We start from the raw sequence: 57,671 nt of genomic DNA on the forward strand, positions 1-57,671 counted from the left end.
CTGACCGTCACCGTTCTTACGGATGGAGAGCCTGACTTTGCCTCTCTCGGTGAACTTGATGGCGTTTGAAAGAAGGTTCTTGATGACCTGTTCCAGTCTCTGCGGATCGGTGTCGATCGTACTCGGGGTCTCTCCGTCGAGCTCGATCTTAAAGTCCAGTTTCTTTTCAGCGGCAAGCGGCTGAAAGAGCTGGCGGAGATTTGTCGCCATCCTCTCGATTGCAACCGTCTCCGTCCGTATATCCACATGGCCCGCCTCAATCTTCGACAGGTCGAGGATGTCGTTGATCAGGTTGAGCAAGTCATTTCCGGACGACTGAATGGTCTTTGCGAATTTGATCTGCTCTTCCGTCAGATTGCCTTGGGGGTTATCCGCAAGGAGCTTTGCCAGGATCAGCGATGAATTGAGCGGCGTGCGCAGCTCATGCGACATATTGGCGAGGAAGTCGGACTTGTACTGGCTGGCCTGCTCCAACTCCCGCGCCTTGAGTTGAACCGAAATGTTGGCGCGCTCCAGATCATCTCGTTGGACCTCCAATTGCTGGGCCTGTTCTTCGAGCTGTGCATTCGTCTGCTCAAGCTCGACTTGCTGCTGCTCCAAGCGCGCCTGAGATTCTTTCAAAGCTCTGCTCTGCTCTTCCAGCTCTTCGTTGGAAACCCTTAGTTCCTCGCTTTGGGTCTGCAGTTCCTCCGATTGCCGCTGGGTTTCTTCCAGCAGGCTTTGCAGTTCGCTCCGATAGATTGCCGACCGGACAGCAATTGCTACCGCCTCCGATGCCCGATCCAAGAGGGTCATGACGTTCTTATCCACGGGACGCAGAAAGCCCAGTTCGATGACGGAGTTGACGGCGCCATCGACACTTCCGGGCAGAATGACCAGGTGTCTCGGCTTGTCTGCACCAAGAGCCGAACCGAACATAAGATAGCCGTCCGGCACCTCATCGATCATCATCGACTTGTCTTCCGCAGCTGCTTGGCCGAGTAACCCTTCCCTTAACCTGAAGGAGGCCGGTATGGCGTCCTTATCGCGGACGCCATAGACCGACGCGAGCTGGTAATTGTCATCCCCACCGGTGAACACGGCCCCCGCCACGGCACCGACATATCCCGCCAAGAACTCCAGAATGCTATCGCCGAGTTGCTCGACAGGCTGATCGCCCATCATGGCGCTGGTCAATGCAACCTGACCAGACTGAAGCCAGTCTTCACGGCGGCGAGCCAAGGTGGCCCTACGGACGAGGAAGCCGATCGTCGCGGTCAGCGCAATCCCGAGCGCGCCAGCCAAGAGTGTACTGACTAGCGCCCGCTGCTGAGCACCACTCATTTCTGCAAGGCGTTGCCTCCTGACATCACCCTCGCCTTCGATCATTACGGCGATCTGAGCACGGATCGCATCCATCTCACGCTTGCCGCGATCAGTATTAAGGAGAGCAATTGCAGATGCCAGATCACGGGTGCGACGAAGATCGATCGCGTCGCGGAGCGCAGACAGTCTGGCTGCAACATGCTGTCTTAGTGCCGCCAGCCTGCCCGCTTGACCCGGATTGCCTCCTGTTAGCTCACCTATCGTGTCTAGTTGTGACGGAATGGCCTGAACGGCTGTGTTATAGGGAACGAGGTAGCTCTCGTCGTTGGTGAGCAGGAAGCCGCGCTGACCTGTTTCGGCATCCTGAACTTGTGAAAACAGTTGGTCGAGCGCGACAATGGCAACGTGGGTTCGGACAATTCTCTCGTTGCCCTCCTCCAGAGCACGAAGATTTAGATATGATAAGAATCCGCTGATCAGGAAGAAGATGATTGCACCTGCGAGGCCGAGAGCGACAGCGGGATCGAGGCCGAGCGTGCGTTTGGGGTCATCAGGCGTTGCTTGCTTCATGAGTGTACGATCGACAGAGAGGACGGGGGCTATTCAGCGGCGGGATGCGGGAGTAATCCTGAAAGATACATGATCTAAGTGTTCTTGCTCCAATCGGAAGCGCAATATCAGATGTGGGAGGTGCCGCGTAGGAAAATCTCGCAGCCATGAGATTGCGTCACAGTGTCGGCGGCACGCTCGCTCCGGGGGTAAAGAACGACCCATAATTGAACTCGATTTTTCACCGGAACCTCATGCACCTCCGAACATGACGGCCAAGGTGCTAGTTGTGGAAGACGAGCCTCTTCTCCTGATGTTCGCAGCAGAACTCGTCGAAGAGGCAGGACTGGAGCCCGTTGCAGCCCGAAACGCGGACGACGCCATTAAACGTCTGGAGCGCGATTCCGCGATAAGGATCCTGATGACGCACATCGATGCCTAGCAGCATGGACGGCTTGAAACGGTCAGTGGCAGGTTGACGACGTAACTGTCCTGACGCCGAAGCGCGGGCAGTCTACTTCTCCGAGAAGGTTGGGGACTATAGCGTCAGAAACGACCTCGGAGATGTCATCGAAATCGACGGCTTTTAGGGAAGAGCAGTTCCGTGTGAGCCTTGAGCCGAGATCTCCAGACAGTTCAATCTGGATAACGGATCTACCCAGACGCCCGTTTTCGAGACCTGAAGGGAGCCACTGGCTCCCTTCATTTTTCTACATGTGTCGTTTAGGGGAAGCCGCAACACCCTTATGAGGTGCGGGATGACACCGTCGGATGGATCAAAAGCAGCAATGAATAACATGACTAAAGCGGGCGGCGAAAATCTTCCGCATGTAATTACCGCGATCAACTCCCACATCATTCGCGTTCAGAAGTCCTTACGCTGTTGATTTGCACTGAGAGCTGACCCGGGATTTGCGCCGAGAAGTGACCCGCCTTAGGTATCGTCCGTCGTGGTTGGGGTGGTCAAGTTCCTGCGTTTCTCCTTCGTAGTTTTGGGCTCATGGGCTGAACTGTTTTTGAAGCGGAAGCTGTCGTTTCCGGTTTCGAGGATGTGGCAATGATGTGTGAGCCGGTCGAGCAACGCGGTGGTCATCTTGGCATCGCCAAAAACGCTGGCCCATTCGCTGAAGCTCAGGTTGGTGGTGATGATGACGCTCGTGTGCTCGTAGAGTTTACTCAGTAAATGGAAGAGCAGCGCACCGCCTGAAGCACTGAACGGCAGGTAACCGAGTTCGTCCAGGATGACGAGATCGGAGTGTGCCAGGCGGTTGGCGATCTGCCCTGGTCGGCCTTGGGACTTCTCTTGCTCGAGCGCGTTGACCAGTTCCACGGTCGAGAAGAACCGAACTCGCTTGTGATGATGTTCGATAGCCTGGACACCAATTGCCGTGGCGATATGCGTTTTGCCCGTGCCGGGGCCGCCGACCAGGACGATGTTGTTGGCGTCGTCGAGGAAGTCGCAGCGATGAAGCTGACGCACCAGCGCCTCATTGATCTCACTGCTGGCGAAGTCGAAGCCGTTCAGATCACGATAGGCTGGAAAGCGTGCCGTCTTGAGCTGGTAGGCGGTCGATCGAACTTCGCGTTCCGCAGTCTCGGCCTTGAGAAGCTGCGACAGGATCGGGATTGCCGCCTCGAACGCCGGCGATCCTTGCTCCGTGAGCTCGCCGACGGCCTGGGCCATGCCGTGCATCTTCAGTTGCCGCAACATGATGACGATAGCGCCGCTTGCCGGATTATGACGCATGGCGAGCCTCCGTCTTTCTCAGCGCATCGTAGCGTTCGACATTGGCCTTGGGCTCGTTGATGAGCGTCAGGGCCTGAGGGGCGTCAATGGTGGGCGGTGTGAAGGATTTGCCGTCGACGAGGCGATGCAGCAGGTTCAGCACGTGGGTCTTCGTGGGGACGCCGGACTTCAGTGCCATGTCCACGGCCGACAGGATGGCCTGTTCGTCGTGCTGGAGGACCAGCGCCAGGATATCGACCATCTCGCGGTCGCCACCCGGCTTCTTCAGGAGGTATTGCTGCAAGGCTCGGAATGCGTCCGGTAGCTCAACGAACGGTGCACCATTGCGAAGAGCGCCCGGCTTGCGTTGCACGACCGCCAGATAATGCCGCCAGTCGTAGATCGTCTGTCCCGGTCGATCATGAGAGCGATCGATGACACGGCGGTGCTCACAGACGATCTGGCCCTCCGCGGCGACAACGATACGGTCCGGATAGACCCGGAGGCTCACCGGCCGATTGGCGAAGGATGCCGGGACACTGTAGCGATTGCGCTCCAGATGGACGAGGCAGGTCGGCGTGACCCGCTTGGTATACTCGACGAAGCCGTCGAACGGCCGGGAAACCGGCATCAATACCAAAGCTTCCTCAGCCCAGATGTCAGCGATGGTGCCGCGCATCTGGCCGTGTGGCGTCTGCGCCCACAATTCCTTGCAGCGCTGCTCCAGCCAGTCGTTCAACGCTTCCAGCGACGGAAAGCGCGGCGTGGGCTGCCAGAGACGATGACGGGCATCCTGAACGTTCTTCTCGACCTGTCCTTTCTCCCAGCCGGAGGCAGGATTGCAGAACTCGGGTTCGAACACATAGTGGCTGGCCATTGCCAGGAAGCGGATGTTGACGTCACGCTCTTTGCCACGGCCGACCTTGTCGATTGCCGTGCGCATGTTGTCGTAGATGCCGCGACCGGGGATGCCGCCGAAGACCCGGAATGCATGGTTGTGGGCGTCGAACAGCATCTCGTGCGTCTGCAAGAGATAGGCACGGACGATGAAGGCGCGGCTGTAACTCAGCTTCGTATGCGCCACCTGCAGCTTGGTGCGCTCATTGCCAATGATGGCCCAGTCCTCCGACCAATCGAATTGGAACGCTTCGCCCGGCTCGAAGGCCAGAGGCACGAACGTTCCGCGCCCCGTCGTCTGGAATTCCCTCTGCCGGTCTGCCTTCCATTCCCGGGCAAAGGCTGCAACACGGCAGTAGGAACCGTCATAGCCGAGGCTCACCAGGTCGGCGTGGAGCTGCTTCAGGGTGCGCTTCTGTTTGCGGCCCTTCTTGGATTCCGTCTTCAGCCAGGCCGACAGCCGATCTGCGAAAGGGTCGAGCTTGCTCGGTCGCTCCGGGACCTTGAACTTCGGCTCGACGCCGTCCAACCGCAGGTATTTGCGGACAGTGTTCCGGGACAGGCCGGTCCTGCGGCAAATCTCCCGAATCGAAAGATGCTCTCGAAAATGCCAGCGTCGGATTACGCTCAGTAACGCCATGTCGATCACTCCAAAGCCCCCGCTGAAACCTCGCGAGGGATGATTGAAACATGGGTCAAATCTCAGTGATAATTTCCCGCAATCCCGGGTCAGCTCTCAGTGCAAATCAACACGCCATTACCTTTGGTCGCGCCGCGAGGCAGAGGCCCGTTACCCCATGCTCTAGAAGCAGCGGGCCTCGTTCATGCCCGCATTGCGAGCTGCCGCGCCAACCGTTTCAACGGGGCGAGGTCAATTCTAATAAACTCGTCCTGAAGTTACTCAGGTCAAAGATCTAGCAAGCGGGCGGTCAGACTTCATTAACCGTTTCCAGTGATAGTTGCCGTGGGTTCAGTGAGTGGTTCCCTTTCGACTAAAGGGCTCAGACGGGAAAAACGGCTGAGCCCTTTAGTCGTTTTAGCGATCGCTCATCCTTGGTCGCACAAGGTCCGCCACTTATCCAACGCCTGCCTCACCGCCAATTGAGGCACCCAAAGGAGAGCTGCCCCCTTCTTAACACACACCTCCGGGTGGCTCTCCTTTATTTGTTGTCCGATCTGGTGCTGCGGATCCTTCGCGCACTCGTATAGTGCTGGACACACGAAGCGTCCAAACCGATCCCATCGTCCTTTCAGGATGCTTCGCTTCAGAAAGGCTCGCCGCCCCCGCCGCGAGCCTTTCTTCTGCATGATTGCACTCCCTTCATGACTTCCACGAACATCTCCGGCGACGGATCATTGAAGGTCCCTGTAACATTCTCTGACGTCACATGTAATAGCACGCACGTACTCTCGTTCGGCAAGGCCAGAGGGACCCCCCCCCCCGGAACTCAGACCCTTCCTTAGCCTTCTTGTGCAAGATCGGTGCTAGTTCTCCTCAAAGATTGACTTCGCTGGCGATTGTTCATCCGAACCAGCAAAAAGCGACGAGGGAACCTCGGTAGAAGAAATAACGAATGATTTCCTATACCGATAATTAATGAAAACAAAAGCTTCGTCGCCCATAGATCCTCGATCGAGGGTGAGGATCACGACATTGGCTGAAACAGACATCAAGCGTCCACTTTGGATGACGATCACTGCCTGCGGCTTCGCTGCAGTGCTTTTTTCAAGCATCGCCATTGGTGGAACCGCTTGGTATCGCCAATCCGTCGCAAGCAGCGATGCTCTTGCACGCGAAGCCACAGGTGATCTAGCGCTAGTAGAGACTGACATGGCTGCACAAAGAAAAGCAGCATCGGCTCTAGCGCTGGCGATCGCAGGACAGCCCGACACCGCTGACCTGATCCAGCGAAATGCACGCGAAGATATCATCGCTCGTTACACCGGATCGTTGCCTTCGGTGATCGCAGAAGGCGGGCTGCAACTCATCACCTTCATCAATGGCAAGGGCGAAGCCGTTGCCCGCATCCACACGCCGGACAAATTCGGTGACGACATGACGTCACGCCGCAAAACGGTCGTGGAAGCGTTGTCCAGCGGGAAGCTTGTCGCCGGCATTGAGCCCGGCCGCTCAGCCGTCAGCATGTTTGCATCGGCACCTGTGGTGCGAGACGGCAACGTGCTCGGTTTGGTTGACGCAGGGACGGGCTTGACCAACGCCTACTTCGAACCACTCGCCAAACGGATCGGCGGGGAGATCGCAGTCCATATCCTTGTTGATGGGAAACTAGAGAAGCAGGCATCGACATCGCAGACGGGCTTCCTTTCCGAGCAGGTGCTGAAGTCAGCTTTCGATGGGTCACCCGTTCAAGAGCAAGTCACGACCGAGAACGGCACGTATCTGGTAAGAACCGTTCCATTCAACAACTTCTCCGGCGCCAAGATTGGGATTCTCGAGATCGCATCCGACGTCACCTCAGTTGTGGAGGATGCTCGCACGGCCATCTGGATGACCGTTGGCGGAACGCTTTTCGTTTCAATCCTTTCTCTGATTGGCTTCTTCTTCTTTGCCCGTTCGCTGGGGAGTTCACTCGGCCGCTTGACACGGACGATGTCCCGACTGGCCAGTGGGGACCTCAATGCTGCGGTCGACGGTGGAGGTCGTGCCGACGAAGTTGGCGCGATGGCGCGGGCGGTGCAGGTATTCAAGGACAATGCTCTGCGCACCAGGGAACTTGAGCAGCAGGCGGAATCTCAACGCAGCCAGTCGGAAGAACAGCGTCGCCGCGCCGCGGAACAGGAGCGCATTCGTGCCGAAGCCATGGCACAGGCAACGTCCGGCCTTGCCGATGGTCTCAAGCAACTGGCCGCCGGCAACCTGACCTTCCAGCTGTCGCAGTCATTTGCTCAGGAGTTCGAGCAGTTGCGTGGTGACTTCAATCAGGCGGTCCAGCAACTGCGGGAAACAATGACATCTGTCACGGAATCCACCGGCTCGATCGACAGCGGCTCGCGCGAGATCAGCCAAAGCGCCGAGGATCTGTCGAAGCGCACCGAGCAGCAGGCTGCCTCGCTCGAAGAGACCGCCGCAGCACTCGACCAGATCACCACCAATGTTGCGAATTCCTCCAAGCGTGCCGAAGAAGCCCGCGCAGTGGCAATCCAGGCAAACGAAAGCGCCAATCATTCCGGCTCGGTGGTTGCCAACGCCGTTGACGCCATGGGGCGCATTGAACAGTCGTCGAACCAGATCTCCAACATCATCGGCGTCATCGATGACATTGCCTTCCAGACCAACCTGCTGGCGTTGAACGCCGGTGTGGAAGCGGCACGCGCCGGCGACGCCGGCAAGGGCTTTGCAGTCGTCGCCCAGGAAGTACGCGAACTTGCACAGCGTTCCGCCACGGCCGCCAAGGAGATCAAGGATCTGATCCGCAACTCGTCTGGCGAAGTCGCCACCGGCGTCAAGCTGGTCAGCGAAACGGGTGAAGCCCTGAAGACGATCGAGGGCTATATCGTCACCATCAACCAGCACATGGATGCGATCGCCACCTCGGCACGCGAACAATCGGTGGGCCTGTCGGAAGTCAACACTGCCGTCAACCAGATGGACCAGGTGACGCAGCAGAACGCCGCCATGGTGGAAGAAGCCAATGCCGCCGGCGCAACGCTCGCCAACGAAGCAAGCCGCCTGCGCGAAATCGTTTCGCAGTTCCAGGTGGGCGCAGTTTCAGCCGCCAACCCCGTTCGACGTGCCGCTCCGGCTGTTGCCAGCTCCGCCGCCGCCCCGGTCTCTTCGCCGGCACGTGGCATGGTCAACAAGATCGCGCGCGCCTTTACCAGCAAGGGCATTGCTGCAGTCGCGGTTAGCAACGAGAGCTGGGAAGAATTCTGAGATCGGTGGCAAGATCCTAACCGAAGATGGCGGGAAATCGCCTTCGGGAACCTGACAAACCCGGCGATTTCGGCGGGTTCTTACTGTTCTTATGCTGAACCGAAAAGACCGAAGGTTTGGGAAAGCCCTTGCTCCCCGCGCCGGAGCCAGTAAGCAGATGGAGCCACCGTCAGACATCAGCGGCGAAGCCTTCTGGATCGTGTAGACCGTTTCTTCGACGTTGATGTCGAACAGGCGGTCGAAGTGGCCGTCCTGAATGTCATCGATTGACGCGGATTCCGACACACCAGCGTTGGCGTAGACCACATCTACGCGTCCATGTTCGCTTTTGATCTGGTCAAAGAAGCGGTCCATGTCTGCAGGATTGCTGACATCCCCTTGAACCCAGATCGCGCCATGGCCGGTAGCGGGCAAGACGCCATGGACAATTCTGTACGCTTTATGAAGCGTTAGCGAACCCGATGATCCGCAACGTCTGTGGAGCGGTCGAGCAACGCTGGCAAAGCGCGAACGCGAAGCCTTGTTTTATACGGGCTGTGAACGGGCAACTCTGGCATTCGGCGCTTCAAGCAGCAATGCGTGAGCGGGCTGGGGTCGCGCGAAGAGATAGCCCTGCACCTGCGTACAGCGCATGATCTGGAGGCAACGAAGCTGTTCCTCATTCTCCACCCCTTCTGCTGTCGTGATCATACGGAGCTCGGTGCTGAGCTGGACGATCATCTCGATCACCGAAGAGGCGTTGGCTCGCGTTGAGATATTCCGGACGAAACTTCGGTCAATCTTGATCTTGTCGAAGGGAAATGTCGTCAGGTAACTCAGCGAGGAGTATCCGGTGCCGAAATCGTCAAGGGCGATGCGTACGCCAAGCTGCCGTAGCTGATGAAGCGTCAACAATGTGCTTTCGGCAGCTTCCAGAAGCACCGACTCCGTGATTTCCAGCTCCAGCCGGTGGGGAGCCAGGCCGGTCTCCGACAAGATACTGAGGACGCGGTTCGCAATGTTGCCCGAGTGGACCTGCATCGGGGAAATATTGACTGCAACGGTCAACTGGGAGGGCCAGTTTAGAGCCTCCTGGCAAGCGTGTCTCAGAACCCACTCTCCGATCTCGTCAATGAGGCCCAGCTTCTCTGCGACCGGGATGAAGTCCGGCGGAGGCACAAAGTCGAGGCCTCGGCGTTTCCAGCGGAGCAGGGCTTCGAAGCCTTTGACCTGCCGTGTCTGCGTATCGTGCAGCGATTGATAGTGGACTTCCAGGTGGTTCAAGGACATCGCCTCACGCAGATCGGCCTCAAGCGACTTCTGCGCGAGCAATCGTTCCGCGATGTCCTGCGAGAAGCGGGTGACCCGGCCTTTACCGTCTGCCTTGGACTGATACATGGCAAGGTCGGCATGTTTGAAGACTTCGTCCGGCGTGCAGTTTGTCCCGATGTGCGCGGCGATCCCGATACTGGCGGTCACGACAACATTGCGACCATCCAGATGGAAGGGCTCGGCGATTGCCGCGAGGATGCGTTCGGCAAGCTCGCTCGCGTCATCCGAGGTGCAACCCGGACGCGTGAGGATTGCGAACTCGTCCCCGCCCAGGCGACCTACGATCCCTTCGTGTGCAACACAGGAGCGAAGTCGGGCGGCAACCTCCCTCAGCATCTGGTCGCCGATGTCGTGCCCAAGGGTATCGTTCACTTCTTTGAACCCGTCCAGATCGAGAAGGAGGATATCGCAACCATCTTCGATGGCTGGCTCGGCACATCGGTCCAGCAATTTCTTTCGCATGAGAACGCGGTTCGGCAGCCCCGTCAGCGCGTCATGGTGCGCCATGTGGAAGATTCGCGCTTCCGTTTGCCTGCGCTCGCTTACGTCTTCATAAGTGGCAAGCCAACCTCCATCGGGGATTGGCTCATGGGAAACGGCGTATGCCCCGCCATCCGGCAGATCTACGGTAAAGCGCCCTTTCCTTCTTCCCTCGATGAAACTCGATTGCTGCTGCAAGATGATCTCGATGACTGAGGGCGTATTTTGCCCCGCCGCGGCTGCAATGACTTTCTTTAAGTCCATTCCGGCCAAGGTGGCGGGCGCGATCCCGACCAGTTTTGCGAACTGGTCGTTGAAGACGATCAACTGGCCATCAACATTACAGGTGCATAATGCCTGTGACATGCTGTTCAGCGCCGCATCGAAGCGCTGGTTCTGCGAGACGAGGCTTTTATGTGCTTCCTCGAGCTTCGTTGCCGTCGTTTGCAGCTTCACATGCGCCTTGCGCACAAGCTTGTTCTGCCGCCAGATCAGCGTGATCAGAAGGATTCCGCAGAAGATCAGGCCTGACATGAGCCCGGACAGGATGAGGTGCAGCCGGGCCAGTTCCCGTTGGTCGGCTTCCGAACGCTCGGCCCCGTAGGCCGCCGCGCGCGAGGTCAAGGCTGTCATGTCAGCGTTTAGCGACTCGAGAGTTTGCAGCGCCCCTCCTACATCGAATGCCGGGTCATTCGTGTTCAACAAGCCATCGATAGTTTCCAGGCTTGCGCGGAGCCGTTCGACCACCCTCTCGTTGCGTACGTCACTCCTGATGAACTGCCTCAGGCTCCGGCCTTTGCCGAATTCCGTCTCCTCGCTGGGCTGGAACGTGTCCAGTCGGCTGAACATGATATCCAGCCGTAGTTGAACGTCATCTAAAGTAGTCGCTCCTTGCGGCAGCGCATAGGATGCCAAGGTACGCTCAAGCTCCAGAAACTCGGCGACTGCCTGGCTGACGGTCCAGGCGGCATTGTAGCGGGAAATCGTCTGCAGGGCGGCCTGCCGCTGGGAGATGACGACCGCCGTATAGCCAGCGGCAAGCATCAAGAAACAGACTACGGCGGCGAGAACTCTTTCCAACGCCTTGGGCGGCATGATCCTTCCCGGCGCTCCTACTCGACCACAAGCTTGGCGACTTGCCAGGCTGCCCGACCAAAATAAGTCTGCGTCCGGAGCGCCGGATCGCTGTCGAAGGGGTAAATAATGAAAAGTGGGCCTTTTTCACGAATGGACATATATCTTCCGTCCCGCTTCAGCGCCAGTATCGCCTGATACCGCGAGAAATCCTCTATCGGAATGGTCGTCACGTAGTTGTTCAATGCGACCGCAGTGACAGCCTGCCCATGCGCTCCGACGAGATCCATCAACTTGTCGAGCCGCACGCCCGAGAACTCTGTCACCCCATCGAACCAGGGAGTCTTTGTTACGATCTTCTCTGTTCCCAGCGCTTCCAGCATATCACGGTCGAGTATTGCTTCATTACCGGAATTGGTAACCTTGATCGCCCCCGAGATCGACAGGACAGGTGTTCCCTGCGGCAAAGGAAGTTCCGCAGCAAGCAATGGCAATGGCGAGATCAACATGACGGCAAGGGCTGTGATGAGGCGGATCAAGAGACTATGCATATGATTACCACATATACGTTCTCGCTAATTTGCCTAGTGTAATTCAGTAATATCTTAAACAGATCATGAAGGCTGAACCCCTATAAGTAATTTGACCGGCAGTTCCTCTGATAGGTTCCCTCTAAACTTTCCGGCCCTATGGCGACAATCTGACGAGACGCGTCCCAAGGAAGACAGGCCTTCGCTGAGGCGACAGAGATATCGCCTCCCGGAAGATATTTTCGCATGTCGAAACCATTAGGCTCACGAATCGAAGGCCCTCGAAGAGCCTGATCTTTGTAAGGATGCTGGAGAAGAGCACTTCCTATCGCGGCAGCATACCCATCCGCCACTCGCTGTTTCCCTTGCTCCCGCACTCGCGGCGGAGCTTCGGCAGTGGATCGCGAGCGTCCTCCACTCGGGCAAGGATGCGAAGGTATACCTGGGATGATTTAGGACTTCCGGAAACGAATCCGGCCCAGTCCTGACCTTCGGCGGCTTCAATGGTTCGGGAGGATTGGGCGCAAGCTCGCACGTCATGCGGGTCCGCCCGTTCATGTGAACGATGACTTCCCGGGGCGTTCACGCATCGCGGCTTTGCAGGCTAGCAACGCAAACTGGTTGATGAAGCAGTCAAGAAGACGGCACTCGCCCGACGCGGTTCCGCAAACCGTGAAAAAACCAGGGTGGAGGATGCCGGTTGGGGCTCGCTTCGAGGGATAGACTCAAGCAAACCTGTGGCCTCGAAGAGGAACGAAGTGAACTGTCATGAACACGGAAATTTGCCACTTAAGCTCGAATGCTGCGGCCTTCCTTGCGGAGACGGACACGCAGCGCATCAGAGCTACCAGATCACGTCGCTGGCTGATTTAGCTTGGCTGCTGCTTGTAGCGGTGAAGGCGTCGAAACCGTCTGGTATCGCCGCCACTGGGTCATGCACCCACGTGGGTCGCGTTCTTTAGTGATCCGGCTTCGCAGAAGGGCGTGACGGACGCGGAGCTTACCTCTGGTGCGAACTGGACCCAGGTCTACGATCCGAAGCTGGTATGAATGACCACTCTGCTCGACAAATGCGTCACGGGCAGCGGAAGACACTTCTGCATCATGTGCCCGCCAGTCGCGGCGGGTAAGGGGGTTAAGGCCCCTGTCGTACGGTCGCGGACAACCCTGGCCCGCACGAATTGAACCGTCCCATGCTGCCAAAAGGCCATCATATTGTTCAACATGGTGGTTCGCATAGGAAGGAGCGATTGCTTGTCGACCAGTGGTACTGGGGTTGCCCCCAAAAGACCGGACATGCTCAGGTTTGAGATTGCGAGCTGATGAACTCGCGCGGGGACTGATATCCTAATGCGCTGTGCGGGTGAAGATTGTTGTAGTGCTCGAACCAGAACGGCAGTTGAGCGATGACGGTTTCAGCATCCGGGGTGGGATTGACCGAGACGTAATCGCGCTTGAAGGTTTTGACGAACGCCTCGGCCATGCCATTCGATTGTGGACTGCGCACCGGCGTCGTGCACGGCTCCATGCCGATGTCGCGCAGTAAGGATGCGGTGTCCTTGGCGATGAAGCAGGAGCCGTTGTCGGTGAGCCATTCGATAGGTTTGGACAGCATGTTGATGCGGCCGAAGCGGTTCTCGACAGCGGTGATCACCAGGTCCTGCACGTCTTCGCTCTTGATACCTTCGGTGGTGGCAACATGGGCGATTGCTTCACGGTCGCAGCAGTCGAGGGCGAAGGCGACACGGACCTTCTCCTTGTTGTCGCAGCCGATCTCGAAGCCGTCGGAGCACCATCTAATGTTCGAACGCTCGACGGCGACCCGGTCGTTGTGAAGGCGATCATCGACCGCTCCGGTGTGGCGCACCAACAGCAGATTGTGCAGCTTCATGACACGTTAAACGCGTTTGGCATTGGGCCACGAACGTCCGTCTTTCCGGGCATTCCGACGCAGGATGGCATGGACACGACGATAGCCGTAGGTGGGCGTTTCGGCGATGACGGCCTTGATGTCCTCCACCAATTCGCGATCAGGTAGTGGCGGGCGTCCTCTGGCTCTGGAAGGGGAGCCTGCGGCACGCGCCGCGATATTCGACCAGGCGACACGAAGAGTTTCGCAGACGGTCTTCATTTCAAAATCCCCCTCGGAAGAGAGAGCGAGCGCAACAGATGTTTTTTTGGGCCTCCGGCGATTTCGAGCGCTTCCTTGAGGATTTCGCTCTCCATCGTCTTCTTGCCCAGCAGGCGTTGCAATTCCTTCACCTGGGCCTGAAGCGCCCGGTATTCGGATGCCGGAACGACCTCCTCTTCGGCGGCCGTCGCCGTCAGCGCCCCTTGGGACGCCAGCTTGCGCTAGGCGAACAACTGGTTCGGCTGGATGCCATGACGACGCGCGACGATGCTCACTGTCGCGTCCGCCTCATAGGTCTCTTGGATGATCGCCAGCTTCTCTGCCGTGCTCCAGCGCCGCCGACGTTCCGGCCCGGAGAGGACTTCCATCTTAAAATTGCTGCTAGTCATATCACCAACATTACTCCTACCCAATTAACTAAATGGGGGAGCATGTCCGGGCCTTTCGGGGGCTAGTTCAGGTACAAGCGCGCTGTCGTCCTTCTTAGGCGGAGATCGAAGCATCGAGTTCTGCCATGGCAACTAAGGTGTCGCTCAACGCAAGTTCAAGCTCGCGTAGGAGCGCGTGGTCAGCTGTAGCGCCCGAAACCAGCACCGTTTCAATCCGCTCGCAGATTGACATCGCTCTTGCAGCCCCTGCACTCGAGCAGTTCGACTTTAAAGCATGAATGAGCCGCTTCCCCTCCGGACCATTTGACATGATCTCAGCAACCGCCGTTCGAAATGCATCGAGCGCGCTAGCGCGAAACATTGCAAAGACCTTACTGCGTATATCCGCTCCTGTGCTCGTCCGTATGTTCTCGAACATCGTCATGGTTTCGCTTGAGAGTAGCGAGTCCACCCCATGGTTTGTGACTATGTCTTCCCCATTTCCGGGACGAACGATCTGCAGGTCGTGGAAAACCCTGGTCAACTGAGCGATATTGAAAGGCTTTGCGAGGTAGCTGTTCATCCCCGCATCTTTCCAATTTCCACTCTCCGTGCCCATGACGTGTCCGGTCAGCGCGATGATGAGTGAGGGCTGGCGAGCCGCAACCTGCTCCAGCGCGCGGATCTCTCTGCTAGCTTCGAAGCCATCCATTCCAGGCATGGAGCAGTCCATGAATATGACATCATACGATCTGGCGCGAGCCTGGCTGATCGCGTCCTGACCGGACTCGGCGAGGTCGGCTTGGATCCCAAACGTCCTCAAAGCTTCTGCGAGAACCTCACGATTCACGGCTACGTCGTCGACGGCAAGCACCTTGAGGTGACGCAGGTCTGGAAGAACGTTCGTGCGCTTTTCCCGGCAATCAAAGTCAAGCGTCGAAAAATCACCGTCCTCCACGGCTGCACAGACTAGGTCGAACGCCGACCGCGGAATTGGAAGTGGAACTTCTGCGGTGACGTCAAGATGGTTCGGAATAGAGACTGACGTAGCGGCGAAGGGGCGAAGGAGGACGATAGGCATGCCGAGCGCAATATCGGAGAGATCGTGAGAAGTGCCGGCGCGGATGAATACAGCCTTGCAGACGCCACTCGTCCTTTCAAACACAGAGATACCCCTTGCCTCCAAGGCTTGGGCAACAGACCAACGGGTTATGACGTCGTCATCGAACAGAGCAACCGAAAAGTCAAAGCGCTTCGATATCTCACTCGCTGCTTCAGTCATCTTGAACGGAATCGATATGATGAACCGAGACCCTTTCTCAACCTGGCTTTCGACCCGAACCGTCCCTTTCATCAGTTCGGTCAGTTGTTTCGAGATCGATAGGCCGAGTCCAGTCCCGCCGAACTTGCGAGTAATGCTGGAGTCGGCTTGGGAGAAGCGCGTGAAGATCCTATGGATCTGGTGGGAGGCTATGCCTATCCCCGTGTCCTCTACCGTAATGGCAATCTGGTCGTCGACCACCTCGAGCCTGATCGTAACACCGCCCGTCTCGGTAAACTTCAAGCCATTGTTGACCAAGTTACTAACGATCTGCGTCAGGCGTACGGGATCACCGACGACTTTGAAAGGCACCTGAGGTGAGATGAATACGGCGAGCGAAAGTCCCTTCTCCCTCGCCCGCTCTGAGAACAGACAAGCTACATCCTCAACAAGAGCATCGAGAGAAAACTCAACCTCCTCGAGTTCGATTTTACCCGATTCGATCTTCGAAAAATCCAGGATGTCGTTGATTATGTGAATGAGGTTCTTGCCGGATCTTGTGATAATCTCCGCATATCGTTGATGCCTTGGCGACAGCGGCGCCGCCGACAGCATCTCGGCCATCACCATCATGCCGTTCATCGGCGTTCGGATTTCGTGACTCATCGTTGCAAGGAAGGTGGACTTGGCAGCATTTGCTGCATCCGCTTCATCCTTTGCCGCTCGAAGCTCTTTGGTGCGCGCGTCCACCGTCTCCTCCAAAGTCTCCATATGTCGTTGCAGAAGACGATCGCGCTCATCGATATGCGCAAACATCTGGTTGAACGCGTCGACCAGCACGCCCACCTCGTCGTTGCGTTGCTTGTTCAGACGGCGCCTGAGGTCGGACCGTTGGCCGATGTCGATGAATTGTTCTGATAGATCCCGTAGAGGACGGATGACCCGCACCACCTTGATCCTGGCGAGGTACGAAGTTAGGCCTACAAGCATGCCCCCGAACAGAAATGCATAAAGGGCGGCGTATAGGTAACGTTCGATCAGGTCCTTTGGCTGTGCGCGCATCAACACCGATCCCACAGATCGGCCGGCACGCCTCACGTCGGCTGTCACCTCGATCGTCGTCGGGATGTGCCACCAAGCGTCCTCTCGCCCGACTAGCCTAGCCCCGCCTCCGATCTCGGCAATCACGTCTCCAGTTGAATCAAGCGTCGCGATATATCCCACCTCAGGAAGATTGCGGACACCGCGGATGACTTCGAGTACCGTGCGAGCGTTCTGTTCAGCAACGCCGTCACTGGCGGCAGCAGCAAAGGCAAAGGCCGCGCTCTGGTAGCGAGACGTCTCAGCTAGCATCGACTGACGAAAGTCAACGACAAGGAAACCACCTACGGTAACGCTAATACCTGTGGCCACCGCTGCGATGACAATCCGTGAGATACGGGTCGAGATCGGGCTATCAGGCTTCATTTGTTTCCTCTTTTTAGAGAGGATCGCAGAAATTCCTTAACCAGACGGAACGGAAGAACGATCGATCGCATGAACGGTGCGATTTCCTGCGCACGCCTAGTAATAGGTTCTTATTCATTCTCATATGTCCTCCATATCAGGAGGCTTTAATGAAGCATTCAATCAACTGCCTGATCGTAGATGACGACCCGATGTATGCCATCGTGGCATCTAGCATCTTGTCGACGCTTACATCGGGCTTATTGCGAACGGCACCCTGCGGACGGGCCGGACTGGCTGCATTGACACGGGAGGCGCGCGACACCGACCTCGTCTTCTTGGACCTCAACATGCCGGACCTTGATGGCCTTGCGTTCATGCGCGCAGCGCACGAGGTTGGTTATGCTGGGAATATCGTTATTTCTAGCGGCGAAAGCCGCGCGGTTCTCCGGTCTGCGGAGGCCATGGGCAGAATGCTTGGGATCTCGATCCTCGGTGTCCTTACCAAGCCACTGACGATGGAGGGGGTCGCCGAGATGCTCGCGAAGTCAGAGATGACAAGGGGGCCGTCGGCCAAGCTTGGGGGACTGGCTGGTAAGGACTGCGAACTGACTCCGTACTACCAGCCTCAATATGATCTCGCGACGCTTAGAATTGCAGGTTTCGAATCCCTGATCCGACTGACCTCAAAAGATGGCCGAATCCATGGACCGGCAGATCTCTTTTCATCGGTCAACGGACTTGAGGATCTAACCGCTGTTTCGCTGGAGATCGCGACTAAAGTCGTGCGTGACTTCCGAACTTGGCCAGTTGGCCGAACTCGAGCTGATGTATCAATAAATTTCGACGCCTCCGTCCTTGAGCGGCCACACGTAATCGCCGATCTCCAGCAGGCTGTGACTGACCTTAGCGCAGATCCAAACACGATTTGCATAGAGGTTACGGAAAAATCGCTCCCTAAAGATCCCTCGCGTTTGGTCGAGGCTCTGACGAGGTTGAGGATGTTTGGGTTCAAGCTATCGCTGGATGACTATGGAATGGGAGCTTCTAGCTTTGAGCTCCTTCGGCTTTGTCCATTCTCAGAGATCAAGGTTGACAGGTCAATCATCGAAGCATGCCCGCATGATCGCGTCACACGAAAGTTTTTGCACGCGGTTGCGGGGCTTGCCCGGGACCTTGAACTTGTCTCTGTTGCCGAAGGCGTTGAAAACCAGGAAGAACTGTCAGAGGTTCGTGCGGCGGGCATGGATCGCGTACAGGGTTTTTTGTTCTCTCGACCGGTGCCATCCCAAGCAGTTGCTGAACTGATGAGCGATCCGGAGGCATATCCGGCATGATTGGATCTTCGGTGCTGCGGACGTCCCACCGTATATTGGCTTGCACACGTGGCCACATGGCAATGCTCACGGGAATCATGGCTCCGCTGTTAATCGGTGTCGCGGGCGGCGCTGTCGACGTGAGCGCATTTCTGACGCACAGGACAAACCTGCAGAACATCGCCGATGCCGCAGCTCTTGGTGCGGCGAAGGAGGCCTCCTTGAATGGCTGGGCAAACTCTGCCGCAGTCGCGGTCGTGAACGGTTACCTCGAAGCGCACAAGCACTCCGGGGCTGAGGGCACCGTTGAAGCGAAAGTCGAAGTGGACTCCATCAAAAAGCAGGTCACCGTAACACTTGAGCAGGACCACCATCCGTATTTCGTGGTTGGGTATCTTGTTGGAAGTCCGCAGATTCGAGTGTCATCGGCCGCTCAGACCAATAACAACACCAACATTTGCGTTATTGGGTTAGACGAGGCAGATGCAGCGACGGTGTCGCTCGAAACAAATGCGGCGATTTCGGCCCCGAAATGTACGGTCTACTCGAATTCTTTGAGCACGAGCGGCCTCACCTCAACTGGAAACGCCAACCTCGTCAGCCAGCTCGCCTGTTCGGCAGGCGGTTTTGCTGGCGCACCGCGGAACTTCAACTATCACAATCCCTTGACGGACTGTCCTAAAGTCGCGGATCCTCTCGCCTCTCGTCCGCCTCCAGCTGTTGGTCCCTGCCGTGAGATGGAGGCCGACTATCAACAGTACATTGGAAACCTACAGCCGGGGGTCTACTGCGGGGGTTTGACCATCCGCGCCTCTTCTCAGGTTTCGCTCAAGCCAGGCATATACGTCATCAAGGACGGACCGCTGATCATAGAATCCAGCTCTGTAGTTGAGGGTAAAGGTGTCGGCTTCTATTTTACGGGAAAACACGCCGGCATGTTGTTCGGAAGCAGCGCGCAGGTCGACATCGAGGCTCCCATTACTGGCGCTTTGGCCGGCCTCGTCACCTTTCAGGACCGCGCATCCGCTGAAACGGACTTCGTAATCACGAGCAACAAAGCGCGAAAGCTACTCGGCACAATCTACCTTGCCAACGGAAACTTGATTATCGACGCCAATAACAAGGTTGCCGACGCGTCAGCATACACAGCCATCGTCGTCAGGCGTCTTCGCCTCTCCAAGGGACCCAACCTCGTGCTGAACACTGACTATAACAAGACTCTTGTGCCGGTTCCTGAAGGCGTCGGTGAGCAAGCGACCACGGTGCACCTACTATACTGAAAACATCGCCCGAATTGGACACAAGCAGTACGCCACGTCGATGTGTTTGTGTACCAACAGAGCTGACGTTAACAGGGACGCCGCGTGAGACGTTAGCAACCGACCTGAAGCAGTCGCTGTCTGCGCTAGCGTGAGTCAAGTATGACTTCGTTCATTTCAGAAGGGTTGGCTGCGGTGTCACCTAGACGACACAGATCTTCCTGTCGCTGGGCCGCTTCGATGCGCTCGATGATGAGCTAACCTCCGTTGATTGCGCCGGTGCGCTGTCCAGCGGTCCCGCGACATGACACTTCAGACAATCGCCACGAGTCTTCTGTGGCATGAGTTTTCTCCTGCGCCAGCGCATTCTGAGCTTGAGGCGCGTTGCCATGGCATTTTCGATCTCCAGAAGAACCTCTTGATGATATGGGCGGCGCAGCATCTAACACAAGGCAGGCAGCGGGTGGATCGATGATCCAGTGCTCACGCCGCTGTCATACGCAGCTGTCACCCACCTAGTGCTTGGATGCAGGTTCTTCTTTGGGAGTCGTCTCAGGAGCTGCCGGTTTAACTTGGTAAGGGGAAGGCTAGATCTCGAGGTTTCGAAGAAGACATTGTGACGCTGCCACTGGCGGTACCTTGGCATCTTCCTGAGGGCTCACACGAGGCGTCCTTGATGACAAGCACAACGGCGATACGTCTTCTACCGAGACGCACGATTAGGATCTAGTCCGGTTCCGAATGCTTTGGCAGGATCAGGGGGACAGCTGCGAGAATTATCAAAACGATCACCGTAGACAAGACGGCGGTCGCTTCCAATCCGAGACCGGCAATAATACCGATCCCCGCGGTGGCCCAGATGTTGGCCGCCGTGGTCAGTCCTTCTACCTGGCGCTGTGCTGTGCGAACCATGATAGCGCCGGCACCAAGAAAGCCAATTCCTTGAACGATTCCCTGCAGTACGCGTGACAGATCGCCGATCTCCATGCCGCCCTGCAGCGGACCTATCACGAATAGTGCCGCACCGACGGCCACGAGCATATGGGTCCGCACCCCGGCGCTTCTCCGCTTACGCTCACGTTCATATCCAAGGATCCCCCCAAGCACCGCCGCGATCACCAGGCGCACCGTAATTAGTGTTATGGTAGACGAGTCTGGAATGTCCGAAAATTCTCTCACGAGAGTCGACCATATTTCCTCCCCCACGGCAGCACCTCTTTATTCGCGGATACGGAAAGCCGAGGACTTCCATACAATATATAAGCGCTGGCAATTAGCGTCACAAGCGGGCGTCTGCAAGAGCAAGCGGCGCGACCAGGTTAGGAAAAGGAGCATCGCAATGAACCGGAGATCGCCAGCGACTGGAACGTTGCGACGCGTCACATCGACCTACACGACCATGCAGATCACGGACGAGGATCGCCCGTCGCGGATGACACTGAAGACGTCGAGACCTATTTCATGGCCCGCCTGCGCATCGGCAAGGCGCACCGACATGTCGATGAGGCCGAACCGGCCCTACAGCTTCGAACATATCTCCGACGATGCAGGTGGCGAAGTACTCGTCTACTCAATCGGGAGGTCGATATCGAAACCTTTTGTGATGGAGAGTTCTCGGAGCTGCTGAAGTGGGACCGTCATACTGGTCTTGGGAGACGCACTGGGATCGTCGACGAGCTGCGGGGAGACAAATACATGATCATCGCGCGTCAGATGCCGGTGACAGGGATCGGGCGACGAGGCTGAAAAGGGGTTCACGTTGCAAGTGGGCTACCCTGTTCGGAGATGAGCTCATCGTCGGCTCCCACGGGAAAGTCTGCCAGGAGGAGTGGATCAAGCGCGTCGCCCTGAGGGCTACACCGCATCTAGCTAGGACTGGGGCCATGTCTATCGGCGGGTTCGGGGTGTCATTAATGTTGGAGGGGCGAGACGTCGTCCACGAGGCGGCCGGGTGGGCATTCGTACCTGGAACGGCGGTATCTCTTCCCGCGCAAGGGCTCATGCAAGCCATTCCAAGAGCCGATCAACGAACGAGAGCATGGCAGCAGCACGTTTTCTTGTTCCCGTCTCGAATTTATGGTCTCTGCTCACCCCCTTGAACATGAAGCCGACCGTGCCTAAATGCAGCGTAACCCGCTGGTCCGGGCCCCTCTGGCGTAGCTGTCGGCGCTTGCGCGATGTCGGACCGTTTCCGACATGCTGCCGAGTACGAAAGAGTATCCTTCGATGTTGTCCGAGATCGCCGCTTGGTTGTTCGCCCTGTTTGTAGTCGATCCAATCTATGAAGAAGTGCGCGAACGCTTGGAGGCAGCGAACCTATCAACGCAGGTCTTCCAGCAGTCCCAGCAATGCCTCTCCACCCATGGACCGAGGCTTCTCACGCAGGCGGGGGAGGATCCCGTTTGGGCCATCGGGACCGCCGTCGGTATCGCGACCGGCTCGATATCGCCCCAACAACTTCTGAACATCAACGACCGTCATTGCTCTGTCGTATCTGGGCTACTTGCGAACCAGCGACGCGAGAGCGCGGAAAGCTAACCCATGACGGCCGGCGTCAACTCCGCCGGATGCTCCGGCGTGTACGTGGGGCTGACGCTGCTAACTCGAGCCGTTCTTGATTTAGCGCACCTTCCGTAGATCATCAGTTCGGTCGCAGTCTTTTGCGACGCCCTCAGGAGAAGACTTAAATGCAAGGTCTTATAACGCTCGCTCAGGATCCGGCCGCGTGGGTGGCTCTTCTGACGCTTGTCGTAATGGAGGTGGTTCTTGGCATCGACAACCTCATCTTTATTTCCATCCTTACCAACAAGCTTCCCCCGGAAAACCGAGAGCGGGCGCGCAAGATTGGTATCGGGCTTGCCCTGGTCATGCGCCTCGCGCTGCTTGGAACCGTGGCATGGATCGTCCGGTTGACGACGCCGATCTTCGAGATCTTCGGACATGCCTTCTCCTGGAAGGACCTCATCCTGATCGCCGGCGGTCTGTTCCTTGTCTGGAAAGCAACAAAGGAGATCCACCATTCGGTCGATCCTGTCGATCACAAGGAGGACATGGTCGGAGGCGCCGCCTCGATCACCTTCAGCGCGGCTATCGGGCAGATCCTTCTCCTGGATCTTGTCTTCTCGATCGACAGCATCATCACCGCTGTTGGCATGACACCCCACCTGCCGATCATGATTGTTGCCGTCATGTCGGCAGTTACAGTCATGCTGATTGCCGCAACGCCGCTTGCCAACTTCATCGCCAAGAACCCGACGATTGTGATGCTGGCGCTCGGTTTCCTGCTTATGATTGGCACCACGCTGATTGCCGAAGGCATGGGCTTCCATGTACCAAAGGGCTACGTCTACGCGGCCATGGCTTTCTCCGCTCTGGTGGAGGTCCTGAATATGTTTGCCCGCAAGCGAAAGAAGTCCGGTAACACCACAGCTTGACAGCACAGAAGACGTTTGCGGAATCGCTTCATCTTCATCCGGCGGAATTGCGATACTTAAAGATCTGCCTTTCTCACTACCTACCGATAACTGCAACACCAGCGGCTCAACGGGAAACCTGACCCTTCCCAAAGCTGACCGATGGGCTGGCACCTCTGTCTGCGCCACCGGCCGGATGCGGAAATGATTTCCGCATCCGTGCACCCTATGATCTCCAGTAAGGAGCCTTTCCCCGAGTACCTCACGTCTACATCGCGCGGATGGTACGGCACCACCGGCGGCAGGCATGGTCAAGCTGGCACTTGGGCCGGAATGGGTAGAGGGCGTCGTTGCATGCTAGGGCGATATCATTGAACACCGCCTCCCTCTCACGGATACTGAGGCCTTGGCACTCCAAGTAGTCCGCGAAGGAGGCGTGGGTTTCTCCAGTGAACGCGGCGTTCTCTTGCTTGCGAGCTGCCGTCGTCATCTGCCCCGAGTACGCACTTCAATAGTTGTACCGGCTTTGTCGAAACCTCCTGCTCGCTCATCGTGCCCCCGCTGCTGGCGCGCTACCTCCGCGGCGTGCGTTTTCGCTCCTCTGAACTCCGCAACGTCTTCGCTCCCGTTCGCCGGCAGCCTCAGTGTCGGCCGGCCACATACATCATGAAGCTGGATCGCTACCTTTGGCCGACGGCATCCACTGCGAACAGAGGTGGTCCCGCTTGGTGAGACAGCTTGGCGGCTTGGCTAAGGTGCTCTGGTTTCGTTTCTACGCCGCCAGTTTCTCCGTCATTTCCGCCATAGCATAGACCTTGGTATTCGGCGAGAGCGCTCTCGAAGTCGTGCCGACGCTCACTGTCATTCATGTAGATTTCGGGCTGTGTTTAAGCATGGAATGTTGACCCCACTGTGGAGTGCGCCCCTTGGGGTGGACAGATCGGGATGAGGAATTGACCGGCCTACCGGGTTTTCGGAAAGAAGACCCATGGCAAAACACCGCAGTCACAGCGTCGAATTCAAACGTCAGCTCGCGCAGGAATTCTTGGCCGGCGAAACGCTGCATGGTCTGGCAAAACGCCACGACGTGTCGCGCAACCTTATCCGCATCTGGGTGCAGAAGTATGAGCAAGGCGCATTCGACGACGATGCGCAGGCGGTCGATCTCATCCAGGAATACGAGGCCCGGATCGCCGCCCTCGAGCGGCTGGTTGGCAAGCAGGCTCTGGAACTGGAATTTCTAAAGGGGGCTCTGAAAAGCGCACCGCGGCGGAAAAACGGGACTACATCCATCATCACCGGCCCCGCGGCATCTCCGTCGCGGAAGGATGCCGGCTGATGGGAATGGCGCGCTCCACCTATTATGACTGTCCAGAACGGCCGGCCGACGACACCGCGATCGTTGAAGCGATGTTCGCAATCTGCGACGAGTTCGAGTTCTACGGCTACCGCCGTGTCGGTGCGGCCCTGCGACAGCAGGGTCTTGTCGTGAACCACAAGAAGATCCGTCGCCTCATGCGCGAACACGATCTGCGTCCGAAGATCAAGCGACGTTTCATTGCCACGACCGACAGTGACCACGACGGCCCGATCTTCCCGAACTTGGCGAAGGACATCATCCCGAGCGGTCCCAACCAGCTCTGGGTCAGCGACATCACCTATGTCGCTTTGCCGGCCCGGTTCATCTACGTCGCCATCATCCTCGATGCCTGGTCGCGGTTGATCGTCGGTTACGCCATCGGTCGGTCGATCGACGCACGGCTGACGATGGCAGCCTTGAAGGCGGCCATTGACCAGAGAAAGCCGCCGCCGGGCGTGGTCCACCATTCGGATCGCGGCTCGCAGTATGCTGCCGAGCTCTACCGCGAGACACTGGCCGTCAACGGCTTGATCGGCTCGATGGGCCGCCGCGGCAATCCGTACGACAACGCCAAGGCCGAAAGCTTCATGAAAACGCTGAAGGTCGAGGCGGTCTATCCGATGGCCTTCGAAACCTTCGAAGAGATCACCGAGCACCTTCCCCACTTCATCGAGGAGGTCTACAACAAACGCCGGCTCCATTCAGCGCTCGGCTATTTGAGCCCGCAACAGTTCGAGGATCAACACATCCGGCAGACTGGCAAATCAGCAGCCTGATCCTTGTCCACCCCAAGGGGCGCACTCCACTGGCGGGGTGATACTTATCCAATTTTGACCCCTCCCTATTTTCATCGGACCATCCGGCTTTTCAGCGGATGGAGTGGGGAGTTGAAGAGTGTGGATACGATTGCGCGTGTCCGACGAGCCTTCCATGTTCAGGGTTGGTCGGTAAAGAAGATCGCCAGAGAACTGAATGTTTCGCGGAATACGGTCCGCAAGATTGTGCGCTCCGATGCCACCGAGTTTACCTATAAGCGAGAACATCAGCCGCTACCCCGGATCGGAGCCTGGAGTGGCGATGTCGAGCGGTTCTTGATTTCGAACGAAGGCAAGCCGTCTCGTGAGCGGCTGACGTTGATCCGGATTTATGAAGAGGTCCGGGCTCTTGGCTATGATGGCAGCTACGATACCGTCCGCCGTTACGCCAAGTCCTGGGCCAAGGCACGCGGAACGGTCACGTCCGAGGCTTACGTTCCGCTCTACTATGCACCCGGCGAAGCCTACCAATTCGATTGGAGCCACGAGATCGTCCTGATCCAGGGCGTGACGACGACGGTGAAGGTGGCGCATGTCCGGCTCTGCCACAGCCGGATGATGTTCGTCCGGGCCTATATGCGAGAGAGCCAGGAGATGGTCTTCGATGCGCATGACAAGGCCTTCGCCTTCTTCCGTGGCACCTGCACACGCGGCATCTATGACAACATGAAGACGGCGGTTGAGGCCGTGTTCGTCGGCAAGGGACGTGTTTATAACCGCCGGTTCCTGCAGATGTGCAGCCACTATCTCGTCCAGCCAGTTGCCTGCACGCCAGCATCCGGCTGGGAGAAAGGACAGGTCGAGAACCAGGTCGGCCTTGTACGCGAGCGTTTCTTTACGCCACGCCTCAGGGTCAAAAGCCTGGAAGAGCTGAATGCCTGGCTACTCGATAAATGCATTGCCTATGCCAAGGCTCATGGCCATCCCGAACAGACGGGACAGACGATCTGGCAGGTATTCGAAGCCGAACGCAGCAGCCTCGTGCGCTACGTCGGCCCATTCGACGGTTTCCACAGTGTCCCGGCATCCGTGTCAAAGACCTGCACGGTCCGTTTCGATAACAATAAATACTCCGTCCTCTCAACGGCGGTGGGTCGCCCTGTCGAAGTTCACGCCTACGCCGACCGGATCGTTATCCGACAGGACGGGATGAATGTGGGTGAACACGAGCGTTGCTTCGGCCGAGGTGAGACCACTTACAATCCTTGGCACTATGTTCCTGTCCTCGCTCGCAAACCTGGCGCATTGCGTAACGGCGCACCATTCAGAGACTGGGCGCTGCCAGCCGCGATGGAGAAGGTCCGCAAACGGCTGAAGAGCGACGATGATGGTGATCGGCAAATGGTTGCCATCCTTGCATGCGTGCCCGTTGACGGTCTCACGGCTGTCGAAGCGGCCTGCCAGGAGGCTCTCGATCATGGCGTCTGCTCCGCATCCGTGATCATCAATATTCTGGCTCGAAGCCGCGATCCGGCTCCCGCCGTGACCCTGCAAATCCCGGATGCGCTTCGGCTTGCCCATGAGCCGGTCGCCGACTGCGCTCGTTACGAGAGGCTCAGGAGGGTAAGTTGATGGAACCCACGCAGGTTCTCGAACTGATGAGCACGCTGAAGCTCTACGGAATGCGCAGCGCCTACGATGAGGTCATGGGAAACGGCATCAAGCGGCAGCATGAACCACCGCGCATTGTCGGTGATCTCCTGCAGTCGGAGATCGCCGAGAAGCAGGCACGCTCCATTCGCTATCAGCTCAGCATCGCCAAATTGCCGTTGGCAAAAGATATCGACGACTTCGATTTCGCCGATACGCCCGTCAATGAATCTCTGGTGCGGGAACTGGCCACCGGCACCTTCGTCGCAGACCAGCGCAACGTCGTCCTCGTCGGCGGCACGGGAACCGGCAAGAGCCATCTGGCCATCGCGATTGCCCGTGCTCTCATCCGCAACAGCACACGTGGCCGCTTCTTCAACGTTGTCGATCTGGTCAATCGGTTGGAAACAGAGACGCGCAACGGCAAGCAAGGCCGGACGGCGGATTACCTTACACGCCGCGACTTCATCATCCTCGATGAACTCGGCTATCTGCCGTTCGCGCAGGCAGGAGGCCAGCTCCTGTTCCATTTGATCAGTCGGCTTTACGAGCGCACCTCGATCATCGTCACCACGAACCTTGCCTTCGGCGAATGGCCGCCGGTCTTCGGCGATGCGAAGATGACGACCGCACTCCTCGACCGCCTGACACATCACTGCGAGATTGTGGAAACCGGAAACGAATCCTGGCGCTTCAAAAACCGCTCTCAAAGCTAAAGCCGGAGATACCCATCACCCGCACTTGGCCTACCCTCTGCAACCCCGGCCAGCGCCGGGCAGGCCAAGCGCTGATCGTCTACAGGGGGGGGGTGAAGATTGGATAAGTAAAAGGGGTGAATGTTCGGTGCTGATTGACATTTCGGGCCAAGGCGGTGTCAGGAAGACTCGCGAGTAGTAGCGGCTGGATTGTATCAGCGTATCAAGAGCGGGCTCACCAGCCGCGTGCTCAAGGGCCGCCGCGTCTACAAGCCCTCGATCAAAGAAGACCCAGCCACCACTTCGGGCCGCGTGCTCGCGGTCCCAGCAGCGAGGCTGATCGCACGTCTTGCGAATGCAGCCAAGTCAACCCATGGAACCGCAGTGCCATCCCGGCGCGACTTCGGGCGACAGCGCTCTTGAACAGATATGAACCGCCGGTGCCTGCGTTCAGTAGTTCGCCGCGCCGAAGATTATTCGAACGCCTCACTTTGCGCGCTTGATCCAGTCGACGTTTTCTTACCTGACGCCACACTATCGCGAGTGAACGCCTGCCTGTTGTCGAACAGCGTTTAATCCATCGCGGCACTAAGCAATAGTGCGGATCAAACCGACCGCGCTTCAACCTCGATGAGTGAAGCTTTCGGCTTTGATCGTCTTAGCGCGCAAGTGTAAGGAGCATGTCCAAATCAAGATGTTGCTCGACATGGTCCGCAAGGCGGTCAAGTACTGCATCTATCTCTGCGTTATAATCGAGATGAGATGCGGTTCCTCCGATCCTGCAAAGCCAGGCCGAGCGTTGCCGATTGTCAGCGAATAATCCATGGACATAGGTTCCCGTTACGCGCCCATTCACTGAGATCGCACCCTCGTCTTTGCCGTCGACAGTCGCAAACGGTCGAGAACAAGCGGGTCCCTGCGTGCGCCCGACATGCATTTCATAGCCAGAAAAGAACTCGCCGTCGAAGCTTCGCCCCTCGACCGCCTGCAGTCGCTTCTGCCCATCCAGTTGCGTCTCTACGTCAAGCAGGGCAAGACCATCAATCGAGCCCGGTTCACCTTCGAAACCAAACGGATCGCTTACCTTCCGACCTAGCATCTGGTAGCCGCCGCAAAGGCCGAGGACATGGCCACCACGGCGTGCGTGAGCGACAATATCAACGCCGAGGCCACTCTCCTTCAGGACCCGGAGATCTGCAATCGTAGCTTTGGAACCGACGATAAGTACGAGATCGCAGTCATTGGGCAGTATCTCGTGCGGTCGCACCCGGATCAGATCCACATCAGGCTCTGCCTCCAGCGGATCGAGATCGTCGAAATTCGATATGTGCGGCAGGATTGGTACGGCGACGCGCAGTTTGGTGCCAACCTTCCGCTTCTCCGGCTGCCCCAGCCCTAACGCATCCTCAGCAGGAAGACGGGAAGCATCCTTGAAGAAGGGCAGCAGCCCGATCGCCTGCCAGCCGGTCAAAGCGGCCACTTGTCGCATCCCCTCTTCGAAGAGCAGAGGATCGCCGCGGAACCGATTGACAATGAAGCCAGCGATCATTGCCGCATCGGGGGGATCGAGCACTACTTTCGTTCCGACCAAGCTCGCAATCACACCTCCTCGGTCAATATCCCCGATCATCACGACCGGCACATCGGCAGCACGAGCGAAGCCCATGTTGGCGATATCGTTTTGGCGCAGATTGATCTCTGACGCGCTACCGGCGCCCTCCACCAAGATCAGATCCGCCGCCGATTTTAGCCTCGAAAAGCTGTCCAGGACATGGGGCATCAGCGCCGCCTTCATCCGCTGATACTCGGCGGCCCTTGCATTACAAAGTACACGGCCCTGCACCACGACCTGCGCGCCCACGTCACCCTGTGGCTTTAGCAGTACCGGGTTCATGTGAACACTGAGGGGCACGTTTGCGGCTCTCGCCTGCAGTGCCTGCGCCCGCCCAATCTCACCGCCATCGGCGGTCACCGCAGCGTTGTTCGACATGTTCTGCGGCTTGAACGGTAGGACGGTAACCCCCCGCAGTGTGAAGGCACGAGCGAGTGCTGCAACAACGAGCGACTTCCCTACGTCCGAGCCCGTTCCCTGGAACATCAATGCGCGGGCTGCCATCGCTCAGAACTCGATGCCTGCCTGAGCCTTCACGCCGGCCTTGAAGTGGTGCTTCACCAGCGTCATCTCCGTCACGAGGTCAGCCGCCTCAAGCAGAGCCGGCTTGGCATTGCGCCCGGTAACGACGACATGCAGATCAGGGCGCCGTGCTTGAAGCGTCGTGATCACGGCATCAATGTCGAGATAATCGTAGCGCAGCGCGATGTTCAGTTCGTCCAGGACGACAAGGGCTATCGTCTCATCCTGCATCAGGTCCACCGCCTTCTGCCAGGCACGTTCCGCTGCTGCGATGTCCCGTTTCAGATCCTGCGTTTCCCAGGTAAAACCCTCGCCCATCGTATGCCAGACCACACGATCTCCGAAGACCGCGAGCGCAGGTTGCTCTCCGGTAGACCAGGCGCCTTTGATGAACTGGACGATACCGACACGCCTGTTGTTGCCAAGCATCCGCAAAGCTAGGCCGAAGGCCGCAGTGGATTTACCCTTGCCGGAGCCGGTGTGCACGAGGAGAAGGCCCTTTTCCAAGGTCTTCTCCGCAACTTCAGCATCCTGAATGGATTTACGGTTTGCCATCTTGGCGCGATGGCGTGCCTCGACTTGTTCGTCGACCTGTTTCACCGCACTGGCTCTGCCGCGCCGTTGGAATATGCCTCCTCTCCACCGCGAAGTCGAGCTCTCACAACGCCTGAGACTGTGCCGAGCATCGCCCAGAAAAGCAGGCTTGTTGCGAAAACGGATGCTACAAAACGCGCATGCAATTCCAACGGAACCGCTGTTTCGTGAGTGTCGGGTAGGGGCGCGCCCCACAGATGAGGGGCAACAAGTGAAAGGATGCCCAACACAGCGAGGGTTGGCGCTTTGGTATAAGCGAGCAGACCCAGCCCCAGTGCGGTCAAAGCTGCCGTCGCAAACCACCACAACTGCCGCGCGGCCAGATCGGCTGCAGGCATCCCGGGAAGTTCTGGCGGCAGTCCGAGCCCCGGCGCCAGGCTGAAGGCAAGGAAGCCGGCTAAGCCAAACATAAGCCCACTCCTCCACCCATTGAGCGTTCCCAGCGCCTCCGCCGCCGTCAACAGAATGAGAGCGAAGCCGATCCCAGCAAGCATGTTGGAAGCAGCCGTGTAAACGAAGCGCTCCGTGCCGTCGGCCGGCGTCCATCCCTCTTCTCCATGATCATGTGCAGGCGTACCCTCATCATGCGCATGGGAGTGGGAATGCCCAACCTCCTCGCCTTTGCCTTCAAAGGTTTCAGCGTGAATAATAAGTGGGATCGTGGCGTAGCTCTGCAGCACGGTAAGGATGAGCCCAGACACAAGCCCGGACACCACCGCCGCCAAGACGATGTTGCGAAACAAGTACATGTCGGCTTCCTCAGTGGCAGGGGAACGCGAGTGAATGACGCGAATCGTGCGCGGCGTTGTGAACAACCTCCATATGCGAGAAGCCTACGAACCCTATAACAAACATGCCGAGCATGGCCGTTATGCTAAGGGGAACAATCTTGGAAGCGGAGGCACCGAGTGCAATGGCTGCCGTCTTGGTCGTCATATCGTTTCCTTTCGCCCTCAACCCCGAGAGCATCTTCTTCACCAACGCGTCGGCAGGTCTCCTGGCTTGCGGATCACACGCTTTCTCCCGCCTTCCCAGATTTCTCCAGTGGCACTTGGGAGTAAAGCTCTCCGCTTACAGTTGCGGGGGCAGCCGCGGAATCGACTATCAGTCTCACCGCATTCCCTTTTCGTCCCGTTCGGACACCGACGATATCGGCACTATACTCTAATCGTCCTTGAGGGCAATCCGAATAGGAGAACGCATTGACACGACCCCATACGCGGGCTTACTGAAATGCTGACGGTTCCTTTCCGGCAACGGGAGGGACGAAAAGGGAATGCGGTGCGATTCAATTTGGATCAATGCCGCGGCTGCCCCCGCAACTGTAAGCGGATAGCTTCAGCCATAAGGCCACTGGGAGACACCCGGGAAGGCTGGTTTGAGAGCAATGACCCGCGAGCCAGGAGACCTGCCGTTGAGATGCTGTGCTTTGCCGGGCGGGGTGCTCCGGTGGAAGCGACGATCACGATGGCAGATCCGTAAGTGCGAGTCTGCCTCCGCGCCCCACATTCAGTTGAGTTGGAACGCGGCATTGATCAACGATCAGCCTAACATTGAACCCGATGTAACGATCTTCGTGTGCACAAACTGCCGTGCAGGGTCCGAGGATGACTCGCGGCCCGGGATCGGACTGATCCACGCGCTGCGACAGGCAACTGCACATCTGCCACTTTCGGTGAAGCCTGTGACCTGCCTCGCCAACTGCGAGAAAAGTCCGAGCGCAGCCTTCAGGCACCGCTCCGGATGGTCTTACGTGTTCGGTCACCTTGCCCTTGGGAACGTTGATGACATCGTCCATGGCGCCATGATGCTCGCTCAGGATGAACGCGGCTTTCTGCCCTTGCGCGGTCGGCCCTCCTGTCTCCGCGGCAAAGGTATGACAGCTCGCATCCCTCCTTTCCATCATCATGAGGACTTGCCCCAATGACCATCGATGTTGATCGTGTGCCGTGTACAGTCGTGACCGGTTTCCTTGGAGCGGGAAAGACAACGCTTATTCGACACCTCATGGAGAAGCTCCCAGGTAAGCGCGTTGCCATCATTGTCAACGAGTTCGGCGACGTTGGGATCGATGGCGAGGTCTTGAAGGGCTGCGCCATCGAAAGCTGCCCCGACGAAAACATTATCGAACTCGCGAATGGCTGCATCTGCTGCACGGTAGCAGATGACTTCGTACCGGCGATCAACCAGATCTTATCCCTCAGACCCCGCGTAGATTACATCCTAATCGAGACGTCTGGACTTGCTCTGCCGAAGCCGCTCGTTCAGGCCTTCAATTGGCCTGCAGTGAAAGCCCGTGTTACGGTGGACGCCGTTGTGGCCGTCGTGGACGGGGTTGCTTTGGCTGAAGGGCGCGTTGCCAGTGATCACGACGCTCTTGAAGCACAGCGCCAGGCCGACGGGTCCATCGATCACGACGATCCAGTCGAAGAAGTCTTCGATGACCAAATCGCCTGCGCCGACCTGATTGTGCTTACCAAAACCGACCTGCTCGATCTGGGCGCCCTTACAAGGGCAAAGTCGCGCGTGGCGGCACACCTGCCCCGCGCCGTGAAGATCGTTGCGTCCGCCCATAGTTCGATCGATCCAGGCGTTCTTGTCGGACTGGAACTGGCGGTTGAGGATGATATCGAGAGCCGCAGGACACATCACGATGATGAACTTGATCACGACCACGATGACTTCGAGAGCTTCGTGTTGGATCTGCCTGCAGTTGCCGATGCAGAGGATCTTGCCAAGCGGATCGCCGAGACTGCAGAGGCAAAGGGCGTGTTGCGCGTGAAGGGTTTCGTAAACGTCGCGAACAAGCCGATGCGCTTGCAGGTTCAGGCGGTAGGCTCACGCGTCAACCACTATTTCGATCGCGTTTGGGCGCCTGGGGAAACGCGCCAAACGCGGCTCGTCGTGATCGGTGAAAGAGGCATCGACCGTTCTGCAATCGAGAGAATGCTGGCGGCCTGAAGGCCAGAATGACATTATGCACATACTTGCTACCACATCGTCGTCACTTGACGACCTCATCGAGCCGGTTGACCTGAAACAGGCACCGGCTGATGTGGTGGTCCTGTCCTTCTCGCCCAGCGATCTCAACAGCATCACCTCTGCCTGGCCCGCGAGCGGCGCCACATCTATCAGCACGGCAAACCTCAACGATCTCCGCCACCCGATGTCGGTTGACTTGTGGCTGGACAAGACGGCAGTCCATGCCAAGCTGATCTTGGTGCGCATCTTGGGTGGCTTTGATCGGTGGCAGTATGGTGTGGAGCAACTTGCAACTCTCGCTAGAACCAGAAATATCAAGCTGGCACTTCTGCCCGGCGAATGCAGTGTTCGGGACGATCGTCTTGCAGCGGCATCCACCGTTAACGCAGATCAACTGGCTGCCATCCTTGCCTGCTTCCGTCAGGGCGGGCGCAATAACATGCTACTGCTGGCAGGCCATCTGGACGCGCTCGCACGTGATCAGGTGATTGACCTTGTTCCTGCGCAAGAAGTACCCAAGAGCGGGTTCTATCACCCGGGCACGGGTATAGTAGCGCTTGACTCGCTACTGGCCAATCAGCCCTGCTCCGCTCCGCGGTTGCCAATTCTCTTCTATCGGTCGATGCTGCTCGCCGATGATGTGTCTCCGATCGACAAACTGTTCGAGTGCCTAGCCGCACGCGGCTTTGTTCCCATACCGTTGTTCCTCGGCAGTTTGAAGGATCCAGAATGTCTTGACTTCGTCCAGACAGCTATGGAGGCGATCGATCCTGCGGCCATCTTGTCGACCACGGCCTTTGCCGCGGGAGCGGACGTGAATAACGACACTATTTTCGATATCTGTGGCGCACCTGTGTTCCAGATTGTCGTCGCAACGACGCCACGGGACGCGTGGTCGAGTAATGAACGCGGCCTTGGACCATCCGACCTCGCCATGCACGTCTTCCTCCCGGAATTGGACGGCAGGATTCTCGCCGGTGCCATCTCTTTCAAACAAGGTACCGAGTTGTCGCGTGTCTTCAATCAACCCGAACTAGATCGAGTTGAACACGTCGTTGAAAGGATCGGCAGCTTCCTGCGCATGCAGCGGACGCCTCGGGCTGAGCGGAAGATAGCGATCCTCATGCCGGACTATCCAAATGCTCCCGGCCGGACCGGCTATGCCGTTGGACTGGACGTCCCGCAAAGCGTGCTCTCGATTATGGATACATTGGCAGCCGCAGGATATCGGCTTTCAACTCAGCCCAGCAGCCCGCGCGATCTTTTGGGCCGGCTGGAGTGCGAGGGTGGGCTGGCGCTGGATGACTACATCCGCAGCTTGCAGCTGCTGCCTGCAGGCGCCTTAGAGGCAACCGAAGCCGCATGGGGTCCATGCGAGCATGATCCTGACGTAGCCGGAGGCGTCTTCCGGTTCCGCGCGCATACCTTTGGGAACGTCACCGTTGCGCTCGCTCCTGACCGTGGCCGGCACGCAAATCGACGCGCCGATTATCACGATCCGCACCTCCCACCTCGCCATTCCCTGCTTGCGTTCGGTATGTGGCTACGCCAGACGCTCAATGTCGACGCCGTGGTTCATGTCGGTGCCCATGGTACACTGGAATGGCTTCCCGGCAAGACGGTTGCGCTGTCAAAGTCCTGCTTTCCCGAAGTCGTGCTAGGTGGCCTCCCTGTCATCTATCCGTTCATCGTTTCCAACCCCGGGGAAGCAGCGGTGGCAAAACGGCGGATCGGAGCGGTGACCATCGGTCATCTGCCACCGATGCTGAGCAGCGCCGGTCTCACGGAAGATCACATGAAACTGGAACTGCTTGTCGATGAATATGCACAAGCCGACGGTCTGGATCGGCGGCGCCGAAATCGGCTTGCACAGTTGATAGTTGAAACAGCCCATGAAGTCGGCCTTGGTGCCGAAGCCGGTTTCTCGCGTGATGATGATCCCGACACTGCGCTCGCGAGGATCGATGCGTTCCTGTGCGATCTGAAGGATTTCTCGATCAAGGACGGCCAGCATGTCTTCGGCGTTGCGGCTAGGGACGAAACCGATGGGCTGAGGCTTGCCAGTGTGGCTTGCGAACGCGCGGCTTTACTGGCGGCCTTGGACGGTCGGCACATCCGTCCGGGTCCCTCAGGAGCACCAGCGAGGGGTCGCCGTGACGTTATGCCCACTGGCCGCAATCTCTATACCAGCGACCCTCGTACCCTTCCCACCCCTACGGCATACGAACTCGGCAAACAGGCAGCAGACGAGGTGCTGCGTCGATACCTCCAGGATCACGGTGAATGGCCAAGAAGCCTCATCTTCGACCTCTGGGGAAGTGCGTCGCTTCGCAGCGGCGGCGAAGAGGTCGCGCAGGTTCTTGCGCTTATGGGAGCACGGCCGACGTACGATCCCGAAACCGGGCGCGTAACCGGTCTCGACATCATCCCGCCGGCTCAACTCGGACGCCCCCGGGTCGACGTGACGCTGAGGATATCGGGGTTGTTTCGCGACATGTTCCCCGCCCTCATTGCCCTTTTGGACGCTGCGACGCGCGCAATCGCGAAGCGCCGGGAAGCGCCAGGTGATAACCCGCTTGCCGAAGCGGCAGAACGGCAAGGCCAGGTGCCTCTCCGCATATTCGGCTCGGCACCTGGCACCTACGGAGCGGGTATCGAGGATCGTCTATCCAGCGGTGATTGGCATGAACGCGAGGAATTGGGACAGGCCTATCTGGATAACACAAGCCATGCCTTCACGGGCGCGGAAGGTCGCGCCCGTGAAGCAGTGGGACATTTCGCTGATCGCGTTGCCGAAGCCGACTTGCTGGTTCATACCGGTGATGATCCCGGTCGTGACTTGCTTGATGGATCCGCTGATGTGTCTTTCATCGGCGGCTTTTCCGCGGCGGTCGCGGCGCTGGGTGGAAAAGCGGATGTCATAGCGCTTGATACCACTAACCCGAACAAGCCGAAAGCGCGCTCCATTTCCGAAGCTGTGACGCGTGTGGTCAGGGCTCGCGTCGTCAATCCGCGCTTCGTTGCCGGCCAAATGCGGCACGGACCGCGCGGCGCTGCTGAGCTAGTGGAGGCGGTCGATCGGCTGATTGGCTTCGCGGAGACCACCTGCGCAATCCCCCAGTCGCTGATTGAGGCGACGTACGACTCTTATGTCCTAGACCCGCAGGTGCGAAACTTCCTGTTGTCGCAGAATCCTGAAGGGGCACGTTACATGGCAGATCGTTTTCGTTCCGCCCTGCAGCGCGGGCTTTGGCACCCGCGCAGAAATGCGGTAGACGAGGAACTGGAAATGCTTGCTCCCGGGAGGGCGGCATGACAGCGATCTTTCAAGAGTCGAACAAGAGCGGCTTGCGACGTGGAGCCTGCCCTGCCCTGTCTTCTCCTATGAGCACCGGTGATGGACTGCTTGCGCGTATCGCCTTAATCGATCGTATCAGTACAGGGCAACTGTCGCAGTTGTGCGTGCTCGCGAGCCGCCACGGGAATGGCATCATCGATATCTCGTCACGTGGAAATCTACAGATCCGTGGTCTCAGCGATGCTTCAGCACGGCTACTAGACCAAGACGTGCGGGCACTGGGATTGCCGGTACGGGAAGATCTCGCCGTAGAACACCCCCCCCTTGCGGGATTGGATGCTACGGAGATTGCCGATCCCCGTGAGCTTGCAGCGGCCATCAGAGAAGGCTGCAGGGGCATCGAAGGTCTTGCTCCAAAAATGTCTGTGGTCGTCGATGGTGGGGGACAGGTGCGGTTGTCAAACCTGCTGGCCGACATCAGACTTGTAGCCAATCCGCATGAGGAAGGTGGTGGCTGGACGATCATGCTCGGCGGCACAGAAGTGTCCGGCCGCATCCACGCCACCATGAGCGGCGGCGACGCCGTAGCGGAGGTGTCGAGACTGCTAAAGATGCTGGCAGCGATAGGACCAGATGCGCGAGGCCGAGATCTCGCCGGGGCCCTCCCCGACAGCACGGTCTCAACAGAAGCAACACCCCCTTTTGGAATTCGGCCCTTGGTGGACGGGAGGTCCGCAGTCGGAATCGGCCTCCCATTCGGCCAGATTGCAGCGGAGCGGCTTCGTGAGCTTTGTGCCAAGGCGAACGACCTGCATATCGATCTCGTTCAGCCCACAATCGAACGTTCGGTGCTTTTCCTTGGTAAGTCTCAGTCCTGCAAGGCATTGCTCGATTTCGCCGAACAGCGGGAGTTCGTAGTTGCTCCACTAGATCCCCGAGGCGCTATCGCAGTGTGCTCAGGCAGTCCCGCCTGCGCGTCAGCAGCAATCCCAACTCACAGTCTGGCCGCCGGTGTCCTGGCAGAATTTGCGGATCTGCTCGACGGATCCTTCAAGCTACATGTCACCGGCTGCCCAAAGGGGTGCGCCCATCCTCAGCCTTCCCCTCTTGCCCTTTGCGGTACAGCCACCGGCATCTCCTTCATCTCTGGTCGCGCAGCCGATCGTCCTTTTCTTACCATATCAAGAACAGAGACGCAGTCCGCGCTCCGTCAGCTCGCCACTTTTCTCAAGCGTGAGAAGCGCGAGGGGGAAAGCTCTGCTGCCTGCCTTTCCCGGCTAGGTCCAACTGCGCTAGCCGCCAATACCATGTCAGGACGTTTATGATCTCATACGACTACATCCGTGAAGGTGATGCTATTTACCGGCAGTCCTTCAATATCATTCGCAAGGAGGCGGATCTCTCTGCCTTCACCGAAGAACAGGCCGACATCGCCGTTCGGATGATCCATGCCTGCGGACTCGTCGGGGCTGCGGAACATTTTCTTTTCTCTGCCGACTTCGTTGCCAAGGCTCGCGGAGCGTTGCATGCTGGCGCGCCGATCTTCTGCGATGCAGAAATGGTGGCTCACGGCATTACCCGCGCTCGTCTCCCAGCCGACAACCCGGTCATCTGCACCTTGCGTGATGGCAGGACGGTCGAGATTGCGCGTACTATCGGGAATACGCGGTCGGCCGCAGCACTCAATCTATGGGACGGAATGGGCGGCGCGCTCGTCGCAATCGGAAACGCTCCGACTGCTCTCTTTCGACTTCTCGAACTACTCGATGCCGGAGCACCTCGCCCCGCCGCCATAATTGGCATGCCTCTAGGCTTTGTCGGCGCAGCAGAATCAAAAGATGCCTTGATCGCCCACTCGTTCGGGATTCCTTATGCTGTCGTGCGCGGACGTATGGGGGGATCGGCAATGACGGCTGCAGCAATCAATGCGCTCGCGAGGGCTGGTTTGTGACTTCAAGTACGACAGGGAAGTTGTTGGGCGTTGGCACAGGTCCCGGCGATCCGGAATTGGTGACACTCAAGGCGGTCAAAGCTCTTCAGGAGGCCGATGTGGTCGCCTTCTTCTGCAAGAAAGGTAGCAAGGGGAACGCGCGCGCAATTGTCGACGCGCACATTCGACCAGAAATCATAGAAATGCCGCTGGTTTATCCGGTTACGGTCGAGACGCAGAAGGATGAGCCCGACTATCTGCGCTCCATTGCAGAGTTCTTTGATCGTTCAGCCGCTAAAATTTCCCATCATCTGGATGAGGGACGCACGGTCGCCGTTCTGAGCGAAGGAGATCCGTTGTTCTATGGCTCCTACATGCATCTACATGTTCGCCTTGCCTCCCGATATGCGACCCAAGTCGTAGCAGGCGTAACCGCGATGTCCGGCTGCTGGTCAATGGCAGGACTACCTCTGGTGCAGGGAGATGACGTATTGAGCATCCTGCCGGGGACTCTGCCTGAAGAGGCGCTGACAAGTCGGCTGCTTGATACTCATGGTGCCGTGATCATGAAGGTAGGCCGCAACCTGCCGAAAATTCGTCGGGCCTTGCAAGCGGCCGGCAAACTTCAAGGCGCTCTTTATGTGGAACGCGGTACGATGGCCAGCGGAAGCGCGCAACCGCTGGAAACACGCGACGAGAGCCCTGCGCCGTACTTCTCAATCGTGCTGGTCCCTGGCTGGAATACGCGACCATGAACAGATCGGCTGCCGGATCATTGACTGTGGTAGGGCTTGGCCCTGGTAATCCGGAGCAGATGACGCCGGAGGCAGCGGCGGCCGTTGCCGCTGCTGAGGATTTCTTTGGCTATTTCCCGTATCTTGATCGGCTCTCCCTTCGTCCCGACCAGCGCCGCCACGCTTCGGACAACCGCGAGGAGCTGGCCCGCGCCAGGGCGGCGTTGCAGATGGCCATCGCAGGTGGAAAAGTCTGCGTCGTCTCCGGCGGCGATCCTGGCGTTTTCGCCATGGCGGCTGCCGTCTGTGAGGCAATCGAAGAAGGACCCTCGGACTGGAGAGATCTCGAGGTTCTTGTTGTTCCGGGCGTCACAGCCATGCTTGCCGTTGCTGCCAAGGCCGGCGCGCCTCTGGGGCACGACTTCTGTGCCATTTCTCTCTCGACCAACCTGAAGCCTTGGGCGATCATCGAAAAGCGTATTACTGCTGCGGCAGAGGCCGGCTTCGTCATCGCCTTCTACAACCCTGTCAGCAAAGCCCGTCCGCATCAGCTCAGCGAAGCGCTTGATCTTCTGCGTCGCCATTTGCCAGCCGATGTACCGGTGATCTTCGGCCGCGCAGCCGGCCGGCCAAACGAATCTATTCGGATCCTCCCGCTCGCGGATGCGACCAGTGACATGGCCGACATGGCGACGTGCATCATTATCGGCTCGGCGGAAACGCGGTTAATCAGGCGAGGTGACAGGCAGCCTCTGGTCTATTCTCCCCGCAGCTACACAGGCGGGAAAGCATGAGCGAGATAGCGCACCAATTCATCCACGGATCCGACTTTGAGAACCTCCGGCAGCGATGGCCGATCAATCAGCACAACCTCTATTCCAAGCTTCCGGGCCGCCGCGATTTTACCATAGCTCGCAGGGCCGCCGCTGTTCTTCGCGATGACAACATCGATGTCGTGCTCGAGCAACAGTCCCTCCTCTTCAGCTTCCTTGAAGGGGCCGCGGCCGGTAAAATAGACAGCCTGAGGAACCTTGAGCGGCGGGTCCACCGGATCGACGCTGCGAATCACGTAGCGGTGCTGCGGTGCCGCCTCGAACGGCAGCAAGTCCTGTCGGCCAAGCGTCAGGAAAACGCGACGGGGGCTTGGTCCCAACACCGCGACGGCATCACTGACACTGCTGGTGGTCCGCCATCGGTCGCCAATCTGAGGGCTCCATGGTGCGCGCCGCAACGCGATCAACGGGACACCCGAAAGCTTCGATGCAAGCGCCGCATTGGCGGAAATCTGCGCAGCATAGGGATGTGTTGCATCCACCAGCATGACAAAATCTTGGGCACGAAGATAGCGCGCCAGTCCTTCCACCCCCCCGAAACCGCCAACCCGCAAGGGGACGGTATGCTCCGCGGGGGATCGGGTGCGGCCCGCCAACGAGAGTTGCACAGCGTATCGCCGGTCCGCACCCAGCAGGTCCGCGATCCGGCGCGCCTCCGCCGTTCCGCCAAGTATGAGGATGGGGTACTTCACAATGTCTCCTGAGTCGAACCGCGACCATGCACCGTTGACCCGCTGGCTGTCCATCGTTGGGATCGGCGAGAATGGTGTTCTTGGACTAGGTGACGGTGCAAAGCGAGCTATATCTTCTGCTCGTGTAGTCTTTGGAGGCCGGAGACACCTCGAACTTGCATCACCTTTGATTTCTGGCGAGGCGCGAGCATGGGGAACGCCATTCGATGTAACAATGGCTGACGTGATGGCGCTGAGGCAGCAGCCGGTCTGCGTGCTTGCTTCTGGCGACCCTTTCTTGTTCGGCGTCGGGGTTACTTTAGCCAAACTCGTACCTGCCAGCGAATACGCGGCGTTTCCCGCTCCATCAGCCTTCTCGCTTGCAGCATCGAGGCTCGGCTGGCCACTTCAGGACGTAGAAGCCGTTTCGCTTCATGGCCGTCCAATCGACCTGATCCGTCCGCTCCTGCATCCAGGCCGTCGGGTGATGGCACTGACATCCGATGGCCAGGGCCCTGCAGCCATTTCACACTTGCTCTGCGAAAATGGGTTTGGAAAGTCCCGAATGACGGTTCTTGAGGCGATTGGCGGCGACAAGGAGCGCTTGCGAACATCTCGGGCATCGGAGTTTCGGTTCGACGATATTAATGAACTAAACGTCGTCGCGATTGAGTTGTACGGAACAGGGCGTATCTTGCCCCTTTCGAACGGCCTCGACGACGATCTGTTCGAGCACGATGGTCAGATTACAAAACGCGAAGTCCGTGCCGTGACGCTTTCGGCCCTCGCTCCCCGCCGTGGCGAGTTGTTATGGGACATCGGCGCAGGCTCAGGATCGATCGGGATAGAATGGATGTTGCGGCATCCGTCGATGCGAGCCATTGCAGTAGAAAGGAATCCAGTCCGGGCAGCACGCGCGTGTCGGAATGCTCAAACCTGTGGAGTACCGGATCTCAAGGTCGTTGAAGGCACCGCTCCAGGGGTCCTTACCGACCTTGACGATCCAGATGCAATCTTCATCGGCGGTGGCGGCAGCGAGAACGGCTTACTCGAAGCGGCTGCGGCACGACTGAAGCCCGAAGGGCGGCTGGTGGCAAATGCCGTGACACTTGAGATGGAGACAGTTCTGCTTGCCGCACACGCGCGGCTAGGGGGCCAATTCATCCGCCTGCAGGTTAGCCGGGTGGAGCCGGTGGGTTCAATGCAAGGCTGGAAGGTAGCAATGCCAGTGACGCAATGGATCTGGCAGAAGACGGAGGAGCAACAATGATCGTGGCCGGGATGGGCTGCAGGCGCGGAACGCCCGTGAATGAACTCGAAGCCGCACTGCTTTCGGCCTGTGATCGCGCCCGCATCGATCCTGCTTCTATTCGCGCCTTGGCCACAGGACGGATCAAGGCGAACGAAACGGGCTTAATAGACCTTGCACAGCGCCTCGGTTTGCCGCTTCACATAGTAGGAGACGAGGAACTGAGGGCATCTGCGCCGCGAACTCACACAATCTCCCGCCAGAGCCTCGCACACACACAATCGACCAGCCTCTCAGAAGCAGCAGCGCTTGCCGTGGCAGGCGCCAGCGCTCTCCTGATTGCAACCCGCATAGTAACCAAACGCGCCACGTGTGCACTAGCCCAGTCGGCGGAGGCTCAATGACTGTCCATTTCATCGGAGCGGGACCCGGAGCCGCCGACCTCATCACCGTGCGCGGCCGCGACCTCATTGCCCGCTCGCCTGTCTGCCTCTATGCCGGCTCAATCATGCCGCGGGAACTCATCGAGTACTGTCCCCCGGGCGCACGCATCGTGGATACTGGTTCGCTGTCGCTGGAAGATATCGAAGATGAGTTCTTGAAGGCACATCGCCAAGGAAAGGATGTGGCGCGGCTGCATTCAGGCGATCTTTCGGTATGGAGTGCGGTGGCGGAACAGATACGCAGGTTGGAACGACACGGCATCGACTTTACGATGACCCCGGGGGTTCCATCTTTCGCAGCCGCCGCCGCGGCACTCCGACAAGAGCTGACGATCCCTGAGCTCGCGCAGAGTCTTGTCCTCACTCGCACCTCCGGCCGCGCTTCCCCGATGCCGGAGAGTGAGACGCTTGCAGCCTTCGCGGCAACGGGCGCAACGCTTGCTGTTCATCTTGCCGTACATGTCATGGGCCGTATCGTTGAAGAACTCATTCCATACTACGGCGCCGCATGCCCAGTCGCGATTGTCGTGAAGGCCAGTTGGCCGGAGGAGCGGATCATCCGCGGCACGTTGGCAGACATTGAGGCCAAACTTGCCTCCGAGCCCGTCGAGCGGACAGCCCTGATCTTTGTTGGTCGTAGCCTTGACGCAGGTAACTTCCCCGAAAGTCAGCTCTACAATGCGGATTACGTCCGGCGCTTCCGCCCGGGGTGGGCTCAAGACTGTGAGGCTTCTGAATGACCGGTTGGCGCGAAGGGTGCCAATCCCCTAAGGCCGCCCTCACGGTCGAACACCAGGACTTCGAGCGAGATGTCAGGCCTGTTCAGAACCTTGGACGCGGTCGTCCATGCAAGCGACGCAACCCGGTCGCCCAGATCGAGACCCGCCTCCAAGGCTATTTCAAATGCACCAGCCACAGTGTTGGCGGCCGCGATCTGAAGAGCAAGATCCTCCTCCGCGCCGCCGTCACGTGCAACTTGCGCAAGCGCTTCCAAGTCAGCCAGTCCGCGCTTGGAATGGACATCGAGCATCCCCTGAGCGAGCTTCGTCATCTTGGCAACACCTCCCGCGATCGTGACGTGCGACACCGGGTGATCGCGCAGATATTTCAGCATGCCACCGATGAAATCGCCCATATCGATCAAGGCAATCTCGGGAAGGTGATGGTGCGCAGCAACGGCACGCTCGGATGTACTCCCGGTCGCCCCGGCAACGTGAGTGACGCCAGCCGCCCGAGCGACATCGATGCCCCGCCAGATCGAGTGGATCCATGCAGAACAGGAGAACGGAATCACGATCCCGGTAGTGCCAAGGATCGATATCCCGCCGATGATGCCAAGACGCGGGTTGAGTGTCTTTTCCGCGAGTCTTTCGCCATCCAAGACCGATATTTCGACTTCCATGTCGGCATGCGGTCCGGCAACTTCGGAAATCGCTGCGATGATCATCTTGCGTGGCACCGGGTTGATCGCAGGCTCGCCCGGCGGCAAGGGCAATCCGGGACGGGTGATCCGCCCCACTCCCTTGCCGGCTCGAAATGTAATACCGGAGCCATGGTCGCTGCGGCGTACAGTGCTGCAGATCATTGCTCCATGCGTCACATCAGGATCGTCTCCGGCATCCTTGACGATTCCAGCGGTTGCAAATCCTGCACCCATTGTCTCCTGCGCCAGCACAAATGCCGGCCTCTGCCCACCCGGCAACGTAACCTCCACGATCGGGGGGAAATGGCCTTCGAGCAAAGCCTGACATGCCGCCTTGGTCGCTGCTGCCGCGCAGGTGCCCGTGGTCCAACCACGGCGGAGGTTCTTGCCTTCGCTGATCATGAACGTTTGTATATCCTTGCAGCCGATCCGCGTCATTGGCAAAAGGTTGCCGCATGAACTTAATAGATACACTCGCAACCATCTCCGCATCCGACCCAGCTTTTGAGCCCGGGCATGTCTGGCTTGCGGGAGCAGGTCCAGGTCATCCGCGCTACCTTACGCTGGAAGTTGCAGACGCGTTGTCAAAAACAGACAGCATTGTTTATGACGCGCTTGTCTCCCCTGAAGTTCTCGCACTCGCCACCGGTTCCGCGGAACTGCATTTTGCCGGAAAGCGGGGTGGCAAGCCATCGGAAACCCAAGACAACATTACCTCCACGCTGATCCGGCTCGCGCGGTCGGGCAAGAAGGTGTTGAGGCTCAAAGGAGGAGATCCCTTCATCTTCGGCCGGGGTGGAGAGGAAGCAGAGGCGCTTGTCCAGGCTGGCATACCGTGTCGTATTCTGCCAGGCATGACTTCTGCAATTGCAGCACTCGCCTCTGCGCGCATCCCGGCCACCATGAGAGGTATAAGTCGCTCCATTACGTTCACTACCGGTCACGCCGCCGGCTCTGAAGATGATCTCGACTGGCACGCCCTTGCGAGACTGGGCGAACCGATCGTCGTCTATATGGGTCTAAAGATGATCGGAGAGATCAGTCGGCTTTTGATGGAGGGAGGCATGGCGGCTCAGACGCCAGTTGCCGTACTGATGGCGGTATCTACTCCCGATGAGCGGATCTTGCTCGCCAAGCTCGAAACGGTCGAAGCCGAAGTGCGGCGACAGGATTTTGCCGCTCCTGCACTTATCGTCATCGGTGATATTGTGCCAGTACGCAAGCTTCTAACACCCGGTCAACGCTCTTGACACCACGCGCGATTATTGTTGGTGCGCCACGCTCCGGCTCTGGAAAGACCAGCGTCACCGTGGGCCTGCTTCGTGCTTTTGCGAGGAACGGCGTGAAGGTACGGGGCGTGAAGAGCGGACCCGATTACATCGATCCGGGCTTTCACGAAGCGGCAACAGGTCATCCTGCTCTCAACCTCGATAGCTGGGCCATGCACCCGTCACTCCTTTCTCATCTCGCAACGGAACAGGCTTCGGATGCTGACCTGCTGATCATCGAAAGCGCTATGGGTCTTTTCGACGGGATACGCGGCGAGCCGAACCGTTCTGGTGCGGCGTCAGATCTCGCTGCACTGTTCGGAACTCCGGTACTACTGGTTCTCGATGTTTCGGGGCAATCACAAACGGCAGCCGCCATCGCTTACGGTTTTGCACACTACGATCCGGCGATCAGGATAGCCGGGTGCGTGCTTAATCGGATCGGCAGCGAGCGCCACAGGACACTTTGTACTGACGCCATCACCCGCATTGGCCTCCCGACTCTTGGATCGGTCTTCCGTGACCCGAGCCTTATACTGCCAGAGCGCCATCTAGGCCTAATTCAGGCAACCGAGCATCCGGAGATGAACACACACATCGATCGGTTGGCGGACGCCATGGAGGCGTCCATAGACTTGGAGGCGGTGTTTTTGGCAGCCGCACCGTTCGACCCGCCAAAAGGCTCCTCCGATCACGCCATCCCCCCACCGGGTCAGCGGATTGCCGTTGCCCAGGATGCGGCCTTTACCTTCGTTTACCCACACGTCGCGCGCCATTGGCGCTCCGCTGGTGCTGAAATTGTTCCCTTCTCGCCACTTGCGGATGAAGCGCCACCTAAGGACTGCGACGTTTGCTGGCTTCCTGGCGGATACCCTGAACTGCATGCTGGTCGTCTTGCCGTTGCAGAGACGTTCAGGAACGGCCTTATATCTTTTGCCGACACTCGGCCGGTTCATGGCGAGTGCGGTGGATACATGGTACTTGGAGCTTCATTAGAGGACGCAAACGGCGAAATGCATAGGATGACCGGCCTCCTTTCGCATCAGACCAGTTTTGCGAGCCGAAAAATGAACCTTGGCTACCGACAAGCGACTTTGCTTTCAGACACCGCTATCGGTTGTAAGGGGCACGTCATCCGTGGCCACGAATTCCACTATTCCCGCGTTATATATCCTGGAGACGATGAGCCGCTTGCGCTGATCGTTGATGGCTTAGGGAATTCGATCGGCGTCTCGGGCGGCCGGCGCGGCAATGTCAGCGGCAGTTTTTTCCATGGGATCGCTCGAGGTTAGCGGTGCCTGTTTCGGACGATGGGCAGCCTTGAGGAAGCGATGCTGTTCGAGAACTATGTTTCCATGCCATTTCCAGCTCCCATTGTTGCTCGGCACCTGGTTTTGCGGGTCGGCTGTAGAGATCTTAGAGAAGTTTCACGTTCAATCAGACGCGTTCATGCTCGTGCCTTCAGGGGCTCCGGTCCACTGGGCAGCCGGATCGGAGGGCGAAATAAACTGAGGCGTCACGGGAGCGGCCTCGTTCTGACCGCATTGCAAGCTGCCGCGCCGAGCGTCGCCTATGGCGGCAAAGTGGAGATCTTAGATCGCGACGGGCCGCTCTACTTTCTTGACGATTGCTAGCACCAGAGAATGATCATATATCGCGCCGCCGGCGTCAGGCCGCACCTGGAGAATCCATGACCGCAGTGCATGCCTCATCCGAATCGCCGTCCGAGACGCGCAAGTTCCTCGTTCTTCTCGTCGGCTCCATCGGCGTCGTCTACGGCGATATCGGCACCAGCCCGCTCTATGCCTTCCGTGAGGCGCTGCGGCCGTTCTCCGACGATGGCGTGCAGCAGCAGGAAGTGATCGGCCTTATCTCTCTGATGGTCTGGACGCTAACCATCATCGTCACCTTCAAGTACGTCCTGTTCCTTCTGCGGGCGGACAACGATGGTGAAGGCGGCACGCTTTCCCTTCTGGCACTTCTGATGAAACAGACTGGCAGCTACATGCCTATCCTGTTTTTTGCAGGCCTAATCGGATCGGCACTATTCATCGGCGACGCTATGATCACCCCGGCCCTTTCGGTAATGTCGGCGCTGGAAGGAATGAAGCTGGTGACACCAGCCTTCACCAACTATGTGCTGCCTCTCTCGGCTGCCGTCATGGTCGGCCTCTTCGCTATCCAGAGGAAGGGAACAGGCGCTGTTGCGAAGTTCTTCGGCCCGATCACCGTAGTCTGGTTCCTCGCCATGGCCTGGGGAGGCCTGATCCATATCGGCGACGATTGGACTATCCTCCAGGCGCTGAACCCGATCAACGCCTTGTGGTTTATCACCCATGCAGGGTGGGCTGGCCTGATTGTTCTCGGGGCAGTCTTTCTGACCGTCACTGGAGCCGAAGCTCTTTACGCCGACCTCGGCCACTTCGGCCGCAAGCCGATCAGCGTGGCCTGGTTTATGTTGGTTTTCCCAGCGCTTGCGCTGAACTACCTCGGCCAAGGCGCCCTGGTACTTGGTCACCCTGAGACGATCCACAGTCCCTTCTACCTTCTCTATCCCGACTGGGCGCTGCTGCCGATGGTCATCCTCGCCACAATGGCGACCATCATCGCCAGCCAGGCCGTCATCACCGGAGCCTTCTCACTCGCACGTCAGGCGGTTCATCTGGGCTTCCTGCCCCGCCTCCTCATCACCTTCACGTCCGAGACAAACACCGGACAGATATACGTGCCAGCGGTGAATGCCCTGCTCTTCGTCGGCGTGATCGTGCTGATCTTCTCGTTTGGCAACTCGGAGTCTCTGGCGACCGCGTACGGCATCTCCGTCACTGGCGCGATGGTGGTGACGACGCTGATGTCCTTCCAGTACCTGCGCTCGGTCTGGGGCTGGAACACGCTTGCCGCTGCTGCCGTCCTGCTGCCGCTGCTCGTGCTGGAGTCGGTCTTCCTCGCAGCGAACCTCTTCAAGATCCACGACGGCGGCTGGGTACCCGTACTGCTGGCGCTGGCCATCATGGTGATCATGTGGACCTGGACGCGTGGCTCGCGAATACTGCGTGAGAAAACCGCGCGCAACGAGCTTCCGCTGGAGTCCTTCATCCGCTCCTTTGAGAAGTCGGCACATCCTCCCGCCACCGTCCCGGGGATGGCCGTCTTCCTGACCAGTCATGGCGACACGACGCCCGCGGTTCTCCTTCATAACATCAAGCACAACCACGTCCTTCACCAGAAGAACGTGATCCTTACGGTCAGGACCTCCGACAAGCCCTATGTCTCTGACGACCACCGCGCCACCATCACACCGATCAGCGACAGGTTCTCCAAGCTGGAGTTGTGCTTCGGCTTCATGGAGCAGCCGAACGTCTCCAAAGCGCTGGCGATCTGTAAGAAGCGCACGGAGTTGAAGTTTGAGATCATGAACACGTCGTTCTATATTGGGCGGCGTACGTTGATCGCCGACCCGAACTCGGATTTGCCGCGGTGGCAGGACCGGCTCTACATCGCACTCTCGGGCCTCGGCATTGACCCGTCCGATCACTTTCGGCTTCCCGCGAACCGTGTGGTTGAGATCGGCGAGCAAGTGACGGTCTGAGCTGACCTCTGAGCATATAGCCTGTGCAGTTGATGGGAATTCGAACCAACGATCCTGCCTTGTTAGTCCAGTGTCGGCCCAAAGCGGACAGAGCAATGAGGGTGAGACCTACTCTTTATCATGTTCAAAGAAAGCGAGTGAAGCCGGGGTTGGGTCAGCGATAAGCGCATCCAGACCGCTTTTGTTAGTGAGACGCTTTCCCACGCTCCCAATACCAGGCCACGCTCTGGCTCTTGCGGTCTTGGCCCCGTTCCTTGAGATACGAGCGTATAGTACGGGCGTCGGACTTCTCGCACGCTACCCAGGTGTAGGTTCCAGGTGTACTTGTGGCGATCGCCGACTTGACCGTGTGCTGGAGCCTCTCCGAGTTCTCTTCGAGGTAGGTCTTACGGTGCAGCCAGTGGACCTCGATTGCGGCCTTGCTTGGTAGTGGCTGCTCCTCGTCCTCGTCTTCAACCTCAATGATCGCCTTGATGGAGCATTCAGCAGGAGCTTCGGCGGCGATGCGTGCAATCGCTGGAAGAGCAGTCTCGTCACCAGCGAGAAGCAGGTTGTCGGCCTTCGGAAGGCTTCCGCCAGGCCCGATCAAAGCTATCTTGTCTCCAGGTCGTGCGTCGCGAGCAAAGTCAGCACCCGGAGTCGTCACTCCTGGAGCAGGATGCTGGAGGAAGTCTATCCACAATTCTCGGCGGTCAGGATCAACCGCACGGATGGTGTAGACGCGTGCTGTTATCTCGTCCTCACCCTCGGGCCATGCTATGCGCCCATCATCGCCTAGACCTGGCCAAACTGGCGACCTTCCTTTCGGGGGAACAAGGACGCGAACATGGACATCGCCACCGATGAACGGTGTGACGTCCTGACAAGCGACTTTCACCCGGCGCATACGCGGCGTCACGTCTTCAGCCGAAACAACGGTAGCCTCATGCAAATTCGGCAGCCTCGAAACCTCTGCCGCATTTACCCAGGAAAGCTCGAACGGCTCCTCATTGGCAAAGTAGAAAAGGTGCTCCGCAATCATGTTGCGGGTGAGATGCAGCGCCTCCTCCGACGGACAGGCCAACTCGATCAACAGCCGCTGATCAGCAAGCGTGATATTGGCTGTTCCGATGTCGTTCTGGAGGAGCACCGACTTTTCCGTTCGTTGCACGTCAGAGTGCTCGACAAAATGCTCGCAGATTTCGTCAAGCATAGATCGGGGGTCCTTGGGCACGGCAACGCCGGAAAGCCTGTACGTTTGCATTGTATCCATCAGTGGTTTCCTGAAGAGCCTCAGAGTAGGGAGCGACTTCGCGCTTTGTCCTACCTGAACGTTGATCTCACAGATTCGGGTGGTGCATGAGTGTCATTCGAGGCACCCACGCCAGGGGTCTCTCGCTTCGCCACACTCGCAATCAATGGCACTGCGCCCAATGCCAGGGCGGCGGCTGCAGAAAAGAAGATACCGTAGCCGAGAGCTTCGGCGATCTGACCTGCTATCACGCCACCTACAATGCTCACCGCCGCATCAGCGCACTGAAACAGCGTGAAGTCGACACCCGCCTGGCGGGGATCGGACAAGCGCATGAACTGTGCGTAGAGGGCGACAAATCCGAACGCCATTACACCTGAGCTGCTGGCGATTGCGATAATCATGATGACTGAGACCGGGAGCGCTTCTGTTGTGCGGGACACTGCGAGAAGCGACAGCAATGACGCCTGCAGTATCAGCGCAAGGATCAGCACTGGCTTCGTTCCCCATGCTCTGACGCATGCCCCTCCGAAGATCGCTGCGGCCGAGCCGATGACGAGGCTCCCGGTACCATTGAGTATACCGATGGTGGCAAGATTGACGCCTGCATCAACAAGGAACGGCCCGATCATCCCAAGTGAAACTTTGAGAGCGACAACGAAGATGGCGGCCGCGAAGAGACCCTGTCGTAAGGCTGGCCGCCGTAGCGAGTGGAGAAGTGACGGCACGTGCTCGCGGCTTTGCTCCGTCGGCACCCTGGCTGCGACAAACAGAAACGGCAGGCCGAGAAGCACGACAAGGGCCGCCATGGACCAGGCGGCGATCTGCCAATTCGACGTGCCAACGAGGTAGAGGAAAAGCCCTCCACCCACGGCGGATCCCAAATAGGCCCCACCAACTTGTGCTGCATTCGCCCAACCATGGTGTTTCTGGGCCAGGCTTTGCACGGCAAAGCCATCGCAGGCGATGTCGACGGTCGAGGCGGCGAAGGCAACGACGACCAGAACGGCAAACAGCGACATCCAGTTGGCGGGATCCAATACACCTGCAGCGATCAGGCCGACCGCCGAGGCCAGGCCACCGAAGATGACGATCGTTCCGGAGCGGTTGCCGCCATTCCTGGGCAGGCGGTAGCGCTCGACCATAGGGGCCCATAGGAATTTAAGCACCCAAGGCAGGGCAATCAGCGAGACGAGCCCGATCCGATCAAGGGAAACGCCCGCCTCGCGCATGACGGCGGGAAGGCTCGTCCAGGTGACCCCGCCGATGACGCTCTGGGCAATGTATAGGCCGGTAATGCCAGCAAGTAGCGTCCCCGGTTTCTGTACCTTCGTCATCGCCATCAGAACCGGTAACGGAGGCTACCATAGATCGTGCGGCCCTCGTCCCAGTAACATGAGCCCGCCGAGCACATCGGCTTCTTCGTGTCGAACAGGTTCTTGGCGTTGACCTGCAGCGTCAGGCCTTGAAGATCAGGGTTGCGGTAGCCGAAGTCGTAAGAGATCGCGGCATCGGCAAAGACGCGGGCGTCGTTGTCAAAGCTGTTCTCGTCGTCACCGTAGCTCTTGCCGACGTAACGCAGACCAGCCCCCATCCCGAGTCCCTGAAGCGGCCCCGTTTCAACGAGATAGTGTCCCCAAAGTGCGGCAATATGGTTCGGCGTGGCCGAAAGCTCGTTGCCTTCCGTGCCGGCCGCACCCTTCTCGATCTTCATGCGCATGTAAGTGTAGGATGCGACTAGGCTGAATCCGTTGTCGAAGGAGGCGGTGGCCTCAAGCTCGATACCTCGTGAGTTGAGGTCACGCTGGACCTGCTTGTTGATGCCGCTCGACGTGTCGAAAACGACGCCGTCCTTCTGGTCGATGTCGAAGACAGCCGCGCTCAGCACTGCATTGGTGTCAGGAACCTCATACTTGACGCCAATCTCCTTCTGTTTGCCGATCGTGGGATCGGCGACGCGATTATCGTTGGTGCTCGGGTCATCGTAGACAAAGCCGACATTAGGCGAGAACGACGTCGAGTAGCTGGCATAGGGGATGAGCCCCAATTCTGTGCGATACGAAAGGCCGATCCGTCCGGAGAAGCCACTGTCCGTCTGCTCCGTCCTCTGGAACGCGCTGTCGATCGCATCCGTTTTGACCCAGTCATATCGTGCGCTCGCAAACAGCGTTAGGTCGTCCCACTTCATCTGGTCGTGGAGGTAGATGCCGACCATATTGCTCTTCTGGCTACCGGAGAACGGCGGGTTCGCGACCTCAAGATCAGCAAGCGTGGTGTAGGAGACGGCGCTGTAGGCGGAATAGTCGGACCAGTTGTAGTCAACACCCGTCACGGCCGTATGGCTGACGGAGCCTGTATCGAACTCGAACTGCGCCATGTTGTCGACGGCGAAGTTCTTCATGTCCTCTTCATAGTAACCCCAGTAGCGCGTTGGAACCGCACCATAGAGGCCGCTGTACTGAAGATCAGCATCGACAGCGCTGAAACGCAGGTTCTGTCGTAGCGTCACGACCTCGTTCAGCCGGTGCTCGAACTCGTAACCGATGCGCCCCTGGGTCTGATCGAAGTCATTCCAGCCAAGATCGCCGCCATAGATATCAGTCACCTCGCCGTAGACAGGCTGGTAGAAGAAGGCGGTGCCGCCGGTACGAGCCTTGGAGTATTCCGTCAGGATCGTGAACTTGGTGTCCTCGTCAGGCTTCCAGGTGAAGGCCGGCGCGATATAGAACTTGTCATCCGGATATCCGTCCAGCTCCGTGTCACTCTTTCGGCCCATCGCCGTGAGCCGGTAAAGAAGCGACTCGTCTTCACTGACGGGACCCGACAAATCAATACCGGCCTGGTAGCGGTTGTCCTGTCCGATGCCGACTTCGATCTCACGGAACGCCTCGTCCTTCGGGCGCTTGGTTACCATGTTGACGATGCCGCCGGGACCGCTGACGCCGTAGAGGGAGGACGCCGGACCCTTGAGAACGGTGATGCCTTCAAGGCCATAGGGTTCTGTCCGCAGCCATGCGGAAGGGCCGTTAAACTGCCGGAGCCCGTCGCGGAACATACCGTTGTAGTAGGCGGGGAAACCACGCAGGTAGAAAGCATCGTAGCGGGTATCGAAACCGAAGGTGTTGGGATTGGCACCTGCGGTATAGGTCAGCGCCTCGTTCAGCGTCCGCGGCCTCTGGTCCTCGATCTGGTCCTGCGTCACCACCGACACCGACTGCGGGATCTCGACCAGCGGCGTATCGGTCTTCGTTCCGATCCGGTCCGATTTGCCGACATAACCCTCCTGCACCAGAATGGCGTCGCTCTCCGCTTCGAGAACAATGGTCTCCAGTTCGGCCGAGGCCTCCTGACTTAGCGCACATCCTGTGTGGAGCGCGAGTAACGCGCCCGTAAGAAGAACCAGGTTTTGACGCCGAAATGCAGGCTTAATCATGATGAATCCCCTCATGTATTAGGGATCAGATTTCAAATATGACAAATGGAGTCAAGTACGGCTTCGTTAGTTTTAGAAGGCTTGGCTGCGGTGTCACTTAGACGACACAAATCGTCCTGTAGGGGGCTGCAACGTCCCTTGACTGTTCTTCTGGCCCACAACATTCCTTTTTCCACGGATTTCGAAGGCGCAGTGGTATGCCATAACCTCCACCGCTCCTCCCGCCGGGTCCCTCCATCGGGCAGAGAAATGGTAGCGCATCCCGTCGCTACGCGGCCCAGAGCGGTCAATCCGATGGTCCGTGCCGAGCGAACACTTCTTTCCGGTAGTCTGGCGTGCCCGCTAGCCTAGATCGGCCCAAAGCTGCCGTGCGCGTCATAGTTAGGCGGTTGTCAGAGTCGAACGAAATAGCGGTAATACGGGTTCGCAACGGCGTCTTTGAACGACTCGTCTTACGCGTTCTGCCTCACATCGAGCTCCCGACGGCGTCAGGTAGGTAATCGGAGTGCCAGCAATGCTAAGAGGCAGCTGCCGAATGGTCATTTCGAGTTTGCGAGCCGTAACCTGCCTCCTCAGCGATTGCCACTAAAAGGCGAGCAGACGAAAGGCCGCTCATAGCCAACCTGATTGTCGACAAGACGTTCGATCTTCGCGACGGTATCTCGCACTGATACATGGTGGATGCAGAGCGCCCAACCTCGCTGATTGGCTGCATCGATATTTCGCGGAGTGTCGTCGGCAAAAAGGATTTTCAGCGGATCGACCCGCTCTTCGGAGATGACATGATCGTAGATCAGAGGGTCCAGCTTCTCCAATTCAAGCTGGTGCGACAGATAACTCTCATCGAAGAAGCTGTTGCCAGGTAGCTAGGCGCGGAAGATCGGGACAACTGATCATCGGTGATGACTATGGTCGGCGGCGCACAATAGCACGGATGTCGGTTCTTACACTTAGAACAGACTGGCAGCCTCGCCACTACAAGTCGCTCGGGCCGCTCGTTCGGTTGAGCTATTTCATCAACCCAGGATCTCAGGAGTCTTCAACGCGAGGACCTGCCTACAAAGCTCGAGAGTCTGATCCAGGCTCCAAACCGAGAATTTTAACGCATAGTCCACCTCCGCGCAGGCCACCGAACTTGGCACCTTGGCCTTCCCGAAGTTGCTGATGGGCTGCCACCCTTTGTTTGCACCACCGGACGAATGCGGAAATTATTTCCGCATTCGTCCACCCTATGATCTCCCGGTAAGGAGCCTTTTCCCGAGTACGTCACGTCTACATCGCGCGGATGGTCCGGCACCACCGCCTGGCTAACTAGATTAGTTAACGGTCCCCCTCGACCGGTCCCCGTTGCTTCCGAAGGAAGTCTGTTGTGACACCACGTCAACTTCCCAGGCCCGTTGTTTTCTGGCTGTAGGACGCGGAGTTGAAACGGGTGAAGGCTTCGTAGAGACCCTCAGAGCCCGCGACCTCCGCCGTAGGGTGCCGAAGGTAGCTTTTCCGATTCCGCTGCGAACGCCGTGATAGGAAGTAACGGTGGGAGATGAGATGCAGCATGAAACGGCGTTTGCGAAAATAGCAGGACGGACCGGCGGTAGGCATGGTCAAGCTGGCACTTGGGCCGGATGGGTAGAGACCGTCGTTGCATGCTTCGGCGATCTCATTGAACACCTCCTCGCTCTCACGGACACTGAGGGCTTGGCAACTCCAGGTAGACCGCAAAGGAGTCGTGGGTTTCGCAGTGAACGCGGCGTTCTCTTGTTTGCAAGCTGCCGTCGTCATCTGCCCCGAGGACGCACTTCAATAGTTGTATCGGCATCGTCGAAAGCACCTGTTCGCTCAACGCGCCCCCGGTGCTGGTGCGCAGCCTCCGCGGCGTGCGTTTCCCTGCTTCTCTGAAATCCTCGACATCTTGGCTTCCCTTTGTCGCCGAAAGCCGCAGTGTCCGCCGGCCCCCAATACATCATGATGCCGGATAGCTACCTATGGCCGGCGCCGGCATCCACAGCAAACGCTGTTACCTGCAGAATCGCATATTCCTGGTTTGACAACGCGAAATGGCGATCATGAATCGCGGCAGAGTAAATTGAGATGAAGCGTGTTGATGTGCAGGCACCGTAAATCACCGTGATCCGAAACAACCTGCATCGAAACGACTTGACGGCAAATGATTGCAATGCACGTCGGCCAGCAACCATCGCTCTTGAAAGCACTCAAACCACCGGCCCCACGCGATCGCGGTCGATCAGCTTAGCGGCAGATATTCCGGCCATTCCTGCGCGCCGTGGAGTACACGAAGAATTCGAACTGTCGTCTCGGTGGTGGCGTAGGCGGCGATATAAGGCGTTCCGTTGATGACCAGTTCGCGTGTCCCGGCAATTCTACCCACGCGCCCACTGGCGGGAAAGTCGAGCAAGCGACGGACGGCGGCGACTATCCGTTCATCGATTAGAGCAGCGGCTGCAGGATTATCTGCCTCGATGTATGTGAAGATGGCGTCGCGGTCCGACAGCGCATACGCAGACCAAGTAAGCTTCACGATCCTGCCGCACCAGCTTTAAGGCGGGCGGTTGATCGGCGTTTGGCAAAATGCGCCTCGACCTCTTCGTCCGATAAATCCGGCCGAGTATCGTTCAACGCTTCGAGCACCTTGGTCCGAAACCAGGCGTCATGCGCTTCGCTGCCAGAAAGAAGCTCAAGAGGCAGCGCCCCCTCGTTTGCAGTTCGCGTCAGCATGATCCGAACCGCGTCAGATACCGTGAGGCCCATGCTCTCGAGCACGGCAGAAGCACGATCTCGAATTTCGGCATCGATACGCGTTTGAACAAGTGCATTGCCGGCCATGACTATCTCCGTATCCAACCGAAATGGTAATGCAATTGAATGACATGTTCCAGACAAAATTTGCGCCGCCAGCATACGCTCAGCTTTTTAAGCTCTTGAAGGAATCCGAACCGACGACCCTTCATAACTTCGGATCCAAGCCGGCGGAAAAACAAGCTAGATCATGCATCTGGTTCATTTGGAATGTACGGAAGGGGGCCGATAGCGGACTGTCCGCTTTGAGATTTCCAGCAGGAAAAGCGGACAATCGCGTGAGGTCGAGATATGATCTCACGCGGTTGATGGGAGTGGCTCTGCCACGACTGTCAATTGGCCGCGGCCTTCAACGACAGCATATTAAGCCGCCACGATGATCGTCGATCCAGACCGTACGCGATCGTGCAGGTCGATGATGTCCTGATGCAGGAGCCGGACACATCCAGATGAAATCGCCTTGCCGATCGTATGCACCTCGCCTGTACCGTGGAGACGATAGAGCGTGTCACGGTTACCTTGGTGGATATAGAGCGCCCTTGCGCCGAGCGGGTTGGAGATCCCTGGTGGCTGCCCATTCCGCCACTTTTCCAGTGATGGCTGGCGCGCGATCATGTCGGACGGCGGTGTCCAGACTGGCCATTCGCGATTGTAGGCAATGTGGGCTCGACCCGACCAGTCAAAGCCGCTCCTGCCAATGCCGACACCGTAACGCATGGCCGTGCCACCCTCCTGTATGAGATACAGGTACCGCTCCGTCGTATTGACGATAACGGTCCCCGGTTTCTCAACGGACGGATAGTCGACGACCTGGCGACGAAAACGCGGCTCCAGTTTGGTGAGGTCCACCGCCGGGATCGGAAAGCGTTCTTCGGGCATAGCGCGATACATCAGGAGAGCGCTCTCCGAGATCGACTGCATCGGAGGTTCTGCCGGCACGGAGGGCGGCGACGCAATGACCAGCGGGGGAGACTGTGTGGCACAGCCTGTAGCCAATGCCGTCACCGTAAGGCCGAGGGAAGAGAGAAAGGCGCGGCGACAAAGGATCGGATCGGAAAATGTCATCACTGGTGTCAATCGGCGCGGAATGTTGACCCCTTATTGGAGTGCGCCCCTTGGGGTGGACAGATCGGGATGAGGAATTGACCGGCCTACCGGGTTTTCGGAAAGAAGACCCATGGCAAAACACCGCAGTCACAGCGTCGAATTCAAACGTCAGCTCGCGCAGGAATTCTTGGCCGGCGAAACGCTGCATGGTCTGGCAAAACGCCACGACGTGTCGCGCAACCTTATCCGCATCTGGGTGCAGAAGTATGAGCAAGGCGCATTCGACGACGATGCGCAGGCGGTCGATCTCATCCAGGAATACGAGGCCCGGATCGCCGCCCTCGAGCGGCTGGTTGGCAAGCAGGCTCTGGAACTGGAATTTCTAAAGGGGGCTCTGAAAAGCGCACCGCGGCGGAAAAACGGGACTACATCCATCATCACCGGCCCCGCGGCATCTCCGTCGCGGAAGGATGCCGGCTGATGGGAATGGCGCGCTCCACCTATTATGACTGTCCAGAACGGCCGGCCGACGACACCGCGATCGTTGAAGCGATGTTCGCAATCTGCGACGAGTTCG

At 58.3% G+C, this 57,671-nt stretch carries 46 protein-coding genes, 3 pseudogenes and 2 riboswitches (2 of these 51 cut by a window edge); of the genes and pseudogenes, 25 read left to right on the plus strand and 24 right to left on the minus strand.

The genetic code is table 11. The features are described 5' to 3' along the window. Positions 1-1,875: the 5' portion of a response regulator gene (locus CYG48_RS18450; protein WP_118852026.1), read on the minus strand. The gene continues 1,554 nt to the left of window position 1, outside the view; only the first 1,875 of its 3,429 coding nucleotides appear in the window; the start codon lies at positions 1,873-1,875; its stop codon lies off the left edge, out of view. Between the two features lie 247 nt (positions 1,876-2,122). Here CYG48_RS18450 and CYG48_RS22595 point away from each other — a divergent pair, with 247 nt between their 5' ends. Beyond that, complete coding sequence (locus CYG48_RS22595; RefSeq protein ID WP_199925347.1) at positions 2,123-2,296, plus strand: hypothetical protein; 174 nt, start codon at positions 2,123-2,125, stop codon at positions 2,294-2,296. A gap of 492 nt (positions 2,297-2,788) precedes the next feature. On the opposite strand, the gene istB (CYG48_RS18455) is transcribed toward CYG48_RS22595, so the two are convergent. The 3 genes from istB (CYG48_RS18455) to CYG48_RS22600 all read right to left on the minus strand — a co-directional run bounded on the left by istB (CYG48_RS18455) (position 2,789) and on the right by CYG48_RS22600 (position 6,217). Then, the gene (gene istB / locus CYG48_RS18455) at positions 2,789-3,601 is read right to left on the minus strand and encodes an IS21-like element helper ATPase IstB (RefSeq protein ID WP_057352983.1); all 813 of its coding nucleotides are present in this window, start codon (positions 3,599-3,601) and stop codon (positions 2,789-2,791) included. Further along, complete coding sequence (gene istA, locus CYG48_RS18460; protein WP_118851503.1) at positions 3,591-5,117, minus strand: IS21 family transposase; 1,527 nt, start codon at positions 5,115-5,117, stop codon at positions 3,591-3,593. The genes istB (CYG48_RS18455) and istA (CYG48_RS18460) overlap by 11 nt, the downstream gene beginning before the upstream one ends. An 845-nt stretch (positions 5,118-5,962) precedes the next feature. Further along, a complete protein-coding gene (locus CYG48_RS22600; RefSeq protein WP_199925375.1) occupies positions 5,963-6,217 on the minus strand; it encodes a hypothetical protein in 255 nt (84 codons plus the stop codon). Between the two features lie 91 nt (positions 6,218-6,308). Between CYG48_RS22600 and CYG48_RS18470 the strand changes: the two genes are divergently transcribed. Beyond that, positions 6,309-8,372 (plus strand): methyl-accepting chemotaxis protein, encoded by a 2,064-nt coding sequence (locus CYG48_RS18470; protein WP_245450603.1) that lies wholly within the window; start codon positions 6,309-6,311, stop codon positions 8,370-8,372. 171 nt (positions 8,373-8,543) lie between these two features. Here the strand turns inward: CYG48_RS18470 and CYG48_RS22950 are convergent. From CYG48_RS22950 to CYG48_RS18505, 5 genes and pseudogenes are all read right to left on the minus strand, one after another. Further along, positions 8,544-8,726: pseudogene (locus CYG48_RS22950) on the minus strand (SDR family NAD(P)-dependent oxidoreductase); the annotation flags it as partial. A 171-nt stretch (positions 8,727-8,897) separates the two neighbouring features. Beyond that, the gene (locus CYG48_RS18480) at positions 8,898-11,258 is read right to left on the minus strand and encodes a putative bifunctional diguanylate cyclase/phosphodiesterase (protein ID WP_118852028.1); all 2,361 of its coding nucleotides are present in this window, start codon (positions 11,256-11,258) and stop codon (positions 8,898-8,900) included. A 17-nt stretch (positions 11,259-11,275) separates the two neighbouring features. After that, positions 11,276-11,773: a molybdopterin-dependent oxidoreductase gene (locus tag CYG48_RS18485; RefSeq protein ID WP_199925364.1), complete on the minus strand. Its 498-nt coding sequence runs from the start codon at positions 11,771-11,773 to the stop codon at positions 11,276-11,278. 1,294 nt (positions 11,774-13,067) lie between these two features. Beyond that, positions 13,068-14,287, minus strand: a pseudogene (locus CYG48_RS18500) (IS3 family transposase). Between the two features lie 94 nt (positions 14,288-14,381). Further along, positions 14,382-16,994, minus strand: a complete 2,613-nt coding sequence (locus CYG48_RS18505; protein ID WP_118852030.1) for an ATP-binding protein — start codon at positions 16,992-16,994, stop codon at positions 14,382-14,384. A 149-nt stretch (positions 16,995-17,143) separates the two neighbouring features. On the opposite strand from CYG48_RS18505, the gene CYG48_RS18510 reads away from it, so the two are divergent. Together CYG48_RS18510 and CYG48_RS18515 are read left to right on the plus strand one after the other, a co-directional pair. Further along, positions 17,144-18,310, plus strand: coding sequence for an EAL domain-containing response regulator (locus CYG48_RS18510; RefSeq protein WP_118852031.1), 1,167 nt, complete (start codon positions 17,144-17,146; stop codon positions 18,308-18,310). Between the two features lie 56 nt (positions 18,311-18,366). Then, complete coding sequence (locus tag CYG48_RS18515) at positions 18,367-19,569, plus strand: pilus assembly protein TadG-related protein (protein WP_199925348.1); 1,203 nt, start codon at positions 18,367-18,369, stop codon at positions 19,567-19,569. A 705-nt stretch (positions 19,570-20,274) separates the two neighbouring features. Here the strand turns inward: CYG48_RS18515 and CYG48_RS18520 are convergent. Then, complete coding sequence (locus tag CYG48_RS18520) at positions 20,275-20,754, minus strand: MgtC/SapB family protein (RefSeq protein WP_118852033.1); 480 nt, start codon at positions 20,752-20,754, stop codon at positions 20,275-20,277. Positions 20,755-21,774: 1,020 nt separating this feature from the next. Between CYG48_RS18520 and CYG48_RS18530 the strand changes: the two genes are divergently transcribed. From CYG48_RS18530 to istB (CYG48_RS18560), 6 genes and pseudogenes are all read left to right on the plus strand, one after another. Next, a complete protein-coding gene (locus tag CYG48_RS18530) occupies positions 21,775-22,086 on the plus strand; it encodes a hypothetical protein (RefSeq protein ID WP_118852035.1) in 312 nt (103 codons plus the stop codon). Between the two features lie 149 nt (positions 22,087-22,235). After that, entirely contained in the window at positions 22,236-22,982 is a 747-nt protein-coding gene (locus tag CYG48_RS18535; RefSeq protein ID WP_118852036.1) for a TerC family protein, read from the plus strand. 967 nt (positions 22,983-23,949) lie between these two features. Further along, entirely contained in the window at positions 23,950-24,300 is a 351-nt protein-coding gene (locus tag CYG48_RS18545) for a transposase (RefSeq protein ID WP_118849511.1), read from the plus strand. Further along, positions 24,273-25,097 (plus strand): IS3 family transposase, encoded by an 825-nt coding sequence (locus tag CYG48_RS18550; protein ID WP_245450493.1) that lies wholly within the window; start codon positions 24,273-24,275, stop codon positions 25,095-25,097. The genes CYG48_RS18545 and CYG48_RS18550 overlap by 28 nt, the downstream gene beginning before the upstream one ends. 111 nt (positions 25,098-25,208) lie before the next feature. Next, a pseudogene (istA, locus tag CYG48_RS18555) lies at positions 25,209-26,778 on the plus strand (IS21 family transposase). Further along, positions 26,708-27,442 carry an IS21-like element helper ATPase IstB gene (istB, locus tag CYG48_RS18560; protein ID WP_118852039.1) on the plus strand — a complete coding sequence of 245 codons (735 nt, stop codon included), beginning with the start codon at positions 26,708-26,710 and terminating at the stop codon, positions 27,440-27,442. Before istA (CYG48_RS18555) ends, istB (CYG48_RS18560) begins: the two are co-directional and overlap by 71 nt. A 30-nt stretch (positions 27,443-27,472) precedes the next feature. On the opposite strand, the gene CYG48_RS22955 is transcribed toward istB (CYG48_RS18560), so the two are convergent. The 5 genes from CYG48_RS22955 to CYG48_RS18585 all read right to left on the minus strand — a co-directional run bounded on the left by CYG48_RS22955 (position 27,473) and on the right by CYG48_RS18585 (position 31,085). Continuing rightward, a complete protein-coding gene (locus tag CYG48_RS22955) occupies positions 27,473-27,778 on the minus strand; it encodes an AAA family ATPase (protein WP_445304366.1) in 306 nt (101 codons plus the stop codon). A 301-nt stretch (positions 27,779-28,079) separates the two neighbouring features. Continuing rightward, positions 28,080-29,537: a cobyric acid synthase gene (locus CYG48_RS18570; RefSeq protein ID WP_118852040.1), complete on the minus strand. Its 1,458-nt coding sequence runs from the start codon at positions 29,535-29,537 to the stop codon at positions 28,080-28,082. 3 nt (positions 29,538-29,540) lie between these two features. Beyond that, entirely contained in the window at positions 29,541-30,155 is a 615-nt protein-coding gene (gene cobO / locus CYG48_RS18575) for a cob(I)yrinic acid a,c-diamide adenosyltransferase (RefSeq protein ID WP_118852041.1), read from the minus strand. Continuing rightward, positions 30,152-30,898 (minus strand): CbtA family protein, encoded by a 747-nt coding sequence (locus tag CYG48_RS18580; RefSeq protein ID WP_118852042.1) that lies wholly within the window; start codon positions 30,896-30,898, stop codon positions 30,152-30,154. Before CYG48_RS18580 ends, cobO begins: the two co-directional genes overlap by 4 nt. A gap of 10 nt (positions 30,899-30,908) precedes the next feature. Then, a complete protein-coding gene (locus tag CYG48_RS18585; RefSeq protein ID WP_118852844.1) occupies positions 30,909-31,085 on the minus strand; it encodes a CbtB domain-containing protein in 177 nt (58 codons plus the stop codon). Positions 31,086-31,119: 34 nt separating this feature from the next. After that, positions 31,120-31,311: riboswitch (cobalamin riboswitch) on the minus strand. Positions 31,312-31,372: 61 nt separating this feature from the next. Next, positions 31,373-31,579: riboswitch (cobalamin riboswitch) on the plus strand. Here CYG48_RS18585 and CYG48_RS22960 point away from each other — a divergent pair. From CYG48_RS22960 to CYG48_RS18620, 7 genes are all read left to right on the plus strand, one after another. Beyond that, complete coding sequence (locus CYG48_RS22960) at positions 31,537-32,076, plus strand: DUF1636 family protein (RefSeq protein WP_150132736.1); 540 nt, start codon at positions 31,537-31,539, stop codon at positions 32,074-32,076. It overlaps the preceding riboswitch by 43 nt. Next, a complete protein-coding gene (gene cobW / locus CYG48_RS18595) occupies positions 32,073-33,110 on the plus strand; it encodes a cobalamin biosynthesis protein CobW (protein WP_118852044.1) in 1,038 nt (345 codons plus the stop codon). The genes CYG48_RS22960 and cobW overlap by 4 nt, the downstream gene beginning before the upstream one ends. A gap of 16 nt (positions 33,111-33,126) precedes the next feature. Next, entirely contained in the window at positions 33,127-36,447 is a 3,321-nt protein-coding gene (gene cobN, locus CYG48_RS18600; protein ID WP_118852045.1) for a cobaltochelatase subunit CobN, read from the plus strand. Then, a complete protein-coding gene (gene cobG, locus CYG48_RS18605; protein WP_118852046.1) occupies positions 36,444-37,754 on the plus strand; it encodes a precorrin-3B synthase in 1,311 nt (436 codons plus the stop codon). Before cobN ends, cobG begins: the two co-directional genes overlap by 4 nt. Beyond that, entirely contained in the window at positions 37,751-38,380 is a 630-nt protein-coding gene (locus CYG48_RS18610) for a precorrin-8X methylmutase (RefSeq protein WP_118852047.1), read from the plus strand. Before cobG ends, CYG48_RS18610 begins: the two co-directional genes overlap by 4 nt. Then, a complete protein-coding gene (locus CYG48_RS18615; protein WP_118852048.1) occupies positions 38,377-39,114 on the plus strand; it encodes a precorrin-2 C(20)-methyltransferase in 738 nt (245 codons plus the stop codon). Before CYG48_RS18610 ends, CYG48_RS18615 begins: the two co-directional genes overlap by 4 nt. Beyond that, complete coding sequence (locus tag CYG48_RS18620) at positions 39,111-39,887, plus strand: precorrin-3B C(17)-methyltransferase (protein ID WP_118852049.1); 777 nt, start codon at positions 39,111-39,113, stop codon at positions 39,885-39,887. Before CYG48_RS18615 ends, CYG48_RS18620 begins: the two co-directional genes overlap by 4 nt. Here CYG48_RS18620 and CYG48_RS18625 read toward each other — a convergent pair. After that, on the minus strand, positions 39,866-40,672 hold the full coding sequence (locus CYG48_RS18625) for a cobalt-precorrin-6A reductase (protein ID WP_282571719.1): 807 nt from the start codon (positions 40,670-40,672) through the stop codon (positions 39,866-39,868). The genes CYG48_RS18620 and CYG48_RS18625 overlap by 22 nt on opposite strands. Here CYG48_RS18625 and cbiE point away from each other — a divergent pair. The 3 genes from cbiE to cobM are packed head-to-tail and all read left to right on the plus strand — an operon-like array spanning position 40,620 to position 43,029. Then, the gene (gene cbiE / locus CYG48_RS18630) at positions 40,620-41,867 is read left to right on the plus strand and encodes a precorrin-6y C5,15-methyltransferase (decarboxylating) subunit CbiE (protein WP_445304364.1); all 1,248 of its coding nucleotides are present in this window, start codon (positions 40,620-40,622) and stop codon (positions 41,865-41,867) included. The genes CYG48_RS18625 and cbiE overlap by 53 nt on opposite strands. A gap of 11 nt (positions 41,868-41,878) precedes the next feature. Next, positions 41,879-42,250, plus strand: a complete 372-nt coding sequence (locus tag CYG48_RS22965) for a cobalamin biosynthesis protein (RefSeq protein ID WP_445304367.1) — start codon at positions 41,879-41,881, stop codon at positions 42,248-42,250. Continuing rightward, on the plus strand, positions 42,247-43,029 hold the full coding sequence (gene cobM, locus CYG48_RS18640; protein ID WP_118852052.1) for a precorrin-4 C(11)-methyltransferase: 783 nt from the start codon (positions 42,247-42,249) through the stop codon (positions 43,027-43,029). Before CYG48_RS22965 ends, cobM begins: the two co-directional genes overlap by 4 nt. Here the strand turns inward: cobM and CYG48_RS18645 are convergent. After that, the gene (locus CYG48_RS18645; protein ID WP_118852846.1) at positions 43,005-44,114 is read right to left on the minus strand and encodes a cobalt-precorrin-5B (C(1))-methyltransferase; all 1,110 of its coding nucleotides are present in this window, start codon (positions 44,112-44,114) and stop codon (positions 43,005-43,007) included. The genes cobM and CYG48_RS18645 overlap by 25 nt on opposite strands. A gap of 53 nt (positions 44,115-44,167) precedes the next feature. Here CYG48_RS18645 and cobA point away from each other — a divergent pair, with 53 nt between their 5' ends. The 3 genes from cobA (at position 44,168) to CYG48_RS18660 (ending at position 48,569) form a co-directional block, all read left to right on the plus strand. After that, a complete protein-coding gene (gene cobA, locus CYG48_RS18650; protein WP_118852053.1) occupies positions 44,168-44,962 on the plus strand; it encodes a uroporphyrinogen-III C-methyltransferase in 795 nt (264 codons plus the stop codon). Beyond that, positions 44,959-46,272: a cobyrinate a,c-diamide synthase gene (locus tag CYG48_RS18655; protein ID WP_118852054.1), complete on the plus strand. Its 1,314-nt coding sequence runs from the start codon at positions 44,959-44,961 to the stop codon at positions 46,270-46,272. The genes cobA and CYG48_RS18655 overlap by 4 nt, the downstream gene beginning before the upstream one ends. A gap of 398 nt (positions 46,273-46,670) precedes the next feature. Continuing rightward, positions 46,671-48,569, plus strand: coding sequence for a potassium transporter Kup (locus CYG48_RS18660; RefSeq protein ID WP_118852055.1), 1,899 nt, complete (start codon positions 46,671-46,673; stop codon positions 48,567-48,569). A gap of 184 nt (positions 48,570-48,753) precedes the next feature. Here CYG48_RS18660 and CYG48_RS18665 read toward each other — a convergent pair whose 3' ends face one another. The 7 genes from CYG48_RS18665 to CYG48_RS18695 form a co-directional block, all read right to left on the minus strand. Beyond that, positions 48,754-49,821 carry a DUF2218 domain-containing protein gene (locus tag CYG48_RS18665; RefSeq protein WP_118852056.1) on the minus strand — a complete coding sequence of 356 codons (1,068 nt, stop codon included), beginning with the start codon at positions 49,819-49,821 and terminating at the stop codon, positions 48,754-48,756. A gap of 50 nt (positions 49,822-49,871) precedes the next feature. Then, positions 49,872-51,143 (minus strand): MFS transporter, encoded by a 1,272-nt coding sequence (locus tag CYG48_RS18670; RefSeq protein WP_118852057.1) that lies wholly within the window; start codon positions 51,141-51,143, stop codon positions 49,872-49,874. Then, on the minus strand, positions 51,143-53,233 hold the full coding sequence (locus CYG48_RS18675) for a TonB-dependent siderophore receptor (protein ID WP_118852058.1): 2,091 nt from the start codon (positions 53,231-53,233) through the stop codon (positions 51,143-51,145). Before CYG48_RS18675 ends, CYG48_RS18670 begins: the two co-directional genes overlap by 1 nt. Positions 53,234-53,805: 572 nt before the next feature. Next, positions 53,806-54,066 carry an HAD-IA family hydrolase gene (locus CYG48_RS18680; RefSeq protein WP_118852059.1) on the minus strand — a complete coding sequence of 87 codons (261 nt, stop codon included), beginning with the start codon at positions 54,064-54,066 and terminating at the stop codon, positions 53,806-53,808. Positions 54,067-55,475: 1,409 nt separating this feature from the next. After that, positions 55,476-55,769, minus strand: coding sequence for a type II toxin-antitoxin system RelE/ParE family toxin (locus tag CYG48_RS18685; RefSeq protein WP_118852060.1), 294 nt, complete (start codon positions 55,767-55,769; stop codon positions 55,476-55,478). After that, a complete protein-coding gene (locus tag CYG48_RS18690; RefSeq protein ID WP_118852061.1) occupies positions 55,766-56,074 on the minus strand; it encodes a type II toxin-antitoxin system RelB/DinJ family antitoxin in 309 nt (102 codons plus the stop codon). Before CYG48_RS18690 ends, CYG48_RS18685 begins: the two co-directional genes overlap by 4 nt. A 336-nt stretch (positions 56,075-56,410) precedes the next feature. Next, entirely contained in the window at positions 56,411-56,968 is a 558-nt protein-coding gene (locus CYG48_RS18695; RefSeq protein WP_245450604.1) for a L,D-transpeptidase, read from the minus strand. 256 nt (positions 56,969-57,224) lie between these two features. Here CYG48_RS18695 and CYG48_RS18700 point away from each other — a divergent pair, with 256 nt between their 5' ends. Together CYG48_RS18700 and CYG48_RS18705 are read left to right on the plus strand one after the other, a co-directional pair. Next, the gene (locus CYG48_RS18700; RefSeq protein WP_118849511.1) at positions 57,225-57,575 is read left to right on the plus strand and encodes a transposase; all 351 of its coding nucleotides are present in this window, start codon (positions 57,225-57,227) and stop codon (positions 57,573-57,575) included. Beyond that, on the plus strand, positions 57,548-57,671 hold the 5' end (the start) of the coding sequence (locus CYG48_RS18705) for an IS3 family transposase (RefSeq protein WP_245450493.1). It continues 701 nt past the right edge of the window; only the first 124 of its 825 coding nucleotides appear in the window; the start codon lies at positions 57,548-57,550; its stop codon lies off the right edge, out of view. The genes CYG48_RS18700 and CYG48_RS18705 overlap by 28 nt, the downstream gene beginning before the upstream one ends.

This window comes from Neorhizobium sp. SOG26, assembly GCF_003491345.1.
Lineage (GTDB): Bacteria > Pseudomonadota > Alphaproteobacteria > Rhizobiales > Rhizobiaceae > Neorhizobium > Neorhizobium turbinariae.

Excerpts from the sequence above, each read along its gene's own strand:
- CYG48_RS22595 (WP_199925347.1), top strand. The coding sequence starts at position 2,123 with ATGACGGCCAAGGTGCTAGTTGTGGAAGACGAGCCTCTTCTCCTGATG.
- istB (WP_057352983.1), bottom strand. The coding sequence starts at position 3,601 with ATGCGTCATAATCCGGCAAGCGGCGCTATCGTCATCATGTTGCGGCAA.
- istA (WP_118851503.1), bottom strand. The coding sequence starts at position 5,117 with ATGGCGTTACTGAGCGTAATCCGACGCTGGCATTTTCGAGAGCATCTT.
- CYG48_RS22600 (WP_199925375.1), bottom strand. The coding sequence starts at position 6,217 with ATGGCGATGCTTGAAAAAAGCACTGCAGCGAAGCCGCAGGCAGTGATC.
- CYG48_RS18470 (WP_245450603.1), top strand. The coding sequence starts at position 6,309 with ATGGCTGCACAAAGAAAAGCAGCATCGGCTCTAGCGCTGGCGATCGCA.
- CYG48_RS18480 (WP_118852028.1), bottom strand. The coding sequence starts at position 11,258 with ATGCCGCCCAAGGCGTTGGAAAGAGTTCTCGCCGCCGTAGTCTGTTTC.
- CYG48_RS18505 (WP_118852030.1), bottom strand. The coding sequence starts at position 16,994 with ATGAAGCCTGATAGCCCGATCTCGACCCGTATCTCACGGATTGTCATC.
- CYG48_RS18510 (WP_118852031.1), top strand. The coding sequence starts at position 17,144 with ATGAAGCATTCAATCAACTGCCTGATCGTAGATGACGACCCGATGTAT.
- CYG48_RS18515 (WP_199925348.1), top strand. The coding sequence starts at position 18,367 with ATGGCAATGCTCACGGGAATCATGGCTCCGCTGTTAATCGGTGTCGCG.
- CYG48_RS18530 (WP_118852035.1), top strand. The coding sequence starts at position 21,775 with ATGTTGTCCGAGATCGCCGCTTGGTTGTTCGCCCTGTTTGTAGTCGAT.
- CYG48_RS18535 (WP_118852036.1), top strand. The coding sequence starts at position 22,236 with ATGCAAGGTCTTATAACGCTCGCTCAGGATCCGGCCGCGTGGGTGGCT.
- CYG48_RS18545 (WP_118849511.1), top strand. The coding sequence starts at position 23,950 with ATGGCAAAACACCGCAGTCACAGCGTCGAATTCAAACGTCAGCTCGCG.
- istB (WP_118852039.1), top strand. The coding sequence starts at position 26,708 with ATGGAACCCACGCAGGTTCTCGAACTGATGAGCACGCTGAAGCTCTAC.
- CYG48_RS18570 (WP_118852040.1), bottom strand. The coding sequence starts at position 29,537 with ATGGCAGCCCGCGCATTGATGTTCCAGGGAACGGGCTCGGACGTAGGG.
- CYG48_RS18580 (WP_118852042.1), bottom strand. The coding sequence starts at position 30,898 with ATGTACTTGTTTCGCAACATCGTCTTGGCGGCGGTGGTGTCCGGGCTT.
- CYG48_RS18585 (WP_118852844.1), bottom strand. The coding sequence starts at position 31,085 with ATGACGACCAAGACGGCAGCCATTGCACTCGGTGCCTCCGCTTCCAAG.
- CYG48_RS22960 (WP_150132736.1), top strand. The coding sequence starts at position 31,537 with ATGACCCGCGAGCCAGGAGACCTGCCGTTGAGATGCTGTGCTTTGCCG.
- cobW (WP_118852044.1), top strand. The coding sequence starts at position 32,073 with ATGACCATCGATGTTGATCGTGTGCCGTGTACAGTCGTGACCGGTTTC.
- cobN (WP_118852045.1), top strand. The coding sequence starts at position 33,127 with ATGCACATACTTGCTACCACATCGTCGTCACTTGACGACCTCATCGAG.
- cobG (WP_118852046.1), top strand. The coding sequence starts at position 36,444 with ATGACAGCGATCTTTCAAGAGTCGAACAAGAGCGGCTTGCGACGTGGA.
- CYG48_RS18610 (WP_118852047.1), top strand. The coding sequence starts at position 37,751 with ATGATCTCATACGACTACATCCGTGAAGGTGATGCTATTTACCGGCAG.
- CYG48_RS18620 (WP_118852049.1), top strand. The coding sequence starts at position 39,111 with ATGAACAGATCGGCTGCCGGATCATTGACTGTGGTAGGGCTTGGCCCT.
- cbiE (WP_445304364.1), top strand. The coding sequence starts at position 40,620 with ATGTCTCCTGAGTCGAACCGCGACCATGCACCGTTGACCCGCTGGCTG.
- CYG48_RS18625 (WP_282571719.1), bottom strand. The coding sequence starts at position 40,672 with ATGGACAGCCAGCGGGTCAACGGTGCATGGTCGCGGTTCGACTCAGGA.
- CYG48_RS22965 (WP_445304367.1), top strand. The coding sequence starts at position 41,879 with ATGGGCTGCAGGCGCGGAACGCCCGTGAATGAACTCGAAGCCGCACTG.
- cobM (WP_118852052.1), top strand. The coding sequence starts at position 42,247 with ATGACTGTCCATTTCATCGGAGCGGGACCCGGAGCCGCCGACCTCATC.
- CYG48_RS18645 (WP_118852846.1), bottom strand. The coding sequence starts at position 44,114 with ATGATCAGCGAAGGCAAGAACCTCCGCCGTGGTTGGACCACGGGCACC.
- cobA (WP_118852053.1), top strand. The coding sequence starts at position 44,168 with ATGAACTTAATAGATACACTCGCAACCATCTCCGCATCCGACCCAGCT.
- CYG48_RS18660 (WP_118852055.1), top strand. The coding sequence starts at position 46,671 with ATGACCGCAGTGCATGCCTCATCCGAATCGCCGTCCGAGACGCGCAAG.
- CYG48_RS18665 (WP_118852056.1), bottom strand. The coding sequence starts at position 49,821 with ATGGATACAATGCAAACGTACAGGCTTTCCGGCGTTGCCGTGCCCAAG.
- CYG48_RS18670 (WP_118852057.1), bottom strand. The coding sequence starts at position 51,143 with ATGGCGATGACGAAGGTACAGAAACCGGGGACGCTACTTGCTGGCATT.
- CYG48_RS18675 (WP_118852058.1), bottom strand. The coding sequence starts at position 53,233 with ATGATTAAGCCTGCATTTCGGCGTCAAAACCTGGTTCTTCTTACGGGC.
- CYG48_RS18690 (WP_118852061.1), bottom strand. The coding sequence starts at position 56,074 with ATGGCCGGCAATGCACTTGTTCAAACGCGTATCGATGCCGAAATTCGA.
- CYG48_RS18695 (WP_245450604.1), bottom strand. The coding sequence starts at position 56,968 with ATGCAGTCGATCTCGGAGAGCGCTCTCCTGATGTATCGCGCTATGCCC.
- CYG48_RS18700 (WP_118849511.1), top strand. The coding sequence starts at position 57,225 with ATGGCAAAACACCGCAGTCACAGCGTCGAATTCAAACGTCAGCTCGCG.